At 70.1% G+C, this 46014-nt stretch carries 48 protein-coding genes, 3 tRNA genes and 1 pseudogene (1 of these 52 running past the window's edge); 26 read left to right on the forward strand and 26 right to left on the reverse strand.

Annotated elements, in window-relative coordinates; genetic code table 11:
* Positions 1 to 18: the final stretch of an AAA family ATPase gene (locus tag ACFYUV_RS26350; protein ID WP_387672079.1), read on the forward strand. 2148 nt of this gene lie to the left of the window's left edge; 18 of the gene's 2166 nt are visible here — the last part of the coding sequence; the start codon falls outside the window, past its left edge; the stop codon is at positions 16 to 18.
* Between the two features lies 1 nt (position 19).
* On the opposite strand, the gene ACFYUV_RS26355 is transcribed toward ACFYUV_RS26350, so the two are convergent.
* Positions 20 to 106, reverse strand: a tRNA-Ser gene (locus ACFYUV_RS26355).
* Positions 107 to 142: 36 nt separating this feature from the next.
* Here ACFYUV_RS26355 and ACFYUV_RS26360 point away from each other — a divergent pair.
* The gene (locus ACFYUV_RS26360) at positions 143 to 478 is read left to right on the forward strand and encodes an STAS domain-containing protein (protein ID WP_387672082.1); all 336 of its coding nucleotides are present in this window, start codon (positions 143 to 145) and stop codon (positions 476 to 478) included.
* A 44-nt stretch (positions 479 to 522) separates the two neighbouring features.
* Here the strand turns inward: ACFYUV_RS26360 and ACFYUV_RS26365 are convergent, their stop codons facing one another.
* The 6 genes from ACFYUV_RS26365 to ACFYUV_RS26390 are packed head-to-tail and all read right to left on the reverse strand — an operon-like array spanning position 523 to position 5094.
* Positions 523 to 1368 carry an NUDIX domain-containing protein gene (locus tag ACFYUV_RS26365; RefSeq protein ID WP_387672085.1) on the reverse strand — a complete coding sequence of 282 codons (846 nt, stop codon included), beginning with the start codon at positions 1366 to 1368 and terminating at the stop codon, positions 523 to 525.
* Positions 1369 to 1379: 11 nt separating this feature from the next.
* Positions 1380 to 2111 (reverse strand): M15 family metallopeptidase, encoded by a 732-nt coding sequence (locus ACFYUV_RS26370; RefSeq protein WP_387672088.1) that lies wholly within the window; start codon positions 2109 to 2111, stop codon positions 1380 to 1382.
* 29 nt (positions 2112 to 2140) lie between these two features.
* Positions 2141 to 2626, reverse strand: coding sequence for a universal stress protein (locus ACFYUV_RS26375; RefSeq protein WP_387672091.1), 486 nt, complete (start codon positions 2624 to 2626; stop codon positions 2141 to 2143).
* Positions 2627 to 2639: 13 nt separating this feature from the next.
* On the reverse strand, positions 2640 to 2876 hold the full coding sequence (locus ACFYUV_RS26380) for a hypothetical protein (protein ID WP_387672093.1): 237 nt from the start codon (positions 2874 to 2876) through the stop codon (positions 2640 to 2642).
* On the reverse strand, positions 2873 to 3298 hold the full coding sequence (locus tag ACFYUV_RS26385; RefSeq protein WP_387672096.1) for a hypothetical protein: 426 nt from the start codon (positions 3296 to 3298) through the stop codon (positions 2873 to 2875). Before ACFYUV_RS26385 ends, ACFYUV_RS26380 begins: the two co-directional genes overlap by 4 nt.
* On the reverse strand, positions 3295 to 5094 hold the full coding sequence (locus tag ACFYUV_RS26390; RefSeq protein WP_387672099.1) for an MDR family MFS transporter: 1800 nt from the start codon (positions 5092 to 5094) through the stop codon (positions 3295 to 3297). The genes ACFYUV_RS26385 and ACFYUV_RS26390 overlap by 4 nt, the downstream gene beginning before the upstream one ends.
* A gap of 99 nt (positions 5095 to 5193) precedes the next feature.
* Here ACFYUV_RS26390 and ACFYUV_RS26395 point away from each other — a divergent pair, with 99 nt between their 5' ends.
* The 3 genes from ACFYUV_RS26395 (at position 5194) to ACFYUV_RS26405 (ending at position 8370) form a co-directional block, all read left to right on the forward strand.
* The gene (locus ACFYUV_RS26395) at positions 5194 to 5754 is read left to right on the forward strand and encodes a TetR family transcriptional regulator (protein WP_387672102.1); all 561 of its coding nucleotides are present in this window, start codon (positions 5194 to 5196) and stop codon (positions 5752 to 5754) included.
* Between the two features lie 144 nt (positions 5755 to 5898).
* Positions 5899 to 7245 (forward strand): glycoside hydrolase family 6 protein, encoded by a 1347-nt coding sequence (locus ACFYUV_RS26400; protein ID WP_387672105.1) that lies wholly within the window; start codon positions 5899 to 5901, stop codon positions 7243 to 7245.
* A gap of 129 nt (positions 7246 to 7374) precedes the next feature.
* Positions 7375 to 8370 carry an LLM class flavin-dependent oxidoreductase gene (locus tag ACFYUV_RS26405; RefSeq protein ID WP_387672108.1) on the forward strand — a complete coding sequence of 332 codons (996 nt, stop codon included), beginning with the start codon at positions 7375 to 7377 and terminating at the stop codon, positions 8368 to 8370.
* On the opposite strand, the gene ACFYUV_RS26410 is transcribed toward ACFYUV_RS26405, so the two are convergent.
* Together ACFYUV_RS26410 and ACFYUV_RS26415 are read right to left on the reverse strand one after the other, a co-directional pair.
* Complete coding sequence (locus ACFYUV_RS26410; protein WP_387672111.1) at positions 8367 to 8825, reverse strand: hypothetical protein; 459 nt, start codon at positions 8823 to 8825, stop codon at positions 8367 to 8369. The two genes, ACFYUV_RS26405 and ACFYUV_RS26410, sit on opposite strands and share 4 nt — an antisense overlap.
* Positions 8809 to 9516, reverse strand: coding sequence for a PAS domain S-box protein (locus ACFYUV_RS26415; RefSeq protein ID WP_387672213.1), 708 nt, complete (start codon positions 9514 to 9516; stop codon positions 8809 to 8811). The genes ACFYUV_RS26410 and ACFYUV_RS26415 overlap by 17 nt, the downstream gene beginning before the upstream one ends.
* Before the next feature lie 238 nt (positions 9517 to 9754).
* On the opposite strand from ACFYUV_RS26415, the gene ACFYUV_RS26420 reads away from it, so the two are divergent.
* On the forward strand, positions 9755 to 10945 hold the full coding sequence (locus ACFYUV_RS26420) for a serine hydrolase domain-containing protein (RefSeq protein ID WP_387672114.1): 1191 nt from the start codon (positions 9755 to 9757) through the stop codon (positions 10943 to 10945).
* Between the two features lie 54 nt (positions 10946 to 10999).
* On the opposite strand, the gene ACFYUV_RS26425 is transcribed toward ACFYUV_RS26420, so the two are convergent.
* On the reverse strand, positions 11000 to 11362 hold the full coding sequence (locus tag ACFYUV_RS26425; protein ID WP_387672116.1) for a shikimate kinase: 363 nt from the start codon (positions 11360 to 11362) through the stop codon (positions 11000 to 11002).
* A gap of 74 nt (positions 11363 to 11436) precedes the next feature.
* On the opposite strand from ACFYUV_RS26425, the gene ACFYUV_RS26430 reads away from it, so the two are divergent.
* Positions 11437 to 12462 carry an ATP-binding cassette domain-containing protein gene (locus tag ACFYUV_RS26430; protein WP_387672119.1) on the forward strand — a complete coding sequence of 342 codons (1026 nt, stop codon included), beginning with the start codon at positions 11437 to 11439 and terminating at the stop codon, positions 12460 to 12462.
* Positions 12459 to 13295, forward strand: a complete 837-nt coding sequence (locus ACFYUV_RS26435) for an ABC transporter permease (protein ID WP_358290929.1) — start codon at positions 12459 to 12461, stop codon at positions 13293 to 13295. The genes ACFYUV_RS26430 and ACFYUV_RS26435 overlap by 4 nt, the downstream gene beginning before the upstream one ends.
* Positions 13296 to 14975: 1680 nt before the next feature.
* On the opposite strand, the pseudogene ACFYUV_RS26440 reads toward ACFYUV_RS26435, so the two are convergent.
* Both ACFYUV_RS26440 and ACFYUV_RS26445 read right to left on the reverse strand, forming a co-directional pair.
* Positions 14976 to 16442: pseudogene (locus ACFYUV_RS26440) on the reverse strand (BTAD domain-containing putative transcriptional regulator); the annotation flags it as partial.
* Positions 16443 to 16601: 159 nt separating this feature from the next.
* Complete coding sequence (locus ACFYUV_RS26445; RefSeq protein ID WP_387672123.1) at positions 16602 to 17330, reverse strand: BTAD domain-containing putative transcriptional regulator; 729 nt, start codon at positions 17328 to 17330, stop codon at positions 16602 to 16604.
* Positions 17331 to 17757: 427 nt separating this feature from the next.
* Here ACFYUV_RS26445 and ACFYUV_RS26450 point away from each other — a divergent pair, with 427 nt between their 5' ends.
* The 5 genes from ACFYUV_RS26450 (at position 17758) to ACFYUV_RS26470 (ending at position 21536) form a co-directional block, all read left to right on the forward strand.
* Entirely contained in the window at positions 17758 to 18522 is a 765-nt protein-coding gene (locus ACFYUV_RS26450; protein ID WP_387672126.1) for a hypothetical protein, read from the forward strand.
* Between the two features lie 9 nt (positions 18523 to 18531).
* A complete protein-coding gene (locus ACFYUV_RS26455; RefSeq protein ID WP_387672129.1) occupies positions 18532 to 19233 on the forward strand; it encodes a hypothetical protein in 702 nt (233 codons plus the stop codon).
* 16 nt (positions 19234 to 19249) lie between these two features.
* Positions 19250 to 19633 (forward strand): hypothetical protein, encoded by a 384-nt coding sequence (locus tag ACFYUV_RS26460; protein ID WP_364327847.1) that lies wholly within the window; start codon positions 19250 to 19252, stop codon positions 19631 to 19633.
* Between the two features lie 27 nt (positions 19634 to 19660).
* Positions 19661 to 19855 (forward strand): Rv0909 family putative TA system antitoxin, encoded by a 195-nt coding sequence (locus ACFYUV_RS26465; RefSeq protein WP_364327844.1) that lies wholly within the window; start codon positions 19661 to 19663, stop codon positions 19853 to 19855.
* A gap of 88 nt (positions 19856 to 19943) precedes the next feature.
* Complete coding sequence (locus tag ACFYUV_RS26470) at positions 19944 to 21536, forward strand: FAD-dependent monooxygenase (protein ID WP_387672134.1); 1593 nt, start codon at positions 19944 to 19946, stop codon at positions 21534 to 21536.
* A 16-nt stretch (positions 21537 to 21552) separates the two neighbouring features.
* On the opposite strand, the gene ACFYUV_RS26475 is transcribed toward ACFYUV_RS26470, so the two are convergent.
* From ACFYUV_RS26475 to ACFYUV_RS26490, 4 genes are all read right to left on the reverse strand, one after another.
* Positions 21553 to 22173, reverse strand: a complete 621-nt coding sequence (locus ACFYUV_RS26475) for a DedA family protein (protein ID WP_387672137.1) — start codon at positions 22171 to 22173, stop codon at positions 21553 to 21555.
* Positions 22174 to 22268: 95 nt separating this feature from the next.
* On the reverse strand, positions 22269 to 23315 hold the full coding sequence (locus tag ACFYUV_RS26480) for a CU044_5270 family protein (protein WP_387672139.1): 1047 nt from the start codon (positions 23313 to 23315) through the stop codon (positions 22269 to 22271).
* Positions 23312 to 23884, reverse strand: a complete 573-nt coding sequence (locus ACFYUV_RS26485) for an RNA polymerase sigma factor (RefSeq protein ID WP_387672142.1) — start codon at positions 23882 to 23884, stop codon at positions 23312 to 23314. The genes ACFYUV_RS26480 and ACFYUV_RS26485 overlap by 4 nt, the downstream gene beginning before the upstream one ends.
* 281 nt (positions 23885 to 24165) lie before the next feature.
* On the reverse strand, positions 24166 to 24876 hold the full coding sequence (locus tag ACFYUV_RS26490) for a hypothetical protein (protein WP_387672145.1): 711 nt from the start codon (positions 24874 to 24876) through the stop codon (positions 24166 to 24168).
* A gap of 70 nt (positions 24877 to 24946) precedes the next feature.
* Between ACFYUV_RS26490 and ACFYUV_RS26495 the strand changes: the two genes are divergently transcribed.
* Positions 24947 to 25759 carry a TetR/AcrR family transcriptional regulator gene (locus tag ACFYUV_RS26495; RefSeq protein ID WP_387672148.1) on the forward strand — a complete coding sequence of 271 codons (813 nt, stop codon included), beginning with the start codon at positions 24947 to 24949 and terminating at the stop codon, positions 25757 to 25759.
* 269 nt (positions 25760 to 26028) lie between these two features.
* Here ACFYUV_RS26495 and ACFYUV_RS26500 read toward each other — a convergent pair whose 3' ends face one another.
* From ACFYUV_RS26500 to ACFYUV_RS26515, 4 genes are all read right to left on the reverse strand, one after another.
* Entirely contained in the window at positions 26029 to 26577 is a 549-nt protein-coding gene (locus ACFYUV_RS26500) for a hypothetical protein (protein WP_387672151.1), read from the reverse strand.
* A 724-nt stretch (positions 26578 to 27301) separates the two neighbouring features.
* On the reverse strand, positions 27302 to 27706 hold the full coding sequence (locus tag ACFYUV_RS26505; RefSeq protein ID WP_387672154.1) for a hypothetical protein: 405 nt from the start codon (positions 27704 to 27706) through the stop codon (positions 27302 to 27304).
* Positions 27707 to 29707: 2001 nt separating this feature from the next.
* Positions 29708 to 29780: transfer RNA gene (locus tag ACFYUV_RS26510), tRNA-Arg, on the reverse strand.
* A 57-nt stretch (positions 29781 to 29837) separates the two neighbouring features.
* Entirely contained in the window at positions 29838 to 30383 is a 546-nt protein-coding gene (locus ACFYUV_RS26515) for a hypothetical protein (RefSeq protein ID WP_358290847.1), read from the reverse strand.
* 437 nt (positions 30384 to 30820) lie between these two features.
* Between ACFYUV_RS26515 and ACFYUV_RS26520 the strand changes: the two genes are divergently transcribed.
* From ACFYUV_RS26520 to ACFYUV_RS26550, 7 genes are all read left to right on the forward strand, one after another.
* On the forward strand, positions 30821 to 32005 hold the full coding sequence (locus tag ACFYUV_RS26520; protein WP_387672157.1) for a sensor histidine kinase: 1185 nt from the start codon (positions 30821 to 30823) through the stop codon (positions 32003 to 32005).
* A gap of 32 nt (positions 32006 to 32037) precedes the next feature.
* Entirely contained in the window at positions 32038 to 32664 is a 627-nt protein-coding gene (locus ACFYUV_RS26525; protein ID WP_387672160.1) for a response regulator, read from the forward strand.
* Positions 32665 to 33117: 453 nt separating this feature from the next.
* Entirely contained in the window at positions 33118 to 33348 is a 231-nt protein-coding gene (locus tag ACFYUV_RS26530; RefSeq protein WP_358290834.1) for a hypothetical protein, read from the forward strand.
* Positions 33349 to 33703: 355 nt separating this feature from the next.
* Positions 33704 to 33991 (forward strand): hypothetical protein, encoded by a 288-nt coding sequence (locus ACFYUV_RS26535; RefSeq protein WP_358290831.1) that lies wholly within the window; start codon positions 33704 to 33706, stop codon positions 33989 to 33991.
* A gap of 3 nt (positions 33992 to 33994) precedes the next feature.
* Positions 33995 to 34726 (forward strand): prolipoprotein diacylglyceryl transferase family protein, encoded by a 732-nt coding sequence (locus ACFYUV_RS26540; protein ID WP_358290828.1) that lies wholly within the window; start codon positions 33995 to 33997, stop codon positions 34724 to 34726.
* Positions 34723 to 36261 carry a radical SAM protein gene (locus ACFYUV_RS26545; RefSeq protein ID WP_387672165.1) on the forward strand — a complete coding sequence of 513 codons (1539 nt, stop codon included), beginning with the start codon at positions 34723 to 34725 and terminating at the stop codon, positions 36259 to 36261. The genes ACFYUV_RS26540 and ACFYUV_RS26545 overlap by 4 nt, the downstream gene beginning before the upstream one ends.
* 32 nt (positions 36262 to 36293) lie before the next feature.
* Positions 36294 to 36503, forward strand: coding sequence for a hypothetical protein (locus ACFYUV_RS26550; protein WP_352365768.1), 210 nt, complete (start codon positions 36294 to 36296; stop codon positions 36501 to 36503).
* On the opposite strand, the gene ACFYUV_RS26555 is transcribed toward ACFYUV_RS26550, so the two are convergent.
* The 3 genes from ACFYUV_RS26555 to ACFYUV_RS26565 are packed head-to-tail and all read right to left on the reverse strand — an operon-like array spanning position 36504 to position 38619.
* A complete protein-coding gene (locus tag ACFYUV_RS26555) occupies positions 36504 to 36962 on the reverse strand; it encodes a MaoC family dehydratase (protein WP_352365766.1) in 459 nt (152 codons plus the stop codon). It abuts the gene before it with no gap.
* 11 nt (positions 36963 to 36973) lie between these two features.
* Positions 36974 to 38137: a TolB family protein gene (locus ACFYUV_RS26560; RefSeq protein ID WP_387672168.1), complete on the reverse strand. Its 1164-nt coding sequence runs from the start codon at positions 38135 to 38137 to the stop codon at positions 36974 to 36976.
* A complete protein-coding gene (locus tag ACFYUV_RS26565; protein WP_387672171.1) occupies positions 38134 to 38619 on the reverse strand; it encodes a SigE family RNA polymerase sigma factor in 486 nt (161 codons plus the stop codon). The genes ACFYUV_RS26560 and ACFYUV_RS26565 overlap by 4 nt, the downstream gene beginning before the upstream one ends.
* 220 nt (positions 38620 to 38839) lie before the next feature.
* Here ACFYUV_RS26565 and ACFYUV_RS26570 point away from each other — a divergent pair, with 220 nt between their 5' ends.
* Positions 38840 to 40021 (forward strand): ATP-binding protein, encoded by a 1182-nt coding sequence (locus ACFYUV_RS26570; protein ID WP_352318114.1) that lies wholly within the window; start codon positions 38840 to 38842, stop codon positions 40019 to 40021.
* A gap of 103 nt (positions 40022 to 40124) precedes the next feature.
* Here the strand turns inward: ACFYUV_RS26570 and ACFYUV_RS26575 are convergent, their stop codons facing one another.
* Entirely contained in the window at positions 40125 to 40940 is an 816-nt protein-coding gene (locus tag ACFYUV_RS26575; protein WP_387672174.1) for a MauE/DoxX family redox-associated membrane protein, read from the reverse strand.
* Positions 40937 to 41884: a hypothetical protein gene (locus ACFYUV_RS26580; RefSeq protein WP_387672177.1), complete on the reverse strand. Its 948-nt coding sequence runs from the start codon at positions 41882 to 41884 to the stop codon at positions 40937 to 40939. The genes ACFYUV_RS26575 and ACFYUV_RS26580 overlap by 4 nt, the downstream gene beginning before the upstream one ends.
* A 215-nt stretch (positions 41885 to 42099) precedes the next feature.
* Between ACFYUV_RS26580 and ACFYUV_RS26585 the strand changes: the two genes are divergently transcribed.
* Positions 42100 to 42630, forward strand: a complete 531-nt coding sequence (locus ACFYUV_RS26585) for a SigE family RNA polymerase sigma factor (protein ID WP_358290809.1) — start codon at positions 42100 to 42102, stop codon at positions 42628 to 42630.
* A 14-nt stretch (positions 42631 to 42644) separates the two neighbouring features.
* Here ACFYUV_RS26585 and ACFYUV_RS26590 read toward each other — a convergent pair whose 3' ends face one another.
* On the reverse strand, positions 42645 to 43136 hold the full coding sequence (locus ACFYUV_RS26590) for a MarR family winged helix-turn-helix transcriptional regulator (protein WP_387672181.1): 492 nt from the start codon (positions 43134 to 43136) through the stop codon (positions 42645 to 42647).
* A gap of 94 nt (positions 43137 to 43230) precedes the next feature.
* Here ACFYUV_RS26590 and ACFYUV_RS26595 point away from each other — a divergent pair, with 94 nt between their 5' ends.
* From ACFYUV_RS26595 to ACFYUV_RS26605, 3 genes are all read left to right on the forward strand, one after another.
* Entirely contained in the window at positions 43231 to 43791 is a 561-nt protein-coding gene (locus tag ACFYUV_RS26595; protein WP_352318104.1) for a YceI family protein, read from the forward strand.
* A gap of 164 nt (positions 43792 to 43955) precedes the next feature.
* A tRNA-Ser gene (locus ACFYUV_RS26600) sits at positions 43956 to 44044 on the forward strand.
* 1058 nt (positions 44045 to 45102) lie between these two features.
* On the forward strand, positions 45103 to 45603 hold the full coding sequence (locus ACFYUV_RS26605) for a hypothetical protein (protein WP_387672184.1): 501 nt from the start codon (positions 45103 to 45105) through the stop codon (positions 45601 to 45603).
* The last annotated feature ends 411 nt before the right edge of the window (positions 45604 to 46014 follow it).

Genomic DNA, 46014 nt, shown 5'->3' on the forward strand with positions numbered 1-46014 from the left:
GCGGGTGTGCGCGAGTGAGCGGAGGGTGTGGGATTCGAACCCACGAGGCCATCGCTGACCTGGCCGCTTTCAAGGCGGCTGCACTCGTCCACTATGCGAACCCTCCTGTGCGGACACCACGATAGCGGCTGTGGTGGCAGGGGTGTACGTTCAGGAGGTGGCGGATCTCGGCGTCGAGGTGGAGCGTGGTCCCGGCGACACGACGGTGCGCCTGGCCGGAGACCTCGACAAGGTCACTGCGCCCCTGCTGAGGCAGCGGCTGGCCGGGCTGACCGCCGAAGGGCTCGTGCACCTCGCGATCGACGCCCACCACCTCGACTTCTGCGACTCCAGCGGCCTGTGGACGCTGGTGGAGCACCAGCGCGCGGTCGCCGGGCACGGCGGCTCGTTACGCCTGTTCGGCGTGCACGGCGTGCTGCGACGGGTGCTCGACGTGACCGGGCTGACGGCCGCCTTCGACGAGGTGCTCCCTGTTTAGACGTGCCGCCCGTGAGGTGCTTCCTGTTTGGCAGTGCCGCCCGTTCAGCGGTCCAGTTGTGACAGGAGCCAGCGGGGGCCCTCGGTCTCGGCGCCCAGTTCGGCGACCCGTTCCCGGAGTCCGCGGTCGGCCGTGACGACGAGCACCCGCTCCCACGGCTTGGCCCGTGCCACGACGTCGACGATCGCGTCGTCGCCGCTGCCCGTCGCCGCGACGACCTGCAGCCCGGGGATCTCGGGGGTGCTCCTGGCCGCGCCCTCCACCACCGCGACCACCCGCGGGAACCACTGCGACAACACCGGGTGGAACAGCCTGAGCTCCGCCACGTCGGTGAGCAGGCGGGTGGCCGCGCCCAGCCGGTCGTTCCACCAGCCGCGCTCGGCCCGCGCGCCGATGATGTTGGCGACGTCGAGCACGATCGTCTCGGGACGGATGGCGGCCTGGACGCGGTCCCAGGTCGCGGCGAAGCCGGGATGCAGCTTGCGGCCGGCCACCTCGGGCAGCGGCAGCCAGCGCAGGTCGGTGCTCTCGCTGTTGGCGGGCTTGGCCGGCACCAGCTCGGCGGACTCGGCGATCACCGTCTCGAAGCTCCAGCCGCCGTGGTCGTCGAGGTAGACGCCCTGGACGCGGAACCCGTCGCCGCCGAGGGCGGCCTCCTCGCGGGCCTCGCGCAGCGCGCTGGTGACGGCGTCCTCGTGGCTGTCGCGGGCGCCGCCGAGCAGCCCCCAGGTGCCGCCGTGGTGGCTCCACAAGGAGCGTTCCTGCATGAGCACGTGGGGCACGCCGAGCGGGTCATGGTGGACGAGCAGCAGGCCCGACGCTCCGTGAATGCCCCAATGTCTGTGTCCGAGCCCGCATTCGGCCCAGCCGTCGCCGTCCTTAGCCGCCATGAGGGATTGTCTCAGCCTCCGCCCTTACTGAAATGCTGCAGGTCCTTGGCGCCCGTCCAGTAGCCGCCCCACTCCCATCCGACGTCGGCGAAGGCCCTTACGACCTTGTCTCCAGGGTTTACCACACCTTTACCCTTCATTGGGCGCTCGGTGTACCTCTTGGCATTTTGGTGCGCTGTGCCACCGCTTGCAGTGACATATGGGTTCTCGCGTGGATTGATGTCAATCGCTTGGCCGTACGCGTGGTTCGACCAATTGCTGGAGCCGGTCGCGCGACGGCAGTTGAATGCCGAGGTGTTGTCGGCCTCGATGGAGGCGAAGTCGTCGCCTTTGTAGACGTCGACGAGCTTCATCTGCCGGATGGGCCAGCGCCAGTCGTACAGCTTGCGGAAGACGGTCTCGATGTCGTCGGTGACCGTCTTGCGGACGACGAGCTCGCCGGTGTGCGGCTTGTCGTCGAAGCCCCAGAACGACATGGTGACCAGCCGCAGGTCCTGGTAGGACACCGGGCAACCGGGCCGCCACGAGTACGGCAGCCGCTCGCGCGACACCTTCGTGACCTTCGAGGTGAACGGCGGCGGAGCCGTCGGGCTCGGCTCGCTGGTGGGCGAGGTCGTGGGCGACGTCGTCCCGGACGCGGGCGCGGAGGGCGTGGGCGTGGCGCCGGACGAGGCGACAGGCTCCTGCCCTGCGCACGAAACGGACGTGAGCACCACGAACGCGATGGCGGCGGTACGTTTCATCTGGCCACCATATGCGACGTCATGCCAGGTCAGGGGACTATCAGCACGGTACGGCGAGCCCGTTTCGCCAGGCCGACGGCCACCGAGCCGCCCAGGGCGTGCCAGGAGGAACGCGACCTGCCGACCACGATGGCGTCGGCCCGGTAGGAGCCGGCAAGCGCCTCCAGCTCGCGGGCGGTGTCCCCGCGGACGCTGACGAACTGCCAGGGCACGCCGGCGCCCTTCAGCTCGTCCCGGAGGTCGTCGGTGAGGTCGGCCGCGCTGTCCGGGATGACCGGGGAGCCGGCGAAGAACCACAACGTGGTGCTGTTGATCGGCTCCACGAAGACGACGAGCAGCGCGGCGGCGTCCCGCCGGGCCAGGCCGGCCGCGTACGCGAGCGCGTTGCGGCTGGGGTCCGACCCGTCGAAGCCGACGACCAGCAGCCCGGCGCCGTCCTTGCCGATCTCGAACTGCCCCGCCGGGAGCCGGCCTTCCAGCGGCTCCCAGCCGGGGTCTGTGCTACCGCCGAACACGGCAGGACTCGCGTCAGGCGTCCGCGTGCTTGCCGCGGCGGGCCAGCTCGCGCAGTGAGTCGGCGGCGTAGATCACCAGGGCGACGAACGAGACCGCGGCGAGTCCGCCGCCGACCCACAGGTCGTTGACGGTCGCGTCCGTGTACCCGGCGCCCCGGGGCTGGTAGCCGACCGCGAACGGCGCGGCGACCAGCCACAGCCCGGTCAGGAACAGCAGGACGAGGGCGGCAATGCCCAGCTTGGCCTTCATCGGGACTCCTCCAGACCCACCAGGGTGGTCCTGCCGTTCTGACGGTGCTCACCGCCGCGGCTCGGGTTGTGCATGTCCTCGCGCAGCGCCTCCACGAGCGGGGCGAGCAGGCTCGCCAGCTCGGCCGAGGACGCCTGCGGCGCGGCGGGCACGGGCTCGGGCTCCGGCTCCGGCTGCACGCGCTGCTTGACGCTCACCAGCCCGCGGACCACGAGCTCTTCGTAGATGGCCAGGACGAAGCCGACGACGCCCACGAGACCGAAGACGGTCACGCCCAGGCCCGAGAAGAACTCGGTCGTGGTGGGGTCGGTCCAGTCGGCGTTCTCGGGCTGCGTGCCGAGGGCGAAGGGGGCGATCATCAGCCACAGGCCGGCCATGACCGCCAGGGCGGCCGCTACGGCGCCCACGAACTTGCGAATCATTGTGAGACTCCTCCGGATACGAGGTCTTGCTGCGCCGGCGTGGCCTGCGCGATGAGGGCGCGCGAGGTGGGCCGGAGCACGTTCTGTGCGACCGCCCAGGCGCGTTCGCGCTCGGGGCGGCCGTCGGGCGGCGCCATCCTGGCGACCGCGGAGAGCAGCGCGGACGGCTGGCCGTTCGAGCGCTCGACGCGCTGGGCGATGAGCTCCAGGAGCAGCCCGGCCAGGACGAGGTCGTCCTTGCCGAGGGGCTTGGGGCCGGCCGGCATCGTGGTGCCGCGCAGTGGCAGCTCCTTCAGGAACAGCGCCGCGACGAACCCGAGCAGGGCGATCGGCACGCCGACCATGAACACCGTCTCCAGGGCCCGGGTGAAGGACTCCAGGATGATGCCCTTGATCGGCTCGGGCAGGTGCTGGATGGCGGCGGGGCTGCCCAGCTTCTGCCCGGTGCTGGGCAGATGGAGGCGGGCCTGGGCCACCAGGTCGGCGAATTCGCTCGCCTGCCGGTTGGTCAGGATCGCGCCGAAGCCCGCGACGCCCATCGCGCCGCCGAGCGAGCGGAAGAACGAGACGCCGGCCGTGGTCGAGGCCATGTCACGCAGCTCGGAGCCGTTCTGGGCGGCCAGGATGAGCATCTGCATGGACAGGCCGAGGCCGATACCCAGGACGCCCACGTCGAAGCCGATGAGCCATTCGCTGGAGTCGACGTGCAGCCGGGAGAGCAGGAACAGGCCGACGGCCACGATCACCAGACCGGCGACCGGGAAGATCTTCCACTTGCCGGTGTTCGTGACGATCTTGCCGGAGATCACGCCCGCCAGGAACAGCGCCACCACCATGGGCAGCGTCATCAGACCCGACTTCGTCGGGCTCAGGCCCTTGACGATCTGCAGGTACTGCGGCAGGTAGATCATCGCGCCGAACATGGCCATGCCGACGAACAGCGAGGCCGCGCTGGTGAGCACGAACGTGCGGTTCCTGAACAGCCGCGGGGGCAGGATCGGGTTGCGGGCCGTACGCTCGGCCAGCACCGCCAGGGCCAGCATGAGCAGGGCGAACGCGGCCAGGAAGTAGGTCCAGAACGAGTTCCACTCGAACTCGTTGCCGCCCAGCGTCAGCAGCAGCATCAGCGAGGCCGCGCTGGCCGTGATGGTGGTCGCGCCCCAGATGTCGATCGAGGTGTTCCGCTTGACCTTGGGCAGCCGCAGCACCTTCTGCACCACCGCGAACGCGACGATGGCGAACGGCACCACGACGTAGAAGCACCAGCGCCAGCCGAGCCAGTCGGTGTCCACGATGAACCCGCCGAGCAGCGGCCCGGCGACGGTGGAGATCCCGAAGACGGCCCCCATGTAACCGGAGTACCGGCCGCGCTCGCGCGGCGAGACGATGTCTCCCAGGATCACCTGCGCAAGTGCCGACAAACCACCCACGCCCAGGCCCTGCACGGCACGTGCCGCGATGAGCTGTCCCATGTTCTGCGACAGGCCGGCCACCAGTGAAGCCGCCACGAACAGACCGAGAGCGGTCTGGAAGAGCAGTTTCCGTCCGAACAGGTCGGACAGCTTGCCCCACAACGGCGTCGAGACCGTCATCGTCAGCATGGTGGCGCTGGCCACCCATGAGTACTGGTCCTGACCGCCGAGTTCCCCCACGATCGTCGGCAACGCGGTGCCCACCACGGAAGTGGAGATCATCGACGTCAGCATGGCGAGCATGAGCCCGGACATGACTTCGAGGATCTCGCGGTGGGTGTACTGCCTTCGGGCGGGGGGCGCGGCCTGTGCCTGGGCTACCAAGACACCACATCCCCTTCGTACGCACTTATCCAATGTTGAGTATACGCATGTTTACTAGCCGCGCGGCAAGTGACTTTATTCCTGAGTAGAGTTCGGAACATGGACGCCCCGACGACGGACGCCCGGCCCCGCGGACGCGAGGCCACCCGGCAGCGCATCCTTGACGCGGCCCGCGTGCTGTTCGGCGAGCACGGATACGAGCAGGTCACCGTCCGCATGATCGCTGCGGCCGCGGAGGCCAACATCGCCCTGGTCGGCCGCTATTTCGGCTCCAAGGCCGGGCTCTTCGGCGCGGTGCTCGAAGGCGAGCCCACGTTCGTCGCCCTGCTGGCCGGCGATCACGGGAGCCTGCCGCGACGCCTGGCCGAATACGCCGCCGAGCGCATGCACCACGACCCCGAGAGCCCGGTGCTGCGCACCCTCGAACGTTCGGCCGCCCATCCGGAGATCCAGGACGTCGTGCGCGAGCGCCTGCGCACGTCCATCCTCGATCCGCTGGCCGCGCAGCTCGACGGGCCCGACGTCCAGGCGCGGGCCAGGATGGCGACGGCGGTCTTCCTGGGCATCGGCGCGATGCGCCGCCGGCTGGGCCCGGAGCAGCCCACGGCGGCCGATGTCGACCGGTTGACCGCGGTGTTCGAGGCGTGCCTGGCGGAGTGAAACTTTCATCGCGCTGACCGGCCGTGGCCTGGGGAAAGCCGGTCGGCAGCGGTCGGATGTCTTTCTGTGGCCGGGCGGGCTCCCTACGATCCGGAGAGAGCCGTGGGAGCGCTCCCACTCCCACTCTACGGACGGAGTAACCTCATGTCTCGCAGAAGGCCCGTGCTCGCGGCGCTCGTCGCCGCCACCGCCGTGGCCGCGGCGGGGGCGGTCGTCCTCGCCTCGTCCACCGCCCAGGCCGCCGACTCCGCTTTCTACCTCGATCCCCAGACGAACGCCGCCAAATGGGTCGCCGCCAACCCGGGCGACAGCCGTACGCCGGTGATCAGGGACCGGATCGCCGCCGTGCCGCAGGGCCGGTGGTTCGCCAGCTACAACCCCGCGACCGTGCGCGGCCAGGTGGACTCCTACGTGGGGGCCGCCGCCGCGGCGGGCAAGATCCCGATCGTCGTCGTGTACGACATGCCCAACCGCGACTGCGGCGGCGCGAGCGCGGGCGGGGCGCCCGACCACGCGTCCTACCGGGCGTGGATCGACCAGATCGCGGCTGGTCTGGGCGGGCGGGCGGCGACCGTCGTCCTCGAACCGGACGCGCTGGCCATCATGACGAACTGCATGAACGCCGCGCAGCAGGCCGAGGTGAAGGCGTCCATGGCGTACGCGGGCAAGAAGTTCAAGGCGACGTCGTCGCAGGTCAAGGTGTACTTCGACATCGGCCATGACGCCTGGTTGTCGCCGTCGGAGGCCGCGTCCAGGCTCAACGGCGCCGACGTCGGGGGCAGCGCCGACGGCATCGCGCTCAACACCTCCAACTACCGCGCGACGCCGGGACTGGTGTCGTACGCCAAGAGCGTCATCGCGGCGACCGGCGTGTCCAGGCTGAAGGCGGTCATCGACACCAGCCGCAACGGCAACGGCCCGGCGGGCAGCGAGTGGTGCGACCCCGCCGGCCGGGCCACGGGCATCTGGAGCACCACGAACACGGGTGACGCGGCGATCGACGCCTACCTGTGGGTCAAGCCGCCGGGCGAGGCCGACGGCTGCATCGCGGGGGCCGGGCAGTTCGTGCCGCAGCGGGCGTACGACCTGGCCATGGCCGCGCCCTCGCCCACCGCGAGCCCGACCGTGACGCCCACGGTGACCCCGACCGTGACCCCGACGGTCACGCCCACCGTCACCCCCACCACCGGCCCGGCCGGCTGCTCGGCCGCCTACAAGGTGACCAGCCAGTGGCAGGGCGGCTTCCAGGGCGAGGTCACCGTGAAGAACACCGGCTCGGCGCCGACCACCGGCTGGAAGGTTCAGTGGACGTTCCCCGGCGGCCAGACGATCAGCCAGCTCTGGAACGGCACCCTGTCCGGCAACGCCACCGTGACGAACCTGAGCTGGAACGGAGCCCTGGCCGGCGGCGCGACGACCACGTTCGGCTTCCTCGCCAACGGCGACGCCGCGACCAGCACCCCGCCCGCCCTCACCTGCACCGCGTCCTGACGCCTCCCGGGCGCCCCCGCGCGGGGGCGCCCGGGGAACAAGCCCGGGAAGCAGCCCGGGAAATAAGCGGAGAGCCATTACGGTTGCACTGCCCGATGGCCACCGTCCAGGCGAAAGGGCTCGTTCCCCATGACTGTTCCACTCTCCATCCTTGATCTGGCGCACATCGGCGACGGAGAGACGGCGAGCGAGAGTCTGGCCGCGAGCGTGGGTCTGGCCCAGCGGGCCGAAGAACTGGGATACCACCGCATCTGGTACGCCGAGCACCACAACATGCCGAGCATCGCCTCCTCGGCCACCAGCGTGCTCATCGCCCACGTAGCCGCTCACACCAGGACGATCCGCCTCGGAGCGGGCGGCATCATGCTGCCCAACCACTCCCCGCTGACCATCGCCGAGCAGTTCGGCACCCTGGAGACCCTCCACCCCGGACGCATCGACCTCGGCCTCGGCCGCGCCCCCGGCAGCGACCAGCCCACCATGCGCGCCCTGAGGCGCACCCCGGGCGCCGCCGACACCTTCCCCCAGGACGTCCTCGAACTCCAGGGATTCCTGACCGGCGAGTCCCGCATCCCCGGCGTGGACGCCACGCCCGGCAAGGGCACGAACGTGCCGCTGTACATCCTCGGCTCGTCGTTGTTCGGCGCCCAGCTCGCCGCCGCGCTCGGGCTGCCGTACGCGTTCGCCTCGCACTTCGCGCCCGACGCGCTGGAGGAGGCCGTGGCGCTCTACCGGCGCGAGTTCAAGCCGTCCGAGCAGCTCGCCGAGCCGTACGTGATCGCCGGGGTGAACGTGATCGCCGCCGACACCCGCGAGGAGGCGCAGGAGCAGCTGCTGACGGCCAAGCGGTACCGGGTGAGCCGGTTCCTCGGGCGCGGGCGCACGTTCACGCCGGAGGAGGCCGACATGGTGCTCGAATCGCCGGGCGGGCAGCAGATCCTGCGGATGATGCAGTACTCGGCCGTCGGCACGCCCGGCGAGGTCGAGGACTATCTCACCCGCTTCGCCGCGCACGCGCAGGCCGACGAGCTGATCGTGGTCTCCTCGGCGCCCGACAGGAAGGCGTGGCTGCGCTCCATCGAGCTACTGGCCGCCGCCCACGGCCTGGCCCGCGACGCCTCCTAGTCGGCCGAGTGCTGCGGCCGCAGCAGATGCGGCCCGGTCAGGTCGGACGGCGGCGCCGGTGACAACCCCGCGTCCACGAGCTGGGAGCGCAACGCGAGGACCGTGCGTTCCAGGGCCCGGATCTGGGCCTGCAAGCGGCGGATCTGGTCGCGCATCGCCACCGAGCTGCTCTGCTCGTTGACCAGCTCCGCGCCGAGCTGGCTGGCCTGGCCCTGCATCCGGGTCATCTGCTTCTCCATCTGCGCCAGGGCGTCCTCGTAGATCGTCTTGGCGCGGATGAAGGCCTCGGCGTCGACCTTCGAGCGTTCGACCTCGGCCTGGTGCTCGACCTGGAGCAACGCGCTCTGCTGGGACTTCTTGCTGGCGTCCGTCGCCGAGCGGAAGGCGAGGTAGGCCACGCCGAGCGGCACGATGCCGACGCCGAGCTGGACCAGGATGTCACTCAGAGCGGACATGGCGGCCCCCCAATGGACGAATCACCCCTGTGTAGGTGACGCCGTCGTCGCTGTGCCAGGCGTTGACCGTCAGCGCGATCGGGAACTCGCTGCCGTCGCGGTGGAGGCCGACCAGCGGGATGATCCGGCCGGCCAGGTCGGAGTGGCCGTCGGAGAGCACCCTGGCGAGCCCGTCGGTGTGCGGGTCGCGGAAGCGCGGCGGCATCAGGATCGTCAGCGACCTGCCGACCGCCTCGTCGGTGTCCCAGCCGAACAGGGCCTCGGCCTGCGGGTTCCACGACTGGATCGTGCCCGAGGCGTCGGCCACGATGACGGCCGTCGAGGACGCCGCGCGGCCGCCCGGCAGGCGGCCCAGCACGACCGCCTCGGGCCAGGTGGCGATCAGCGCGATCCAGCCGCCGAAGGCCAGCCAGACCGCCCCGCCGACCCAGCCCCGCGGGTTGTCGCCGGTGAAGGTCGAGATCAGATAGATCAGCCCGTACGTGAGGAGCAGCGCGGTCGCGGCGGCGAAGGCCACCCGGTCCGACCGCATGAACGCCTGCGCCAGGCAGAGCATGCCGAGCGCGCACCAGACCGCCGCCCAGGCGGGCAACGGCGCGACGACGGCCAGCGAGGCGTAGCCGGGCGTGCCGCGCTGGTTGCCCGGCACGAACGCCAGCGAGGCCGCGATGGCCAGGCTCAGCAGGCCCACGAACGTCAAGGAGGCGCCCCGCCTGCCGACGCGGCGGAGGACGCGGGTGAGGGTACGGCGAAGCGGCGGCGTACCGACAACGTGTCCATTACTCACAGTCGTCAGATTAATGCATTTAGTTATCGTCCGATGAGATTACCGTGCTGATTCGCCCGGCGTGGCGGCCGTACGGGAAACACCGGGGAAACGCCGTGACCGGTTGCATGCCTTTCCTGGACCTGTCCGAGAAGAGGTGCGCATGAGTGGAGCCGGATTCGCGAGGCCGTCGCGGCGGACGACGTTGGGCCTGCTCGGGGCGGTGCCCCTGGCGGCCGGTGGCGGGCCGACGCCTGCCGAGGGCGGGGTGGCCGCCTATGACCGTCATCTCCGTTCGCTGGCCGAGCAGGACAAGTTCTCCGGGACGGCGCTGCTGGCCCGTCGCGGGCGTCCGGTGCTGGCCCGTTCGTACGGGATGGCGGACAAGGAACGGTCGATCCGCAATCGGACCGACACCGTGTACTGCCTGGCGTCGGCGTCCAAGCCGTTCACCGGGCTGGCGGTCGTGCAGCTCGCCCAGCAGGGCAGGCTCAGGTTCTACGAGAAGCTGGGCACGTACCTGGACGGCTTCCCCGACGAGGTCGCCAGGCACGTCACCGTGCACCAGCTGCTCACCCACAGCTCCGGGCTGCCGGACTTCACCGTCCAGGACCCGGACGACGTCAAGCTGGTCACCCACAGCGTCGAGGAGCAGACCCGGTTCGTCAGGACGCGGACCCGCCTGCTCAAGCCCGTCTACACCCCCGGCACCGACAAGACCTACAGCAGCTCCGGCTACGAGATCCTCGGCGAGCTCGTCGCCACGCTCTCCGGGCTGCCCTTCCACGAGTACGTGCGGCGCAACATCTTCGTCCCCGCCGGGATGACCCGCTCCGCCTACTACACCCGGACGGACTGGCTCAACGATGCACGCATCGCCCATCCGTACATCTACCAGTCGGACGGCTCGCGGGTGGACGGCGTCCGCCACCTGGAGGCGGGGGCCGTGCTGAACGGCGGGCCGGGCACCAACGCCGCCCGCGCCTTCATCGGCTCCGGCGGCGGCAGCGGCTTCTCCACCGCCCCCGACCTGGTGCGCTTCGCGCTCGCGCTGCAACGCGACAAGCTGCTGAACCACGCCTACACCCAGCTCTACCTGAGCCCCAAGGTCTCCGGCCCGCCCCTCGCCGGCCCCGGCCCCGCGCCCGCGGCGGAGGCGTTCCAGGCGTACGGGCCGGTCGCCGGGATCACAGGCGACCAGCGGCACGTCAGCCACGGGGGCGGCATCGCGGGCGGCAACACGAACTGGTCGATCTACCTCGACAGCGACTGGGTCGGGGTCATCCTGTGCAACTACGACCTCGACATCCAGGACGTCATCCGCCAGGAGAGAAACGCCGTCCTGGGCGCCTGACCGCCTCGGGTTCCGGGCCGGGAACTCGACCGTCTACCGCTTCGGCTCCGAGCGCTAGCCGGTCCCGCACGCGGTCAGGAGGCGGGTGAGGGCCTGGTCGGGGGTGTCCGCGTCGGTGTACAGGACGGTCGTGGCCCCGGCCCCGAGGGCGATGATCGCGTCCGGGTGGTCGGCCACCGCGCGTTCCACGGCATGGGCGCGGGCCGGCTCCCACTCCCGTTCGGCCGCGACCCGGCCGACGGCCCGGATCCGGGAGCGCAGCCGGTCCATGTCCCAGCCTGCCTCGGCGTAGTAGTCGGCGCCGATCGCGTCGATGTCGACGAAGCGCCGGCCCGTCGCCGCGGCCATGCCCTCGCCCAGGGTGCTCTTGCCCGCCGCGGCGGGACCGATGAGGATCATCCACGGCGATTCACGCATCCGTACATTCTCCTCGGCAACCGGTGAAACCTTGTCGAGGGCGCCATGAAACCGGCGTCCCCGACACTGGAGCCATGAGCATCACAGAACTCGGGCACACCGGGGTCGGCCCGCCCCCCAGAGCGGCCACCGAGGCGGCCGTACGCGCCGAAGGGCTGGTGAAGACGTTCGGCGCACACCGGGCCGTGGACGGGATCGACCTGGACGTACGCACCGGCGAGATCTTCGGCGTCCTCGGCCCCAACGGCGCGGGCAAGACCACCACCCTCCGCATGCTGGCCACCCTCCTGAAGATCGACGCCGGCCGCGCCGAGATCTTCGGGGTGGACGTGGCCGCCAACCCGCACGTGATCCGCCAGCTCGTCGGCGTCACGGGCCAGTACGCCTCGGTCGACGAGAACCTGACCGCCCGCGAGAACCTCTGGCTGTTCAGCCGCCTCCAGGGCATCGCCAAGCCGCGCGCCCGGCGCATCGCCACCGAGCTGCTGGGCCAGTTCGGCCTGGAGGACGCGGCCGACAAGCCGATCTCGCAGTTCTCCGGCGGCATGCGCAGGCGCCTGGACCTGGCGGTCAGCCTGATCACCAGACCGCCGCTGATCTTCCTGGACGAGCCCACCACCGGCCTCGACCCCCGCACCCGCGGCCAGATGTGGGACGCCATCCGCGACCTGGTCTCCGACGGCTGCACCGTGCTGCTGACCACCCAATACCTGGACGAGGCCGACCAGCTCGCCGACCGCATCGCCGTCATCGACCACGGCCGCAAGGTCGCCGAGGGCACGCCCGACCAGCTGAAGAGCGCGGTCGGCAACTCGACCCTGCAGTTGCTGCTCGCCGAGCCGGACGAGGTGCCCGCCGCCGTGGAGGTCGTGCGGCGCGTGCTCGGCTCCGACCCGGTGCTCAGCCCGGAGCTGGGCCGCCTCAACGTCGCGCTCGACCAGGCCGACCTGGCCGCCGAGGTGCTGATCGCCCTGCGCACCGCCGGGGTGTCGATCTCGTCGGTGAGCGTGGCCAAGCCCAGCCTGGACGAGGTGTTCCTCGTCCTGACCGGCCACGGGACGGACGACGACGCCGCGACCGGCACGGAGGAGAACCGATGAGCACCATGATCGCCCCCACCCGCGAGACGGTAAGGGCCGCCGACCGCGTGGAGGCCGCGCGGCGGCGCGTGACCCTGGCGGAGACCGTCAGCCAGACCCTGTCGATGGCCTGGCGGGCGCTGAAGAAGATGCGTCGCAATCCGGAGCAGTTCTTCGACGTGGCGCTGCAACCCCTGCTGTTCACCGCGATGTTCGCCTTCATCTTCGGCGGCGCCATCGCCGGCGACGTGCAGAGCTACCTCCCGCTGATGATCCCCGGCATCCTCGCCCAGACGGTGCTGACGACGTGCATGGCGACGGGCACGCAGCTGCGCGAGGACATGGAGAAGGGCGTCTTCGACCGGTTCAAGTCGTTGCCGATCGCCCGGATCGCGCCGCTCGCCGGCCCGATGGTGGCCGACCTGCTGCGTTACACGATCGCGGCCACGCTGACCTTCGGCATGGGCATGGTGATGGGCTACCGGCCGGGCGGCGGGGTGGGCGGCGTGCTGGCCGCGATCCTGCTGGCGATCTTCACGGGCTGGTCGCTGGCGTGGATCTTCACCTGGGTCGGCACGATCGCCCGCAGCGCCCAGGCCGTGCAGGGCATCTCGATGATGATCCTGTTCCCGCTGACGTTCCTGTCCAACGCGTTCGTCCCCGTGGAGACCCTGCCGGGGTGGCTGGCCGCGTTCGTCCGGGTCAATCCGGTCTCACACCTGGTCACGGCCACCCGGGACCTCGCCAACAACGCCCTCGTCAGCGGCGAGGTGGCCTGGACCCTGCTGGCGTGCGCGGTCGTCATGGCGATCTTCGCGCCCCTGTCGGTGCGCAGCTACAAGCGGCACATGTGAGCGCCGCCGGTCATGGCCGAAGACCTGATCGACGTGCCGCCGGGCCTCGTCGAGCAGGTCAGGGCCGCGCCGGTGGCCGTACTCGGCCCGGACGGCCGCGAGCGTGCCCGGCGCGGCCCGTTCCGCGTGCGGCTCGATCAGCGCGAAGTGCATGCTCGGCATCGTGCTGTTGTACGAGAACCGTTCGGCCAGCACCAGCAGCCTGATCGCGTCGCGCGCCGCCACGGCCTGCCGCAGCAGCCCCCACGTCCCGAGCGCGAACAACATCGAGCCGCACACCGGGAAGTCGAGGACCGGGTTCGTCACGATCAGCAGGTCGTAGCCCCGCGCGGCGGCGAACAGCTCCGCGCCGTACCGGACCTCCCGCGGCCCGGCGTGGTGGGCGTACGCCGTCAGCGCGATCGACTCCGCGACGACCGACCACGACGTGGCCCCCTCGTACGGCACCCCCGGCGGACGCAGGTCGCGCGCCCGCTCGACCGCCCTGCGGTAGTGCACCAGCGCCGCGGACGTCTCCCCGCGGGCGAGGGCGATCTCGGCCGCGCACAGCGAGTCGATCGCCGCGCCGCCGAGCACGGTGTCGCCCTCACTGATTCCGTTGATGCCGGCCAGCTCGGCCTCGGCGGCGTCGAGATCGCCGTCGGCCAGTGCCGAGATCAGCAGGACCGAGCGGAGCTGGGCCTCGTCGTCGACGGCGCCGAGCCGGCGCAGCACCGGCAGCGCGGTCCGCGCGTGACCGACCGCCCGCCCGCGGTCGCCGAGCTGCATGAACAGCTGGGCCAGCACGGCGTGCGCGACCGCGCCGATCCACGGGCCCTCACTGTCGCGGAGCAGCGACAGGGCCTGCTCGGCGGCCCCGATCGCCTGGTGCACCTCCCCGACGTTCTCCAGGACGTGGATGCTCGCCTGCGCCGCGGCCAGCGCCACGTCGCGGTCGGGGCTCCGGCGCAGTTCCAGGAGCTTGCGGTGGGCGTCGTCCCGGTCCCACGCGAGCGCCACCACGGTCATGGCCCCCAGGCGGGAATCGGTCTCGCCGGTCTGCGGCAGCTCCTCAAGGAGCAGGCGCAGGGGATCGTGGGCGCGGTCGGTCACGGCGATGGTGTTCATCAGCGTGATCAGCAGGGCGGCCCTGGTCACCTCGACGAGCGGCGGTGGCGGCGTCCAGCCCTTGAGCGCCTGGCCGATCGCCTCCCGGTGGACGAAGATCCGGGTGTGGTCGCCGCGGATCGACCACAGCGAGCCCACACCGGCCAGCAACTGGACCGTCGCGGCCGGGTCGGGCTCGCCGAGTGCCTGCCGGAGCAGGTCGGCGAGGTTGCCCTCCTCCGCGCGCAGCGCGTCGACCGACTCGTACTGCCCCGGGCCGAACAGCGTGTAGGCGTGTGCGAGGGCGTACGCCGTGGCCCACTTCCGCTGCGCCGCGCGTGCCGCCGCCTCCTCGCCGGCCTCCTTCAGCCGCAGCCGCCCGAACTCCCTGACGGTCTCCAGCATCCGGTAGCGCAGTCCGTACGCCGTCTCGCGGACGCCGAGGATCGACTGCTCGGTGAGCGCGTCCACGACGGCCAGGGCATCCGGGCCGAGCACGTGCTCGGCGGCGGTCAGCGTGAACCCGTCGCCGAACAGCGACAACCAGCGCCAGGCCCGCCGTTCGGGCTCGTCCAGCAGGTTCCACGACCAGTCGATCACCGCGAGCAGCGTCTGGTGGCGGTCGGGGGCCGTCCGGTTGCCGCCGCGCAGCAGGGCGAACCGGTCCGCCAGCCGCCGCGCGATCTCCTCGACCGACATCACCCGTACCTTGGCCGCGGCCAGCTCGATCGCGAGCGGCAGCCCGTCGAGGCGGGCGACGACCTCGGCGACCGCGTCCTCGCCGATCCGCACCCCGGGGCGGGCGGCCGTGGCGCGCTGCCGGAACAGCTCCGCCGCGTCCTCGGCGAGCAGCTCGCCGAGCAGGTAGACGCGTTCGGCCGGGATCGACAGCGGGGCGCGCGAGGTGGTCAGCACCCGCAGGTCGCGGGTCGTCACGGTCAGGAACGCCACGAGGTCGGCGACGGCCTCGATCACGTGCTCGCAGTTGTCCAGGACGAGCAGCGCCGGAGCCTGGTCGAGATGCTGGGCGATGCGGGCGCGCACGTCGGCGCGCTGCCCGGCGGTCAGGATCCGGCGCCCGCTGACCGAGTCGCGGACCCCGAGCGCCGACCCCACCTCGCCCACCACGCCCTCCGGCGAGGAGACGCCGACCAGCTCGATGAAGTGCACGACGGGCTGCGCGGCGTTCCGGCCCGCCACATGGGCCAGCCGCGTCTTGCCCAGGCCGCCGGGGCCGACGACGGAGACCACCCGGTTGGTCTGCAACAGGGCGTGGACGGCGCGGATGTCGTCCTCGCGGCCGAGCAGCGAGGAGCCGTCGAACTGGAGGCCGACGCGCACCGGCCGGTCCGCGGCGAGGAGTTCGGCGTACACGCGGGCCAGCTCGGGGCCGGGTTCGGTGCCGAGCCGGGCGATCAGGCCCGAGCGGTGGCGTTCGTAGCGCTCCAGCGCGGCGGCGGCGCCGCGGACGGCGGCCTCGCTGCGCAGCAGGCAGGCCAGCAGCTCCTCGTCCTGCGGCCGGTCGGCCGCGGCCTCCTCCAGCAGCGGCAGCGCGGCCTCGTGCGCGCCGCCGCGGGCGGCCGCGATCGCCGCCACCCGCCGGGCCTCGGCCGCCTGCCGCGCCGCGACGGCGCGCAGGTCGGCCAGCGCGCCCGTGGCGCCGTCGGGGCCGCCGGCCACGACCAGGTCCAGGGCCTCCTCGGCACGGCGGCGCGCGAGCGTCGCGTCGTCCTGGCCCAGCGCGGCCCGCGCCTGCTCCACCAGCGTCCCCAGCAGCAGGACGTCGACCTGGTCCGCGGACAGCCCGAGCCGGTAACCGCGCGGGACGCGCACGACGACGTCGGGGCCGGTCGCGGCCCTGGTCCGGGACACGACCACCTGCAGCGCCTTGGTCGGGTTGGCCGGCGCGCCGTCGGGCCACAGCTCCTCGACCAGCCGCTCGTCGCCGACGCCCGCGCGCCCGTGCAGGGCGAGCACGGCCAGCAGGGTGTGCGCGCGGTCGCCCACGACGCGCGCGCCGTGCCAGCGGACGCCGTCGAGGAGGACCAGTGCGGGAGACACATCCTCAGCTTACGGACGATTCACCGGCCCGCGCCGCCTCCCGCGCCCGCCCCGCCGCGACGACCCGGCCGGTCGGCCTTCCCCGGCCGGACCGCCTCGGCTGGTGGCGCTCAGACCGGCTCCTTCGCCGCCCAGGCCGGAACGCCTCGGCGGTCACGCTCAGACCGCCTTCACCCGGCCGGTGCCGAAGGGGTAGAGCTGCTGGATCACCGCGACGATGTCCGGCGCCGGGGGCACCCCCAGCTCCCGCTGCAGGATCCCGCTGAACTTCTCGTACTGGCGCAGCGCGCTGCTGGGGTCGCCGCGGCGCGCGTGGATCTCCAGCAGGATGCGGTTCGCGCTCTCCGACCACGGCTCGGTCTGCACGGCGGCCAGCCCGTACGGCAGCGCCTCGGCGGGCCGGCCGAGGGCCAGCAGCCGGGCGGCGGCGCTCTGCAGGGCCTGCGCGGTGAGGGTGCGCAGCCAGTCACGGCGGTCGACGACCCAGTCGTCGGGCCAGCCGGCCAGCAGCGGGCGCTCGACGTCGGCGGGCGGGCCGGTCAGCTCCCCGGCCGGGCCGCCGCCGTAGATGGTGTCGTTGATCCAGCGGGTCAGCGCGTCGACGTCCACCCTCGTGGTCTCGGACAGGTTCAGGATGTCGCCGTCGGTCTCGACGAGCTCGCGGGTTCTGCGCGCGAGCCTGGACAGGGTGGTACGGAGGTTGGCCAGGGCCTGCTGCTCGGTCCCGTCCGGCCAGAGCAGTCCGGCCGTCTGCGAGCGGGACATCGGTCCCATGATCGCCAAAGACGCGATCAGTCTGGCCACCCCGTAGGGCAGGGCCAGCGTGGAGCCGCCGCAACGCAGCCGGAACGGTCCCAGAAGTCGCAGTTCCAGGTCTGACTTGGCCACTCATACATCCTTCCCACGCCTCCGACTGTCAGAGCGTAGCCAGGCATATACGGAACGCCGGGCTCAAAGTCACGGCCGCGTCCACGTGCCGCGGGCGACTCCCGGCGGTGGCGCTCGCGCGGTGCCCGCGTACGGCCGGCGTCCCGCGGGCGGGATCGCATCGGTGCCCGCGGTGAGACGCGCCGGTCACGCCGATGGCGGGAGAATGGCGGCTTTCGGGGCTCGGACGGTGTGCGTTCCGGCGGAGGAACACGGCCGTGTTGCGCCGCCGTGCCGGGGCGTTGTGCCCGGCGTCTCTCGGGGGCCACGGGATCGCCACGTCCGCATGCGCGGGGGATGCGCGGATGTCAGATTCCGGCGCTGTCACGGAAATGGCCCCAATTGTTCACTGTTGGTCATCAGTCCGCTCCGACCAATAGGAGGAACCGTGAGCACCCCATCAGCACCCGCCGCGTTCGCCGGCTCGCTGAAGATGCCACCCGCGCCGCCCAGGCCACAGGCCGCGATGGCGGCGGCAGAACCGCCGCAGCAGAGCGAGGGCGAGAGCGCCTCGGTCGTCGGGAACTCGATGGTGGCCTTCACCGCCAACGTGTCCGCGCAGCACAAGGACGACCTGCTCAACTCCTTCGGGCTGGCGCAGCTCTCGACCGTCGCCCAGGGCATCAACCCCGAGACCGACCCGCTCGGCTATTACCACAAGGTCATCGAGGTGCTGACGAACATCGGCTACACCGGGCAGTCGGTCAACTTCGCCGGCTACGACACCAAGACCGCCACCGTCGAGATCGACAAGGTGGTGCTGGAGATCATGGCGACCCTGGTCACCGAGCCTGAGCTGGAGATCGTCAAGGCGGCCGTGACGGCGCTGAAATCGTCCGCCGACAGTAACGGGGCGCCGTGGCAGATCTACAACAGCCAGTCCACGTCGGACACCACCGGAAGCTTCTCGATCGGCCTGGCCACCGAGACGAACAACAACGTCGCCGTCAAGCTGTCCGCCTTCCACTTCGCCGGCACCGAGACCGCGACCAAGTTCCTGTGGATGTCCTACTCGGCGACGTCCGTGGACATCAAGCAGGGCCAGACGACCATGGTTCTCAACGACTCCGTCTACAGCGCGGTCAGGGCGACCGTGGCGCAGAAGATGTCCAGCCATGCGAGCAACTACATCGACAACCTGCCGTCGCTGTAGGAGGGCTCGATGGACGCCACAACCGCGATGCTCGTCGAAGGCGCCTTCCTGCTGCTGGACGGCGGGTTCACGGCCCAGCAGGGCGAGGACGTCGTCAACTCGGTCCTGCTGGCCGGGCACGTGGCCGCGCAGGCCGCCGCGCCCGACGCGATGGGGCACGCCGCCGAGCTGCGTCAGGCGCTCGGCAACATCGGCTGGACCACCACGGACCTCACCCGCGACAGCACCCAGCTGGACTGCGGCGACAAGCCCGACAAGACCGGGAGGTTCTGGAAGGCCGGCAAGACCGGCGGCACCGCCGGAAGCCCGGAATGCGTGCCTCTGACCATCATCGGCCAGACGCTCGCCAGGCAGCTGACCAGCGATCTCGCCGACCAGGTGGTGGCCGGGGTCTCCGCCCTGCAGACGGCCGGCCCGCAGGTCCGCCAGGCATGGGCCCTGGCAAGCCGGACCGGCCCGCCGAGCTGCCTGCTGTTCGTCGCCACGCTCACCGGCGGCGTTCCGATGCTCGCCTACAACTACAACCAGCTCACGCCCGGCACGGACGCCACGACCTACCCGTGGTCCGCGGTGACCGAGCCCGGCACGCTGACCCAGTTCAGCGGCTCCGCCGCGATGAACCGGATGGTGTTCACCACCGCCTTCAGCGGGGCGCTGGCGGCCAAGGTCGCGCCGCTGCGCCCGACAGCCGTCGTCCCGCTGCACACCTGACACGAAGGAGAGAGCAGTGATTCTCACCCAGCAATCCACGCCCGCACCCGCCGAGGACCTTCCGGCCAACCAGAACGTGATGATCACCGGGCCCATGGGCGACTGCGTGTCCGTGGTCGTGCTCTGGAACCAGGTCGCGGGCGCGTACCAGAACGTACGCGGCTACCACGGGTCCGGCGGATTCCAGGCGATCAACCTGCCGTCGCTGTTCGCCGGCGTCCCGAACGTCGCCGGCACGCGGATCATCGGCTTCTTCACCGTCCAGTCGGCGTCGTCGAACGACCGCCAGCGATTCCGCGACTACTGCGCCCAGAACTTCCCCAACGCCCAAGCCGTCGTGGCCGAGGGAGGTGGCAACTACCGCGTTGACAGGACCGGCGCGTGGGCCGTCCAGCAGTGAACCGCATCGAGCAAGGAGAACCCGATCATGGGAATCAGCGACTGGCTGAAGAAGGCCGAGGACCTGGCCAAGGAGCACCCCGCCGAGACGGCGGAGGTCTTGCGGCGGGCTGAGGAGTTCGTCGAGGACGACACCGGCCACCAGTACGACCAGCAGATCAAGAAGGGCCTGGAGGCGGTCGAGGAGGCCTTCGGCGGCGAGGGCGAGGAGAACCAGCCATAAACCTGCACGACGGGCCGGCCACCGCGGGTGGCCGGCCCCTTCTTCGGCGCAGGGAAGCTCGCGCGACCTGGTCTGATTACGATGAGGCGTGGATCGGCTGCGGAGCGTCCCCAGGGCGGACGGCGAGGTGGAGGTGCTGATCGTCGGCGGCGGGCCGGTCGGGCTCACCGCACGGGCGCTGCTGGACCGCTGGGGCGTGCGGACCCTGCTGGTCGAACGGCACCGCGAGCCGTCGCCCTTCCCGCGGGCCCGGCTGGTCAACGTGCGGTCGATGGAGATCTACCGCGGGCTCGGGCTCGCCGCCGGGATCACCGCCCACGCGTTCGCCCCCGAGTACGGCCGCATCCGCTTCCGCGACACGCTGTGCGGCCGCGACTTCGCCACGGCGGCGATGACCGGCATCGACGCGCCGGTGCCCGAGAGCCCCGTGACCGGCGTGGTCACCTCGCAGGACCGCCTGGAACCCGTCCTGCTCGCCGGGGCGGGGTCGCCGGCCTGCTTCGGCGTCGAGCTCGCGGAGCTTGCCGAGGAGGCGGACGGCGTCGTGGCCGTCCTGGTCGGCGGCTCCCGGGGCGGCGAGCGCACCCGGCTCCGCGTCCGTCACGTCCTCGCCGCCGACGGCGCGAACTCCACCGTCCGGCGCCTGCTGGGCATCGGCGTCACCGGGCCCGGGAGCATGGGGGGCTTCACCACCGTCGTGTTCGACGCCGACCTGCGCCGCTGGTGCGCCGACCGGCCGGCCGGGGTCTACTTCACCGCGCACGGCCTGTTCGCGCCGCTGTATCCGGAAGGAGGCTGGGCCTGGTTCGTCCCCACCCCGGACGACGGCCCGCACGCCGACTGGCCCGCCCTGCTCGCGCGCGCCCTCGGCGGCGTGCCGGCCGACGTCGTCCGGATCCAGCACTGGGAGACCGACGCGTTCGTCGCCGAGCGTTTCCGCCACGGCCGGATCCTGCTGGCCGGCGACGCCGCGCACGCGATGCCCATCGTCGGCGGGCTGGGCATGAACACCGGCATCGCCGACGTGCACAACCTGTGCTGGAAACTGGCGGGCGTCCTGCGGGGGTGGGCCGCTCCCGGCCTGCTGGAGACGTACGAGGAGGAGCGGCGGCCGGTCGCCTGCCGGACACTGCGCCAGGCGGTGGCCAACACCGAGCTCATGCTCGACGTGCAGAACCGGCGCCGCGCCCAGCTCCAGCGCGGCCGGGCAGCGCCGGACCACGTCGAGCTGCCCTGGTCGGAGCGGTACTTCGCGCAGCTCGGCCTGGTGCTGGGCGGCGCGTACCGCTCCGGCGCCGTCCTCGCGGGCGAGGGGCCCGCGCCGGAGCCGCCGGGCGCGGACTACGTGCCCAGCGCGGAACCAGGTCGCCGGATGCCGCACCTCTGGCTCGCCCGCGACCGCTCGACCCTGGACACCTTCGGCGAATGGTTCACCGTGCTCACCCCGGACCCCGTCGCCTGGGCCGGGCCGACGACGCCGTGGCCGGTGCGCGTCGAGTCCCTTCCCGTGGAACATGCGGCGTTCTGCGGGATCACCGCGCAGGGAGCGCTGCTCGTCCGTCCCGACGGGCACGTCGCCGCCCGCTGGTCCGGCCCTCCGGCCGCCTCCACCCTCCTCGACGCCCTCGCCGCGTTGACCGGGCAGGACGCCCGAGCCGTCCGTCGCGCAGCGCCTCCGTGACGACCGGCCCGCGCCGTCATCCGGCCTGTGCCGCATGCCGTCCCTTGCGCCGCTCGCCCAGCCGGACGCCCACGAAGACCAGCACGGCCAGCAGCACCACGGCGATGACCGCGTTGGTGCCCATGCCGACGTAGGACTCCACCAGCGACCAGTTCTCGCCGAGCGCCCAGCCGGCCAGCACGAACACGGTGTTCCAGAGCAGGCTCCCGGCCGTGGTCAAGAGCGTGAAGACGCCCAGCGGCATACGTTCCACCCCGGCGGGAACGGAGATCAGGCTGCGGAAGATCGGGATCATCCGGCCGAAGAACACCGTCTTGCGCCCGTGCTTGTGGAACCACGCCTCGGTCCGCGCGATGTCGGAGACCTTCAGCAGCGGGAGCCGGGCGGCCAGGGCCAGCGTGCGCTCGCGGCCGAGCGCCGCGCCCACCCAGTACAGCGCCAGCGCCCCGATCACCGAGCCGGCCGTGGTCCACAGCAGCACGGCGGCAAGGTTCATCGCCCCCTGGGAGGCGGTGAAGCCGGCCAGCGGCAGGATCACCTCGCTGGGCAGGGGCGGGAACAGGTTCTCCAGCGCGATCGCGATCCCCGCTCCCGGCGCGCCCAGCAGCTCCATCAGGTCGATCAGCCATTCCGTCATGCGTCAGAGACTAGGAACGACCAAGGGGTGGCCACCATGAGGCAGGTGGCCGTTCAGGGGTGCGGGAAACCACACCCCCGCTGCCCTCGTCGGGACTAGCTGCCGGTGCACCACTGCCCGCTCTTGAACCTCTCCTCGATCTCGACGTCGGGCGCCGAGTCGGCCACCGAGATGTCGAGTTGCGCCGTGGCGGCCACCAGGGTGCCGACCGGCGGCTTGGCCACCTTGGCCGCCTTGGCCGTCTTGGTGTCGACCACCACCTGACGGTCGCCGAGCAGCGCGTAGGTGTCCCTGTCGAAGATCAGCTCCCAGCGCAGCCCGTCCGGGCTCGTGAAACCCACGCCGACGCCCTTGCGGCCCGCCGCGTCCTGCACCTCCTCGTCGATGGTGATGCCGGGGAACGTGCTCAGGGCCTGGTACAACGCGCTGCGCTGCGCGGCCGGCAGGTACGTCTGCCACAGCAGCTCACGTGCGGCGAGGAAGGCGAGGAACGGCGTCAGCTTCTCCGCCTTGGGCTTCCACATGGCGTCGAGGTGGGTGCGCATGCCGGCCGGGTCGGTCGGCAGGTTCTTGATCGTCGGGTAGTCGCTCTTGAAGTCCTTGCAGTAGACGATGGGCTGGATCTTGGTTCCCATGTCCTTGTAGGCGGACTTCGGGATCGGTTCGCCGGCATAGGCCAGGGGCTCGATGGGCGTCTGCTTGCGCACGCCGTCGGCGTACTGCCCTGGCCGCCGCTCGCCCGCTCGCAGCCAGACGGTGTTCTTGTAGCGCCGGTAGTAGTGGTCCTTGGACTTCTCGTAGGGCATCAGGGAGTAGTCCATCGTCTGCAGGGTCTTCACCACGATGTACTGGTCGTCGCGCGGCTCGATCTCGTCGGCCGCGGCCCTCGCCGCGCGGTTGAGCACTTCGGCGGCCGACAGCAGCTTCATCTCGTGAGGCGGGTTCGAGGGGGACGGGACCTGCACCGCGACCACGCCGACGGCCACCGCCAGCCCTCCGGCGAGGGCGAAGGTGTACGGCCTGCGCCAGGCCCACCGGGACCGCCCCGCCCTGAGCAGCCGATCCCTGGCCATGGCCTTGGTGCCGGGGTCGTAGGGCGCCACTTCCGGCCGCACCTCGTTGATCAGGTCGAACTCGTTCATCGGGGGTCCTCCAGGACGTTGCGAATCTTGGCCCGGATCCGGGACAGACGGGAACGGACGGTGCCCACCGGGATGTCGAACGCCTGAGCCGCCTGCTCGTAGGACAGTTCGGCCCAGGTGACCAGGAAGAGCAGCTCGCGTTCCGCCGAAGAGAGCCTGGCCAGCGCGTCGGCCAGGCGGGGACCGAGCCGCTGGGCGTCGATCCGGTCGATGCTGCGCTGCTCGAAGGGGTTGTCGTCGTGACCCGGCATCCTGGCCAGGGCCCGCAGCCTGCGCACCTCGGTACGGCGGTGTTTGGCGATCAGGTTGGCGGCGATGCCGTACAACCAGGGGGCGGCGTCCGGTCTGGACAGGTCGTAGCGGGACCGTTTTCGGAACGCCGCGAGGAACGTCTCGGCCGTCACGTCGTCGGCCGCGGCGGAGTTCTCCTGGCCGAGGCGTCTGGTGGCATATCGGTGGATCTCATCCGCGTACCGGTCGAAGAGGCCCGCGAACCGATCGGGGTCGGCCAGCGACTCCTCGATGAGGGCGGCGTCCGTGATGGCCGCCACCGGGGTGAGTCCTCTCATGGGGGGAAGTCCTTCCACAGGGCGCGTTCGCACCCTTCACCACAGACTCACCCGCACCGGCCTTTCGGTTCCATCGCTCCTCGTGGGGTTCGGCGCGTGGGAGTTCAACGGAATCCGACCCGCTTCAGCCTGCTTGAGCGGAATCCAACCTGCTTCAGCTTGCTTGAGCGGAATTCGACCTGCTTGAGCGGGATCTGATTCGCTTCAGCGGGATCCGGCCTGCTTGAGCGGGATCCGGCCCGCCGAACTCGCCACGCGTACGTGCCTGTGCGTCGCCGCCGTCAGGCGAACCGTGGCGCCGGGATGACCCTCTTCCTCAGCGCCGCGACGCCGACGGCCGCCACCCAGATGGCGGCGATGCCGTTGAACATCGCGACCGCGCCCCAGCCGTTCGAGGCGTAGAACTCCGACGAGTTGAAGCCGAAGAACATCGACGGCACCCCGGCCAGATGCAGTGCGGCGATGCCGAACGCCGACCAGCCGACCCACCGGGAAAGGGCGCCGGTGCGCAGCACCGCGTACCCGAAGGCGACACCGAAGACGACCAGCATCAGATGGCTCATCGAGCCGTAGAGCAGGTAGGTGGGCACGGTGCGGGTCGGGTCGATCTCCTCGACGGCCTTGATGGCGTTGCTGCCCTCGATCCCCTTGGCGACCATGTCGATGATCGTCCACGCCACGCCGGCGGTGCCGGCGACCGCCCCGAACCATTCGTAGCGGGCGTCGGCCCGCGTGATGAGGGACCGGACGCCGCTCATGAACACCAGGAACAGCGTCAGCGCGCAGAAGTTGAAGAGCGTACGGGTGAGGATCAGCCAGTCCGGCATGAGGGCGCCGGTCTCGACACCGCAGGCCGGAGGGTCACACGCGGGCACGACGAAGTAGAGGGGGAGCTCGGCCATCGCGAAGACGGCGCCGAGGATCGCGGCCACGCCGATCCAGCGGCGCGCCGTGGGCGGGAGCTGAATCTGTGTAAGTAATGAAGTGTTCATGGCATGCACAGTAGCAACAACTGTGTAAGCCGTCTACTATTTCCTTCAGATCTTCGAGAGGATGCCGGCCATGACCCCACGCAAGAGCTCCGGACGCGACCTCACGCGAGACCGCGAGCCCGCGCCGGATCCCGGGCCCGCCGACGACGCAGACCTCGATGCGCTGCCGCCTGGCTTGGCCGCGGCCTGGGGCGTCGTCGACACCGGTGGGCGGCGCGGCCCCAAGCCGGCGCACAGCGTCGAGAAGATCATCGCGGTCGCGACCGAACTGGCCGACGAGGAGGGCATCGCCGCCGCCTCCCTGCCCAAGGTGGCCGCCCGGATCGGCGTGACCGCCAACGCGCTGTATCGCTACGTCAGCTCCAAGGAAGAGCTCATCGTGCTCCTGGCCGATCGCGCCTGGGGCGACCCGCCCGAGTTGCCCGACGGCGACTGGCGAGAGGCGGCCGCGCTGTGGTCACGCCGGCTGTTCGAGCGTTTCCTCTCCCGTCCGTGGCTGCTGGACGTGCCGACCACCGTCTCCCTGACCCCGCACAACGCGGCCTGGCTGGACGCCCTGATCACCGCGCTCGGATCGACCGGCATGGAGGCGCAGCTGATGCTGAACTGCGCGTACCTCCTCGACAGCCACGCCCGGTACGGCGCCAACCTGCGCCGCAACACTCCGACACCGGCCGCGTTGCGCCGCGCGAACCCCGACCAGCAGCGGGCGGTACGCGCGGTCCGCGTGTTCCTCGACGGCCAGCTCCGCTCCCGCAACCTGAACGCCGTCGCGGACGCGATCCAGGACCCGATGTTCCTCGCCGACGAACCTCCGCTCGACGGCTTCGAATTCGGCCTCGCCAGAATCCTCGACGGCATCGAGGCATACGTCCAGCAGTAGGAACGCCGCAGCAGCCAGCCCCCGGATGTTCCCGTCGGCAGGCGTGCATGAATTATCAGGCGTGCGTTCCTACGCCTGGTCCAGCGCCTCCCGCGGCGCCATCACGTACGAACAGCGTCAGGTCTCGGCGAGCTCAAGGTCGGCGATGTGGGCGGCGACGTCGACGGCAATGTCGTCCAGGCCCGATCGGTCCTCGGCCGCGTTCTCGCCAAAGGCCGCAAACCATGGTCACTCGACTGGCACAGACTCCGCACGTGCCGTTCGATCACTCACGCCGACGCCAGGTCCTCGAACCCTGCCTTCAACCACGTAGGCCCCACGACGACGTGCAGCTCACTGCCGCGCCCCAGCACAACCGCCGTCCTGGGAACCGGCCGGCCGTCGGGCATCACCAGCCGGGTGGGACGATCCACCGACAAGCCTTCTCCCTTGATGCTCCCGGTGACCACCCGGTGCCGCTGTCCTTCATATCCGCCGACAAGCGCCACCCGGTCGCCGGCGACAACCAGCGCATGAGCGCCCCTCACCTGCGTGGACCAGCCGGCAACCGCGCCGGCTCGAACCCGCACAATCGGAAAGTCGGTGTAGTAGTAGGCCCAGGCTTCACTCCCCGACACGTTCAGCGCGTAGCAGTCGGAGATCGCGCCGAACTCGCCGTCGTACGGATATCGCCACGCGGCAGCCAGATCAGCCCCGAAGCGGATCAGTCCGGGGGAGCCGATGGGGGCAGGACTGCCTTTCTCTCCCCAGCCGAAGTTGCCGAACACGCCTTCGTCGAAATAGCTCACCCATATGTCGCCGGAAAGCGTCGTCTGCACGTCGGCGATTCCGTCTCCCAACACTCCCTTTCGCAGGAGCTTTCCGTCGGCATCGTAGACGGCGGCGTTGGACTCGGCCGCTCCGTCCCGCCAACGGCACCGCGCCCCCACCAAGAGCACGGCCCCGTCCGGCATCGGCTGGACGTGGTTGTGCGCCGGTGAGTGCCGGGCGATGGAAACCGACCTCGTCAGTTGGGGACGGTACGTGGCGACATGTAACGAGACTGGCTCGGCCGTACGCGAATGGGGAAAGGACGCCCCATCAGAGGCGACAGTCCGTGCAGTCAGCGAATCAGCGTTCTCCTGCGAGGCCCACACAACGACGAGTTCCCCCTTTGGGCCCGCCGCCGTACTCACCATCTCCGCGCCCCGGGACGGCGGAACCAAGTCCGCGTGATGGCGCAGCCGCACAACGTCTGTCTTTCGATTTCTTCCGGCTCGGCCTCGCATGGGAGACACCTTATTGATCGCGTGGCTTAATCGCGCCTGAAATAAATCCCAGCCAGTGCCCGCACCGACGCTCCTGAAGCCCCATTTCGGGGCCGATCTCCATATCGCAAGCAATCGACCCCGACCATGTGACATGGAACGCCGCTGGGAACAACAGCTGCCCCCGCTCCTCCCGCGGACGAGCACATCACCAGGGAGCCGGCCCGGCCGCACGCCGCCCCCCGAAGGCGCGGCGGCACGGTCGGCGATGCCTTCGAACAGGTTGTCCAGGGGTTCAGCGACGGGCTTTGCGCAGTCCGGTGATCTGCAGCTCGGCGAACAGCCCCACGACCAGGGCCTGCGCGATGGCCCAGACGGCCCCGAGCGTACTGAACTCCAGCGCACCCGTCACGACGGCGGCCACGCTGCCGAGGGTCCAGGCGATGTTCAACGCGATGACGGCCCTGACGGCGTTCTGGCTGATCGTTGGACGCGCGGCCACCAGGCCGACGGCGGCGCCGTACACGAGCAGGAAGACCCCGATCTCGCGCAGCAGCCCCGCGCCCGGCCCGAGCAGGCCGCTCACGGGCCCGGCCAGGGCCAGGTACACCAGCCCGTTCACGCCGGTGACGACGGCGTCCGCAACAAGAGCGAGGCGCAGGAACTTGGTCCGGTCGGCGGTGATGGTGAGGGCGGTCATCTCTGCTCCTTCAAGTGCTCGTTTCGACACCTGAACAATGGCAGCGAGACGTAAGGACCGCGATTACGCGCCAGGTAATGAGAACGACAACCAGACCGCTCAGGGCGGACGCTACCCGCTACAAGGATGCGTCTTTCCGTGTCACTTGTAGGGGCACCGCTACTGGAGGGAGTGCCGCCATGGGCCCGTTCACGGCTCTGCTGATCGCCGCGGCGCTTGTGGCCGTGCTCCACGTCGCCGTCAGCCGCAACCCCCGCTGACCAAGTGCTCGCAGTGCGCGGGCAGCGGCTTGCGTTCGGTCGCGGGTGCCGCCGTGGCGGTACCGGCGTGCACGCGCTTCCGACGGTCAGGCGAGATTCGGGGCCGGTTTCGTACATAGACGTTCGGAAAGCGAAACCGCTTTCGGAAGACCTGATCCTCCGCTGCGACGCCCAAGTCAGCGAAAGGCGGGCGGTGGCCTGAAGCAGGCCGGGCACCACCGTAGGCCTCCAGGCCCGATTGAGGACGGTCTTCTCGTAGGCGTCAATGTTGGCGCGCTGGCGGCGCTTGGATCTTGTCTTCAATGAGCGGCGCCAATCCATGTACTACGCGCCGATGGAGCGTACGGCCACAATCAGGACGCCAGGCACCTTCGGCGGCACCCAACCGCACGCGGCGGCGGGACGGCCGGGATGGCGTTAAGCGTTGGCAGCTTCACCTTCTGCTCGCCAGCCTTGCACTTGCCGTACTGGCTGCGGCGCAGGGGCAGCGGTCGCACGGCCCCGGCCTTTGGCATTGATGCACACGCCATAGCTCTCCGGCTTGCCCGGCGCGGCGCTCACGGACGCGGCACCAGGCACACCGAGGCCGACGACGAGAGCGGACACGACTACAGCGCTCTAAAGATCCTCATTGAGGGTTCTCCTCAATGAGGAATGGGGGCAAACGAAGAGTTCCCCGCATCGGACGGCACACTCGGAAGCGGCATCGAATCGCGTTCCGGAGACGTTCGGCGCAGCCTTCACACATGCCCTTGAAGGGCTGGAGAATGGCGTGGTGACGAGGACTTCTGGCGCAGCATCCGGACCAGGAACTGCTGCCACCCGAACCGGCCGGCAACTGCCTGCGTGGACGATTCCGGCCGCGATTTCGGCAGCCGGTTTGGTCGGTTTCATGGCTGCGATGATCTTGATAAAGGTGTCTGAATCGACGCAGCCATGGTTGAAGCTCGGTATCGCCGCTCTGGCGTTCTCCGCAACAGTATGGGGCTGCTACTCGACGCTGCGATGGCTCACCCGCAGACGACGGCAGAACGTCACTGGCTAGTCGGCCTCGTTGATGTACTGCCACCCCCGGAACCCATGACACCGTCAGCAGGACGGCCTAGTCGTCGAGGGTGACCGTTCCGCTCATCCTGCGGCCGTCCGCCTTCAGAGCATTCTCCAGAGTGTCGCCGAACACGATGCCGTCCGGTGCCTACTGTGACCGGGTAGTCGCCGAGCGTAGAACGCGCCGTAGACGGTTTCACGTCCCATTTCTTCGCGCCCTCCGAAGAGCGGGCAGCTGCTTCGCGGGGACCTCCGTGGGGTTGGGCGAGGCTTGGGCACGGGTTCGCCAGGGACGCAGTGGTAGGCGCGCCGGCCGAAGCCGACGATGGCCGAACGGCATTGGGCTCGCCGCATGCAGGCGTTGGAGGCATTGAACTCGATGGTCACCACGCGCCCCGTACTGATCTGCCCGGCACCCCAGAAGCGCATGCCGTCCAGGAGGACGCTCTGCTCCCCTCGGCAAAGGAGGGCTCGCTGGCGATCAGCAGAGAGCGGCTTGAGCAGGTCTTCCCTGCGGACTGGGTTCGCCGCCTGCAGGAGGGCTTTGGCGGCGGCTGAGCGGAGCGGCTGGCGGCTGGAAGTGCGGCCTGCTGTTGCAGGATGCGCATGCACGCGGCTGCGTTGCCGTACACCGCTGCCGTACGCCCACGAAAAAGGCCCTCCGGGATAATCCCAGAGGGCCTTTGACCTGCTGTGCGGCCGGAGGTACTCGAAACCCCAACCTTCTGATCCGTAGTCAGATGCTCTATCCATTGAGCTACGGCCGCTCGCTGCGTAAGCAAGCATAGCGGGTTCTGTGCAGTGCATCGAACCGAATACCGCGATCACTGGCGAGCCGGCTCCTCCTTCTTGGGCCAGAGGGTGTGGCTCACCGGCCAGATCAGGGCGATCAGGGGGACCTTGAGGAGGTTGAGCATGAAGTCCACCAGGGCTTTTGTGCGGGAGGGGTCGTTCACGAGCCAGATGAGGCCGAAGAGGATGAGGCACGAGATTCCGTACGCCAGGAGCAGTTTCAGCCAGAACGCCCACTCGTAGCGTGTCCGGGCGGGTCCGCCTGCTGGAGGCTTCCAGGGCGGGGGGCCGCCGGCGAAGCGGTGGTGGAAGCGGGCGTCGGCCCAGCGCATCGTCCGGTGGCCGAAGACGATCGAGTACGCCAGGTAGGCCGCGGCAAGGCCGTGGCGCAGGTCCGCCGTGGCGCCGCCGCGCATGTCGATGACCGCCGCGGCCAGGAGGACCACGTCGAGGAGCGGGACGCAGAGCAGGAGGGCCGTGCTCAGCCGTCGGCGCTTCCAGAGGTAGCGGCAGGCCAGGCCGAGGCCCAGGAGGAGCCAGAAGCCGATTTCGCAGCCGATGAGGATGGCGACAATCACATGTACCAGCTTGTTGTGATTCGCGGCCCGGCACATCGTCGGCGAAAACGAGCCTGTGGATACATCGAAAGGTGTATCCACAGGCTGACCCTCGGAGGACGGCGGCGGCGTTCGGGAGTGGTGAGATGAGGACATGACACGAGCGGCGGTGAGGGGCTGTGGCGCCGGGGCGCGGGCGGGGGCGGGTCGGGCGACACTGTCCGGGGCGTCGCTGGGGGCCGCCTTCGGTTGTTCAGGGTGTGGGCGGGGCCGGAGTAGGCCGGGTGGTCCGGGTGCGTAGGGTCGCTGACCGGCCGCCGGCCTCGACGCGGTCGGTTTCACAGTGGTGGCGGTCGGTGCCGCTGCCGTGGGGTGCCGGGGTGCGGCCGGGTTCACGGTGGTTGAGGCGGTTCGAGGCGCGAGGGGCCTCCGGGGGCGGCGGTCAGGAGAAGGGCAGGGTGCCGCCTGGGGTGGCGGCCGGGGTGGCCTTCGTTCTGGGGGCGCTGCTGATTCTGGCTGGTGGATACCTGCGCCGCGGCGTGCCGGTGTGGGTGTTGCTGGTGCCGTTGGCGATCACCTGTTCGGCCGTGTTGCTGCGGCAGCGGGCGCCGTTGTGGTCGCTGGCGCTGGGGGTGGTGGCCGTCACGATCGACGGGCTGGTGGGGCCGTCGCTGGCGACCGTGCTGGTGTTCACCGACAATCTCTACGCCGCGGCGCTCTATGGGCCGGCGCGGCTCGCTCGGTGGTTGCTCGGGATCACGACGGTGCTGGCCGTGGTGGCCGGCGCCGTGGCGGCGTTCGTCGCGGCGGACTGGCGGTTGCTGGCCGTCATGGGGATCCAGGCGGGGCTGGTGCTGGTCACGCCGGTCACCACGGCGTGGGTGCTGCGGGAGCAGCGCGACCGGGCGGCCGCGGAACGCGCGCGGGCCGAGCAGGTCGCGCATCTCGCCGAGCTCGACCGGCAGGCCGCGATCGCGGCCGAGCGTACGCGGATGGCTCGTGAGCTGCATGACATGATCGCGAACCATTTCAGTGCCATCGCCATCCAGTCGACGGCTGCTCTGTCCCGCAAGGACCTGGATCGGGAGACGGTCCGGAAGGTCATGGAGTCCGTACGGGAGAACAGCGTCAAGGGCATGGCCGAGATGCGGGACATGATCGGGCTGCTGCGGGAGGCCAACGGCGGGCGTGAGGGGGACGGGCCGGAGCTTGAGGCCACCAGGCCGCGGCTGGCCGACGCGGAGAGCCTGGTCGAGCGTACGCGGCGGGCTGGGATGGAGGTCGAGCTGCGGGTCGACGGGGAGGTGCGTGAGGTGCCGGCTTCGGTGGATCTGGCCGGTTATCGCATCCTTCAGGAAGGGCTGACGAACGCGCTCAAGCATGGTGAGGCACCGGTCGTCGTCTCGCTGGCGTACGAACCTCGGGAGGTTCTCCTGATGGTCGAGAACCGGGTCGGGCGGCGGGGGGCTCGGCTGCCGGGTTCGGGGGCGGGGCTGATCGGCATGCGCGAACGGGCTTCGCTGGTCGGAGGGTTCTTCGAGGCGGGGCGGTCGGGGGGTGGGTGGCGTATCGCGGCGGCCTTTCCGACGTCGCTCACCCCGGACACACAGTCGCTCGACGCCCGTCCCAGGAGCGGCGAGTGACCCAGGAATGGTGATGGCGGAACGGACGTGGCATGAGCATCAGGGTGTTGGTGGCTGACGATCACGCGGCCGTACGGGCCGGAATTGTGATGATTTTGGACGGCGCGGACGACGTCGAGGTCGTGGGTGAGGCCGCCGATGGTGAGCAGGCGGTTCGGTTGGCTCATGATCTGCGCCCTGACGTCGTCCTCATGGACATCCGCATGCCTCGTCTCGACGGCATCTCCGCCACCAGGGAGCTGGCGGGGGTGAGTGACGTCCTGATCCTCACGACGTTCGACGTCGACGAGTACGTCTTCGGGGCTCTCCGGGCGGGTGCGGCCGGTTTCCTGCTCAAGAACACCGAGGCCGATGCCCTGGTGGAAGCGGTGAGGCTGGTGGCGGGCGGCGAGGGGATGATCGCGCCGGGCGTCACCAGACGGTTGATCGCCGCCTTCGCGGACCAGCCGCCCCGCCGTGAGCCGCCCGACCCGGAGGCCCTGACCCCGCGCGAACGTGAGGTGCTGGCCTGCATCGGTCGTGGCCTGTCCAACGCCGAGATCGCCAAGGAGCTCGACATGGCCGAGGCCACCACGAAGACGCACGTCAGCCGGCTGCTGAACAAACTGGGCCTGAAGAGCCGCGTGCAGGCGGCGATTTACTACTCAGAGTCGCTTTAGCCCCGTAGGGTGAACGCCGTGACCACGCCGCCGCCCCCTCCAGCCGGGGAGCCGCCCCCCGAGGGGCCTTCGTTCGGGCAGCGTCCGCCCGGGCCGCCCGGCAGCCAGCCTCCACCTGGGGAACCATCCCCCGAGGGGCCTCCACTCGGGCAGCGTCCGCCCGGGCCGCCGGGTGGCCAGCCTCCAGCTGGGCAGCCGCCCTCCGGGCAGCATCCGTCCGGGCCGTCTGGGCAGCCGCCGTTGGGACAGCCGCCGTCCGGACAGCCGCCGTTCGGGCAGTCGCCGTTCGGGGCTTCTGGGCAGCCATCGTCCGGGCAGCGTCCACCTGGGCCTCCTCCTCCCGGGCAGCCGCCGTTCGGGCCGCCAACCGGACCGCCGGGCGGGCCGTCGGAGCCGCGGCGGCAGCCTGGGCTGACCGTTGCGTTGGCGCTGGCCGGGAGTTTCGCCTACCTGGTGATCAACCTGGTGGTCGGGCTGCTTGCGTTGAGCACGCAGTCCTCGGCGGGGATCGGCGTCGCGGCGGGGTTCCTCTTGCTTCTGGGGCTCGGCTTGGGCATCGTGCTGGTCGTCCTGCGCAAGCCGTGGTCGTTCGGCCTGGGGCTCGGGTTGATGATCGGATGGTCGTTGGCGTCGATCGTCTCGGCCGGATATTGCACGGGGCTGAACCCCGGCCTGTACGCATAGGTGAAGGCATTGATCGTTCGGCACGCAGCATCCCCTGCCGGCCAGAGGTAGCGGGATGACGACACCACCGCCACAGGGCTCGCCGGGGCCGCACCAGAACTGGCCACCACCATCGTCGCCCCCGCCGCCATCACAGCCACCGTCAGAGGCGGGGCCGATGCCCCCGCCGTCGTCACAGGGGGGATCGATGCCCCCGCCGTCGTCACGGCCAGCACCGTTGGCACCGCCACCGTCACAATCCTGGGCGGGGAACTTCCCGCCGCCCCCGCCGCCCCCGCCGCCCCCGTCGTCACCACCGCGACCGTGGCAGTCGACGCCTCTACCGTCACCACCACCCAGCAGTCGCAACTCCGCGATGCTTCTCGGCGCGATGCTGGTCGTCGGCGTGTTCACCTACACCGTCGTCAACGGCATCGTGGGCTTCTTCGCCTTCTTCTCCGCCATCAACGGCACGAACAAGGGGGTCGTGATCGCCGCCGCGGTGCTGCTGGCCCTCGTCGGTCTCGGCGGCGGTCTGGGGTTCGGCCTGGTCCGCAAGTCGTGGTCCCGAGGTCTGGGGCTGGGGCTCGCGATCGGCTGGGCACTGTGGTCGATGCTGACGGCCGGAGTCTGCACCGGCCTCAACCCCAGCCTGTACGGCTGAACCATGCCTTACCACGAGATATTCGTCGGCCTGGGCGTCCTGGTGGCCTCGGTGGTCTTCGTCCGCGAGGCCAGGGCCAGGGGCGCGCTCAACGAGCAGTCACTGGTCGCCGTCACCGGAGCCCTGGTCGGGGGCGCGATCGGCATGCGTCTGGCGGGCTGGCTGGAGACGCTCGACCTCGCCGACCTCTGGCTGTACGGCTCCCGCAGCATCCTCGGCGGCCTGACCGGCGCGTACGTCGGCGTGCTGGTCGCCAAGAAGGTCATCGGCTACAAGGAGCGCACCGGTGACCTGTTCGCCCCGGCGGTGGCGCTCGGCATGGCGATCGGCCGTATCGGCTGTCACCTGACCGAGGCCCCCGGCAGGCCCACGGACCTGCCCTGGGGGGTGCACGCGCCGCCGTCCACCCCGGAATGCCCGGGATGTCTGACGGGCCAGGCCATGCACCCGTCGTTCGTGTACGAGATCGTCTTCCAGCTGGCCGCGTTCGTCGCGCTGCGGTGGGCGCGCAAGCGGCTGACCGAGCCCGGCGAGCTGTTCACGCTCTATCTCGCCGGATACGCGGCCTTCCGGTTCCTGGTCGAGTTCACCAGGGCGAACGAGACGTTGTGGCTCGACCTGACCGGGCCGCAATGGTTCCTGGTCCCCGGCCTGACGCTGCTCGCGCTCAGGCTCGCGTACGGCTGGCGTCGAGGCCACTACGATGCCCTTTTCAAACGGAAGGTCACGACATGAGCGCAGGGATGGGGCTACGGGGAGACCGCATCCTCCGGTACGTCAACGCGTTCTGCCCGAAATGCCACGGCCGGGACCTCGACCAGGTCGAACGGCTGAGCGGCTGGCTGGCCGAACGCGACGGCAAGGTGTGGCTGGAACGCGGCTGCCGCGAACACGGCCTGGTCCGCACGCTGTACGACGAGGACCCGGAGATCCTCTCCTACCTGGAGGAGTGGACCGCTCCCACCAAGCAGCACATCCCCGACGTGTCCGGAAACTTCGCCCCGATCCCCGGCGCGTACCTCGACGGCCTGCCCGAGATGCAGACCCAGCACACCTGCATCCTCCTGGAGGACATCGCCGAGGCGTGCAACCTGCGCTGCCCCACCTGCTTCGCCGACAGCTCGCCCGACCTGACCGGCGTCGTCCCGGTGGCCGACGTCCTGGCGAACGTGGACCAGCGTCTGGCCAGGGAGAACGGCAAGCTCGACGTCCTGATGCTGAGCGGCGGCGAGCCCACGCTCCACCCCGAGCTGAAGACCCTCCTCGCCGAGCTGGTGAGCCGGCCGGTCACCCGCATCCTGATCAACACCAACGGCGTGCTCATCGCCAGGGACGACGCGCTGCTCGACCTGCTCACCGAGCACCGCGACCGGGTGGAGGTCTACCTCCAGTACGACGGCTCGTCGGCCGAGGCGTCCAAGCACCACCGCGGCGGCGACCTGCGCCGGATCAAGGCGGCGGCCGTACGGCGGCTGTCGGAGCGGGAGATCTTCACGACCCTGGTCATGACCGCGGCCCTGGGCGTCAACGACGGCGAGATCGGCGACGTCGTGCGCCTCGCGCTCGACACGCCGTTCGTCGGCGGCGTGTCGCTGCAACCCCAGTTCGGCTCGGGAAGATCGGGCGTCATCGACCCGTCCGACCGGCTCACCCACACCGGCGTGCTCAAGCGGCTCGGCCCGCAGACCGGCGGCCTGGTGACCTGGCGCGACCTGACCGCGCTGCCCTGCTCGCACCCCCACTGCTGCTCGGTCGGCTACCTGATCCGCGACGACGCCCGGCAGTGGCGCTCGCTGGTCGCCCTGATCGGCCACGACCGCCTCAAGGAGAACCTGGGCCTGGTCTCCAACCGCATCGCCGACTCCGAGCTGCCGCGCGAGCTGCGGATGGCCGTCCAGGAATCGCTGCTGGGGCTGCTGTCGGAGCAGTCGTCGCTGTCCCACCCGCAGATCGGCGACCTGTGGCGGGACATCTGCGAGAACTGCGACCTCGGCGTCGCCACGCTGCTCACCCTCGCCTCCTCGGCGCTGCCCGGCCGGCGGAAGAAGCTGCGCAGGATGCTGGGCGAGCGGGTGGTGCGGATCACGATCAAGCCGTTCATGGACATCTCGACCATGATCGAGGAGCGGCTCACGCAGTGCTGCGTGCACGTCGGCACGCGTGCCGAGCAGGACCAGTGCGCGCCGTTCTGCGCCGTGCAGGCCTGGCCGCAGTTGTCGCGGCAGCGGCTGTCCGCGGTGGCCGCCAAGCCGGGGCTGGTGATCCTCTGAAGAGCCAGCCGTACGATCCGCTCCGGTTGTGCGTGTACGCCACCGTGGCGCTGCTGGCCTGGCTGCTCGGGCCGTGGGCGGTGCTCGGCTTCGCGGCGCTGGGGTTCGCCGGGTACTGGAAGGCGCGGCGGGCCGGGCTGACCCGGAGCAAATGCCTGCTCAGGGACACCCGGCTCGTGCTGGCCTATCTCGGGCTGATCGGGCTCGCCGCGGTGGTGGGAATCGTCCTGTCGCTGCGGTGATCAGCTCGCGGGGACGTACAGGATGAGCGACTCGGCGATGCAGGCCGGCCGGCGCTCGCCCTCGATCTCGATCGTCATCTTCAGGTTGGCCAGATAGCCGGCCGGGGTGCCCTTGACGTCGGTGAGCTCGCCCACGGCCCTGACCCGTGCGCCCACGGGCACCGGCCGGGGGAAACGGACCTTGTTCAGCCCGTAGTTGACGCCCATCGCGATGCCCTCGACGCGCACCATCTCGAACATGAACGTCGGCAGCAGCGACAGGGTCAGGAAGCCGTGGGCGATCGTGCCGCCGAAGGGCCCCTCCTTGGCGCGCTCCACGTCCACGTGGATCCACTGGTGGTCGTCGGTGGCGTCGGCGAAGAGGCCGACCTGCTCCTGGGTGACGGTGCGCCACTCGGTCGGGCTGAACGTCTCGCCCACGGCCGCCTTGAGTTCCTGTACGTTCGCGAAGGTCCGCATGGCCACGAACGCTATTGCGCGGGCGGGACGGCTGCCAAGTTGAGCAACCGGTACTCCTTCCCCGAGACCATCCAGAAGACGATCGTGCTGGGCTCGGCGGACATGTCGTCGCCCCACCAGATCCCGGGCCGCTCGAACGTCACCAGCGCGCCGGTCGCGAGGTCGTACACCTCGCCGTTGGACACCGCGAAGCGGTCGAGAGCCGGGTAGTCGGCGAGCCGGGGCGCGAGGCCGAGCCCCTGGGGCTCGATCGCGCCGGTCCCGTCGGCCCGCTGCAGGTACGAGCGCCCGCCCTGGGCTCCCCAGCACCAGAACGGCCCGCACCGCAGCGTCACGACGTCCCGGGGGGCGACGACGCGCACGGTGTGGGGGTCGCCGGACAGGTCCACGACCTTGGTCTGGACCTTCTGCGAGTCGTCCGCGTCCGTGGCCCACGGCCATCTGATGAGGTGCAGGCCCTCGCTGCCGGGGATCAGCCGCGGCGCTTCGCCGCCTGCGAGCGGCATCCACCACACGCCTCCGCCGCCCTCCGACCAGATGATCCGGTCACCGTTGACGGCGATGCGCTCGATCCGGAGGTGCTCGCCCGTCATCGCGGCGACCCGCCGGGGCGCGCCGCCCGCGAGCGGGGCCGTCCAGATCTCGCGTACGGGGGTGCCGTCGTCGCGGAGGGCCTTCACGTACCAGGCGAGGTTCGTCCCGTCGAACGCCGGCGGCTGGGGCAGGTACGTCCTCATGCCGGGAGGGACCGTCAGGCCGGCGAGCTCGCGGAACGTCCGGGTGACCGTGTCGTACACCTCGAACAGGCGGAACGTGTCCTCCCTGGGGCCGGTGGCGACCAGGATCCGCGTGGCGTCGAACGCGGTGAGCGGGAAGCGCCGCCATCCGTCCGGCCCTTGCGCGGGCATCGTGGTGACCGCCTGCGGCCACGCCCGTTCCAGGGGCACGACCTGCGGGGCGGCGACGGGCCGCGGCGCCTCCTCCCGTCCGTTCCCGGTGGTGAGCGTGACGGCCGCGATCACCGCCGCCACCGCCGTCGCGGCGGCCAGCCCCTGTGTACGCCGCCTGCGCCGTCGCCGTCTGCGCGCCGCCACCCCGCCGAGCAGCCTGGACGGTTCCGGCGCACGGTCCGCCGCCGCCCGCAGGGCCTCCGTCAGGTCGTCCTCGCTCCTCATGTTCGTCCCTTCTCGAACAGCCCTGGCCTGATGCGCAACGTCTGGAGCGCCCGGAACGCCTGGCTGCGGACGGTTCCGCGGGAGATGCCGAGGATGTCGGCGATCTCCTGGTCCGACAGGTCCTCGTAGTACCGCAGCACCAGGACGACCCGCTGCCTGCGCGGCAGCGTCGCCAGCTCCCGCCACAGCTCGCCGGAGGAGTGGCTGTCGGTGTACGCCCCCTCGGGCACCTCGCCCGTGAGCTGCTCCCTGCGCCGCCGGCGCCACCAGCTCACGTGCTGCCGCGCCATGATCGTGCGGACGTAGGACTCCGGGTTGTCCTTGTTGCGCACCTTGCGCCAGGTGTCCCCGAGCTTGAGCAGCGCCTCCTGGACGAGGTCGGCGGCGTCGTCCGGATTCCCGGTGAGCACGTATCCGTACCGGAGCAGGGCTGCGCCACGCGCTTGCACGAACTCCTCGAACTCCACAACACCCAGACGCACGGGCGTCCCGGACTGTTGCAAAGATCTTTTACTCGAAACCATCGCATGCATGTTCGAGTCCGCGCTACAGTTCTGGGTATCGAAATCGAACAAGGGTTCGGCCTGGTGAGAGGGGGTGTGTCCGATGACGATGCTCGCCACAGCTCCCGCTCGGACACGCCGTAGCACTTTCTTCCCAAATCTAAGACGGCCGCTATATCCGGCAATAAAGTCCGAGAGCGTGGACCCTGTGCGCAATCCCTACGCCCCCGGCGCCGGGCAGCGTCCGCCGGAGCTGGCCGGGCGCGACCGTGAGCTGCAGCAGTTCGAAGTGGTGCTGGAGCGGGTCGCCCGAGGCCGCCCCGAGCGCAGCATGGTCGTCACCGGCCTGCGCGGCGTCGGCAAGACCGTCCTGCTCAACACGTTCAAGTCCATGGCCATGCAGCGGCTGTGGGGCACGGGCAAGATCGAGGCCCGGCCCGACCAGTCGATCCGGCGTCCCGTGGCGGCCGCCCTGCACATGGCCATCCGCGAGCTGGCGCCGCGCCACCGCGCGCCCGAGCGCATCGAGGAGTTCCTCGGCGTGCTGAAGGCGTTCGCGATGCGCGACCCGTCCGCGGCCAAGGGCACCTCCCACTGGTCGCCCGGCATCGAGGTGCCCGCCAGCCGCGGGCGCGCCGACTCGGGCGACCTGGAGATCGACCTCACCGAGCTGTTCGTCGACGCCGCCGGCGTGGCGACCGACCTCGGCGTGGGCATCGCGCTGTTCATCGACGAGATGCAGGACGTGCAGTCCGCCGACGTCTCCGCGCTCTGCGCCGCCTGCCACGAGCTGTCCCAGTCGGGCGGGCCGCTGATCGTGGTGGGCGCCGGGTTGCCGCACCTGCCGAGCGTGCTGTCGGCCAGCAAGAGCTATTCCGAACGGCTCTTCCGCTACGCGCGCATCGACAAGCTCGACCGTGAGGCCGCCGACCTGGCGCTGATCCTGCCCGCGCGGGAGGAGAAGGTCGAGTTCACCCAAGAGGCCCTCGACGCGCTCTACGAGGCCGCCGACGGCTATCCCTACTTCGTCCAGGCGTACGGCAAGGTCGCCTGGGACCTCGCGCTGCGCAGCCCGATCACCCTCGACGACGTCAAGGTGTCCGCGCCCGAGGCCGAGGAGGAGCTCGCCGTGGGCTTCTTCGGCAGCCGCTACGAGCGGGCCACCCCCGCCGAGCGCGACTACATGCACGCCATGGCCCAGATCGGCGACGAGCCGGTCGCCACCGCCGACGTGGCCGACGCCCTCGGGCGGAAGCCGTCCAGCCTCTCGCCCGCCCGCGACAGTCTGATCAAGAAAGGGCTCATCTACAGCGCCGAACGCGGTCTGATCGCGTTCACGGTGCCGCACTTCGGAAGGTTCCTGCGGGCTCAACCCATTTGAGCGCCGCCCCTAGACCTCTATTGGGCTGTCTAGTGGGGAAGCTAGACAGCCCAATAGAGCTGTATCGCCATGCCCGGATAGAGAAATCTAGGGCTCTCTAGCGTCATGCCGATACGGACGTATATTCCGGCAGAGAATCGCTGTCGTCGCTGCTCACGACCGCCACGCGCACCGCCGGACGCCGTCCGCTCAGGTAGACCGCGAAGACCACGTCGTCGTGGTCGTGGCCGGTGAAGACGAAGAAGCGCCAGCACAGCTCGCGCCAGCTGTCGTACGGTTCGGACGAGGTCAGCGCCTCCCGGTACGTCCGCCACGGGCCGCTGGACCTGAGCCTGGAGAGCATCACCTGCTCGGCGGGGCCGGGGCGCTGCTCGCAGGGGGCGCGGTACCGTACCCGATCGATCAGCTCCTCGATCTCGGGGGAGAGCAGCGCGATCACCGCCACCCCCGCGGCCGTGAACCAGGTCGGATGGGTCATCGCCGCCCAGCCCGACGCCGGCGCGGCCACCGACAACGCCGACATCCCGGTCAGCACGACCGTCCGGCCGATCGAGCGCATGCCGACCGGCGCCGAGCTGACCTCGCCGAAGCAGCCGCATCCCGCGTCCGGACGTCGCCTGCGCAGCTCGATCAGCACGTACGTGGACAGAGCGAAGAAGCAGACCGTCCCCCACCTGAAGATCGGCGCGGTGGTGGCCAGCAGCCCGACGGCGAGCACCAGCTCGCCCGCCGCGCAGACCAGCAGCGAGGGCGCCCGCATCCGGCCGGGCATGAGCACGGCCGGGCCCAGCCTGGACAGGGCGCCCGGCTCCCCGCCCCCGCGGACCGTGACCACCTTCGCGCCGGTGCCCATGACCAGCAGCACGATCAGGATCGGCAGCTGCGATTCCAGCACGCCCGTCTCCAGCACGTCCGTCACCCCAATCCGATCTGAGCGTTGAAGCAGCCTTTGATCAACTCGCCGCCCAGCTCGACGAACGAGGCCGGCGACAGCTCGGCGACCCGGCCGCGCGGCGAGGTCTCGCACTCGACGCAGCGATCGCAGAACCGCCCGGCCAGGCATCCGCAGGCGACCACCGGCAGGTTGGCCGTGCGGCCGGCGCAGGTGTTCCTGATCTGCAGCAGCGAGCCGATGGCGAGGTAGGGCAGGCCGGCGCAGGAGAGCCCGGCGTCGGGGCAGCCGGTGTCCACGCGTTCCAGCATCGGGTACGCCGCGCCGCGCTCCTCCTCGTCGAACGTGTCGGACCAGGTGGCGGTGCCGGAGATGCGCGCCTGCGCCCCGGCGTAGGCCGGCGGCGGAGCCGGGACGCTGCCCGACCGGTGGGCGGGCTGCGAGGTCGCCGGCAGCAGCGCCAGGGCGGAGCCGTCGCGCCTGATCCCGATCGCGTCGAACAGGTAGCCCGGCTCGAACTTCGGATGCCGCACCTGCAGCCGTCCGGTGGCCGGGTAGGGGATGACGATCGTGCGGGGGCCGCGGTGGGGGCCGCAGTCGAGCTCGACCGTCAGCTCCCCGCGCCCCTCGATCGAGACGATCGTGCCGGTGAGGCGCGTGGTGTCGGCCCAGATCCGCTCGACCACGCGGCCTTCGCGCAACGTGCGCATGAGCACCATGGAGCCCACCGGGAGGTCCGCGGGCGCGATCTCCGCGCCGTGCCAGGCCGTGGCCCAAGGGGCGATCACCAGCCGCTCCTCGGTGCCTTCTGGGGTCTCGATGGCGATGAGATGCGGGCTCACGTCAAGGATCTCGCCGGTGACGGCGCATAAAGGCGCGCCGTCGGCCGGGTCGGGGCCGGCGATGCCCGGGGCGCGGCCCAGCGCGGCGGCCGCGAGCAGTCTGCGGCGATCGACGTTCGGATAGCCCATCCGCCCTCCCTCGTCAGGTACTAGGTTCACATGACTCCGGAGCGGCTCGTGCCGCGGCGAACAGATGGGAGCAAAATACGCATCCCCGGGGAAGGTAGCTGACACCCGCCTTCGAACAATCTGCCACCGACCTTGACTGACCTTTGTCTTCGTCGGGCCGAAACCTGAATTGTGGCTCAGTCGCAAAAGGGCATCAGGCTGCGATTCTGGCCACGATGCAGACCACCGGGTGGGAAGAGGAGTTCCGCGAGTACGTCATGGCCCGCGGTCCCGCGCTGCTGCGCGCCGCCCGTCAGCTCACCGGGCATCCGCTGGACGCGGAGGACCTGTTGCAGAGCGCCCTGGCCAAGACGTACCTGGCGTGGGGCAAGATCGAGGACCGGGGGGCGCTGGACGGGTACGTCCGCCGGGCGATGGTCAACATCAACATCTCGCAGTGGCGGCGGCGCAAGCTGGAGGAGTACCCGTCGGACGATCTGCCCGAGGTGGCCACGGCGGACCCGCCGGCCTGCGGGGAGGTGCACGAGCTGCTGGAACAGGCGCTGGAGGGGCTGCCCGAACGGATGCGGGCCGCGATCGTGCTGCGGTACTACGAGGACATGACCGAGCCGGAGATCGCCAGGACGCTCGGGATCAGCGTCGGCACGGTCAAGAGCACGGTGTCGCGGGCGATGGGCAAGCTCAGGAGCGCCTTGGGGATCCCCTCGGACGCGGGAGGGCCGGGGGTCCCGGAGACGTCCTCGTAGGAGCGCTCCAAGGATCAGTTGAGCGAGGGGGTGGTCTCCTCGGCGCCGGCGGTCGCGCAAGGGCGGACGACGTCTCTGATCTTGCGGAGCGTCTGCAGGAACGCGGTGAGCTCGTCCTGGCTCAGCAGGCCGGTGAAGGTGTCCTCGATGTCCTGAAGGTGCTGGGGGAGGACGCTCGCCAGCCGGTCGCGGCCCTCGTCCGTGAGCGCGGCGTAGGAGGCCCTGCGGTCGGTGGCGCACGCCTGCCTGGTCACCAGGCCCTCGCGTTCGAGCCGGTCGACGACCCTGGTCACGCCGCTGGTGGACAGGCCCGTCTGGGCGGCCAGGTCGGTCATCCGCAGCGCCTGCCGCGGTGATCGGGCCAGGCGGATGACGGTCTCGAAGTCGATGCCCGACAGCCCAGCCGCGCTGAAGACTGGCTGCATCCGGGCCGTCAGACCTGCGTGAACCTCGGCGAGCAGGCCCATCGCCGTCAGCCTGGGGTCATCGATGTGCTTCACGTCCATACTTTAACCGACGTTAGTTGACTCGCGGAATATTCCTCGTGTAGACATTTGTTGCCGCAGACATCCGCACAGCAACGTTCCCAAGGAGAACCCGATGAGCACCCGCACCTGGGAGTCCCTGACCATCCCCGCCGCCGGCACGTACAACCTCGACGTGGCCCACACCCGCATCGGGTTCGTGGTCAAGCACATGATGGTGAGCAAGGTCCGCGGCCGCTTCGGCGACTTCAGCGGCACCGTGACGATCGCGGAGAACCCGCTGGAGTCCACGGCCGAGCTGACGATCAAGACCGCCAGCATCGACACCGGCGTCGGCGACCGCGACGGCCACCTGCGCAGCGACGACTTCCTCGCCGTGGACAAGTTCCCCGAGATCACCTTCCGCAGCACCCGCGTGGTCGGCCACTCCGGCGACGAGTTCACCGTCGTCGGCGACCTGACCATCCGCGACGTCACCAAGGAGGTCGAGCTCACGGTCGAGTACGGCGGCGCCGGCACCAACCCCTGGGGCAACTCGGTCTGGGGCTTCTCCATCAACACCGAGTTCGACCGCGAGGAGTTCGGCCTGACCTGGAACCAGACCCTGGAGGCCGGCGGTGTGCTCGTGGGCAAGAAGGTCAAGATCGAGATCGAGGGCGAGGCGAACCCCGCCTGAGCTGGGTTATCCACACCCCGGAAGCCCGCCCTGGCATGGGGCGGGCTTCATCCACAGGTGGTTACCCACAGGCTGTTGATAACTCTTGGTGAAGGCACGACGCGCAACCGCTTTGCCGCCTCGGCAGAAGGCCGGTACGCTGTGCTGAGCCGCGATGGCTTCCAGGAGGATTCGCCTAGTCAGGTCTATGGCGCCGCACTGCTAATGCGGTTTGGTGGCAACACCATCCGGGGTTCAAATCCCCGATCCTCCGCAGGTGAAAGGCCCTCTCCCCGAACTCGGGGGGAGGGCCTTTCGATCTTTCCGGGCGTCGTAGTTGCAGTGCTAGTTGCAACGGCTCTCCCCAGAGAGCCGAGGCGAGTCGTTCCCTGGCATCGCGCATCAGCGGTGTGGATACGTGGGTGTACCGCTCAGTGGTGATCACGCGGGTGTGGCCAGGACCTGTTGAACGACATGGATGTTCACACCCTGCTCATGGCGGCGCATGGACGCGGACCTCCCGAACGCCGGCTTGCTTGAGGAAGGCTTCTCACATCCTCCAGTCGTCGGTGCGCTCGATGGGTGTGCCGTGCGTGGATATGCACCCCAGGGCATGATCCTCTCAGCGCACTACGTCCCCGCTCGGCACCTTGGATCTCGCGGTGCGCCTTGAGCTGGGCGAGGAGCTCGGGCGGGCGCTGGAGAGTGAGCTTGCTCTTGCGCTGACGGAAGACGGGCCATCGCCCGTTCGCTTGGGGCACTTGTCCGCATGGCTGGCGCAGTCCTTGAGGCAGGGCCGCTTGTGATGAGCGTGGCCTGCTTGGGCGCAGTCCGGGCGGAGATATCCCGCCTGCAGTCCCCGTATGGGGGAGTTCGAGCTCAACCTGATCAGCCGCGCCGAGCGGGGTGCCCGCACCCTGTGCGGTTCCTACACCCGCCTGAACTCCACACGCGGGTTGAAAGTGCACTGCACAGCCGCCTGTCGCGCAGGGCGAGGCCCTCGAAGACCGGACCGATTCGCCAGCCGAAAGTCACTGGAGTTCGGCGACTTCGGGCTAGGACCCAGCGCCAAAGACGGCTGGGCCAACAAGAAGAGTGCCTACCTTGGTGATGCGTGATGTGACTACCGTCAGTTGAATAACTGTAGCGGCCTGGCCACTAGGTGAAGAGATAGACGGCGCCCATGGTCGAGTCATGGCTGGTCTGTGTGGTTCGGTGGAAACACGGACAGGAGAGCCGTGCCGGCGTCGAAGGCGTGCACCTTGCAGTGATCACCGAGGTCGCGCGACTGGGCTTCGGGTCCGAAGAACGCCCCAGCGGTCAGAAGCAGGCATGCCGTCCAATGCTGTGGACGAAGCGGTCCGCCGGATTGCCGCGAACGTAACGACGGAAGGTTGGCAGGCTACGCTCGCCAAGGAAGGCTCTGATCTTCTCGGCAGGAGTCTTTGGGCGGAGGTTCAGGCGTCGAAGCGCCGAGGTTGTGATCCCCTTGCGGCGGCTGCGCGGAGGCTCCTGGAAGCGAAGGAGCAGGCTCACGAACTGGTTGCCGACGCACTGGTGGGCAAGCCCGCCGCTGACCGGGCAGGGGCCTGCCTGGTGGAAATCCTCCGAAACTACGCGAAGAAAATCCCGATCCCAGGCGAAGAAGTTCTGGCGATGTCAGCTCAGGCGCTACGGATCATGGGAATCTACTTCTGTACGGCCGCCGGCATCCTCAATCAGTGTAAGTGCCTTGAGGATCTGGCCGAAAGCGTCGCGAAGGCACAGCTCGAAGAGGTGCTGAAAGTGGGCCTGGGTGGGTGGGCCGACAAGGTGCCGACTGGTCGGATGTAGATCATCGGCAGCGTGATCGACGCCGATGCCGGGTTGCAGTTCGGGTTGCAGTTCATTCGTGCTCCAACTCGTCCCAGGACGACTGCCCAACCATGTTGGTCCAGGTGGGACGGAACGACACGATCTCGCCTCTATCTGCCGAGGCGGTCCGGTGGCAAAACCGTCCGGGGCTCAAATTCCCGATCTCCGCCAGGCGAAAGGTCCTTCCTCGATCTTCGGGGAAGGACCTCCTTCGATCCCTGCGGGGATGTGGGTCGCAGTTCGGTCGTCATCCCCAGAGCACCGCGCCCATGAGGTCGCTGGCGTCCTTCATCTGAGTGAGTGTTTGAGATCAGCGATCTTCATTAGTCGCAGACGATTCTGGCTTGTCGCCGAGCGGGGCCCATGCGGGTGAGACGGCGGGCCATACCC

Origin of the sequence: Nonomuraea sp. NPDC003560 (genome assembly GCF_042878785.1) — a bacterium.
Lineage (GTDB): Bacteria > Actinomycetota > Actinomycetes > Streptosporangiales > Streptosporangiaceae > Nonomuraea.

Coding starts and splice junctions, on each gene's coding strand:
- ACFYUV_RS26365 (WP_387672085.1), bottom strand. CDS start 1,368: ATGGCGGCTAAGGACGGCGACGGCTGGGCCGAATGCGGGCTCGGACAC.
- ACFYUV_RS26370 (WP_387672088.1), bottom strand. CDS start 2,111: ATGAAACGTACCGCCGCCATCGCGTTCGTGGTGCTCACGTCCGTTTCG.
- ACFYUV_RS26380 (WP_387672093.1), bottom strand. CDS start 2,876: ATGAAGGCCAAGCTGGGCATTGCCGCCCTCGTCCTGCTGTTCCTGACC.
- ACFYUV_RS26385 (WP_387672096.1), bottom strand. CDS start 3,298: ATGATTCGCAAGTTCGTGGGCGCCGTAGCGGCCGCCCTGGCGGTCATG.
- ACFYUV_RS26395 (WP_387672102.1), top strand. CDS start 5,194: ATGGACGCCCCGACGACGGACGCCCGGCCCCGCGGACGCGAGGCCACC.
- ACFYUV_RS26400 (WP_387672105.1), top strand. CDS start 5,899: ATGTCTCGCAGAAGGCCCGTGCTCGCGGCGCTCGTCGCCGCCACCGCC.
- ACFYUV_RS26405 (WP_387672108.1), top strand. CDS start 7,375: ATGACTGTTCCACTCTCCATCCTTGATCTGGCGCACATCGGCGACGGA.
- ACFYUV_RS26410 (WP_387672111.1), bottom strand. CDS start 8,825: ATGTCCGCTCTGAGTGACATCCTGGTCCAGCTCGGCGTCGGCATCGTG.
- ACFYUV_RS26420 (WP_387672114.1), top strand. CDS start 9,755: ATGAGTGGAGCCGGATTCGCGAGGCCGTCGCGGCGGACGACGTTGGGC.
- ACFYUV_RS26425 (WP_387672116.1), bottom strand. CDS start 11,362: ATGCGTGAATCGCCGTGGATGATCCTCATCGGTCCCGCCGCGGCGGGC.
- ACFYUV_RS26430 (WP_387672119.1), top strand. CDS start 11,437: ATGAGCATCACAGAACTCGGGCACACCGGGGTCGGCCCGCCCCCCAGA.
- ACFYUV_RS26435 (WP_358290929.1), top strand. CDS start 12,459: ATGAGCACCATGATCGCCCCCACCCGCGAGACGGTAAGGGCCGCCGAC.
- ACFYUV_RS26455 (WP_387672129.1), top strand. CDS start 18,532: ATGGACGCCACAACCGCGATGCTCGTCGAAGGCGCCTTCCTGCTGCTG.
- ACFYUV_RS26465 (WP_364327844.1), top strand. CDS start 19,661: ATGGGAATCAGCGACTGGCTGAAGAAGGCCGAGGACCTGGCCAAGGAG.
- ACFYUV_RS26475 (WP_387672137.1), bottom strand. CDS start 22,173: ATGACGGAATGGCTGATCGACCTGATGGAGCTGCTGGGCGCGCCGGGA.
- ACFYUV_RS26480 (WP_387672139.1), bottom strand. CDS start 23,315: ATGAACGAGTTCGACCTGATCAACGAGGTGCGGCCGGAAGTGGCGCCC.
- ACFYUV_RS26485 (WP_387672142.1), bottom strand. CDS start 23,884: ATGAGAGGACTCACCCCGGTGGCGGCCATCACGGACGCCGCCCTCATC.
- ACFYUV_RS26490 (WP_387672145.1), bottom strand. CDS start 24,876: ATGAACACTTCATTACTTACACAGATTCAGCTCCCGCCCACGGCGCGC.
- ACFYUV_RS26495 (WP_387672148.1), top strand. CDS start 24,947: ATGACCCCACGCAAGAGCTCCGGACGCGACCTCACGCGAGACCGCGAG.
- ACFYUV_RS26505 (WP_387672154.1), bottom strand. CDS start 27,706: ATGACCGCCCTCACCATCACCGCCGACCGGACCAAGTTCCTGCGCCTC.
- ACFYUV_RS26525 (WP_387672160.1), top strand. CDS start 32,038: ATGAGCATCAGGGTGTTGGTGGCTGACGATCACGCGGCCGTACGGGCC.
- ACFYUV_RS26535 (WP_358290831.1), top strand. CDS start 33,704: ATGCTTCTCGGCGCGATGCTGGTCGTCGGCGTGTTCACCTACACCGTC.
- ACFYUV_RS26540 (WP_358290828.1), top strand. CDS start 33,995: ATGCCTTACCACGAGATATTCGTCGGCCTGGGCGTCCTGGTGGCCTCG.
- ACFYUV_RS26545 (WP_387672165.1), top strand. CDS start 34,723: ATGAGCGCAGGGATGGGGCTACGGGGAGACCGCATCCTCCGGTACGTC.
- ACFYUV_RS26555 (WP_352365766.1), bottom strand. CDS start 36,962: ATGCGGACCTTCGCGAACGTACAGGAACTCAAGGCGGCCGTGGGCGAG.
- ACFYUV_RS26560 (WP_387672168.1), bottom strand. CDS start 38,137: ATGAGGAGCGAGGACGACCTGACGGAGGCCCTGCGGGCGGCGGCGGAC.
- ACFYUV_RS26580 (WP_387672177.1), bottom strand. CDS start 41,884: ATGGGCTATCCGAACGTCGATCGCCGCAGACTGCTCGCGGCCGCCGCG.
- ACFYUV_RS26585 (WP_358290809.1), top strand. CDS start 42,100: ATGCAGACCACCGGGTGGGAAGAGGAGTTCCGCGAGTACGTCATGGCC.
- ACFYUV_RS26590 (WP_387672181.1), bottom strand. CDS start 43,136: ATGGACGTGAAGCACATCGATGACCCCAGGCTGACGGCGATGGGCCTG.
- ACFYUV_RS26595 (WP_352318104.1), top strand. CDS start 43,231: ATGAGCACCCGCACCTGGGAGTCCCTGACCATCCCCGCCGCCGGCACG.
- ACFYUV_RS26605 (WP_387672184.1), top strand. CDS start 45,103: ATGCCGTCCAATGCTGTGGACGAAGCGGTCCGCCGGATTGCCGCGAAC.